Here is a 55,340-nt window from a genome sequence, read left to right as displayed (position 1 = left end):
ACCGCATCCTGCTCTCCTCGACCCTCAACACCAATCCGGCGGTCAACGCCCTGCTGACCTCGCTGGGCATCAACAACGTCACCGCCTTCCGCTACTTCAACAACTCGGTGGACACCCGTACCCGCGGCGTGGACGTGGTCGGCAGCTACAACATCCCGCTGGCCACCAGCGCGTTGGACCTGACCGCCAGCTACAGCTACAACAAGACCGAAGTGAGGAAGCTGGCGCCCTCGCCGGCGGTGCTGACCGGCCTCGGCCTGACCACCCCGCTGGTGGCGCGCGACGAGATCGGCCGCCTGGAGGACGCGTTCCCGCGTGACAAGGCGATCCTCGGCGGCACCTGGAGTTCGGACCGCTGGACCCTGGGCCTGAATGCCACCCGCTACGGCACCTTCACCGTGCGCAACGTCAGCCCGACGCTGGACCAGCGCTACGACCCGCAGTGGGTGCTGGACGTCTCGGCCAGCTTCAAGCCCAGTGCGCAGTGGACGCTGACCCTGGGAGCGGACAACGTGCTGGACTCCTACCCGGACCGCGTCGATCCCAGCTTCACCGGGGTCAACGCCTGGGGCCAGATGCCGTACAGCAACTATGCGCCGGGCGGCTTCAACGGCGCCTACGTGTACGGCCGCATCGGCTACACCTGGTAAACCGGGCCGGCCCGGATGCCACCGCGATGCCCCGGGAAACCGGGGCATCGCCGTTTCCGGCGCCGGAGCCGCCGCGCCCGTACCCGCTGACCGCGAGCGGCGTCCCGCTCCCCCCGCCGGGCGCATCCGTGTCCTGATTTCCGTGCATTCCTTTCTTGTCTCCCCCGGCGGCCCCCGTAGAATCGCCCTGTCCCCCCTCTCCCCTGACGCGAGTCGCGATGCACCATGACACCGCCCTGATCAACATGATCGCCATCGGCCTGGGCCTGGCCTTCGTCTTCGGCGCCCTGGCCAACCGGCTGCGGTTGTCGCCCCTGGTGGGCTATCTGGTGGCCGGCGTCGTCGTCGGGCCGTTCACCCCGGGCTTCGTCGCCGACCAGGAGCTGGCCCACCAGCTGGCCGAGATCGGGGTGATGCTGCTGATGTTCGGGGTCGGCCTGCACTTCTCGCTGCGCGACCTGATGGCGGTGAAGGCCATCGCCATACCCGGCGCGATCGGCCAGATCGCGGTGGCCACGGTGCTCGGCTGGGGCGTGGCCTCGCTGATGGGCTGGCCCGCGCTGCACGGGGTGATCTTCGGTTTCTCGCTGGCCACCGCCTCGACCGTGGTGCTGCTGCGGGCGATGGAGGAGCGCCGCCTGCTGGAAAGCACCCGCGGCAAGATCGCGGTCGGCTGGCTGATCGTCGAGGACCTGGCCTGCGTGCTGGCGCTGGTGATGATGCCGGTGATCGCCGGGGTGTTCGGCCCCGGCGCGCAGGGCGAGCAGCCCGGCCTCGGCGGGGTGCTCGCCTCGATCGGCTGGACCTTCGTCCAGCTGGGCCTGTTCGTGGCGGTGATGCTGCTGGTCGGGCGGCGGGTGATCCCCTGGGTGCTGGAGCGCATCGCCGGCACCGGTTCGCGCGAACTGTTCACGCTGGCGGTGCTGGCCATCGCGCTGGGTGTCGCGTTCGGTGCGGCGGCGTTGTTCGGGGTGTCCTTCGCGCTCGGCGCCTTCTTCGCCGGGATGATGCTCAACGAGTCCGAGCTCAGCCACAAGGCCGCGCACGACTCGCTGCCGCTGCGCGACGCCTTCGCGGTGCTGTTCTTCGTCTCGGTGGGCATGCTGTTCGATCCGATGATCGTGGTCGAACACCCCTGGCAGGTGCTGGCGACGGTGGCCATCATCATGTTCGGAAAGTCCGCGGCGGCCTTCTTCATCGTCCGCGCCTTCGGCCATTCCAAGAGCACCGCACTGACCATCTCCGCGTCGCTGGCGCAGATCGGCGAGTTCGCCTTCATCATCGCCGGGCTCGGCGTGGCGCTGAAGATCCTGCCCGAGACCGGGCAGTCGCTGGTGCTGGCCGGCGCGCTGGTGTCGATCATGCTCAACCCGCTGGTGTTCCGCATGCTCGACCGCTGGCAGGCACGCCACCCCGCGCCGGTGCCGGTGCAGGAGCCGCCGGACATTCCCCCGGGTCCCTCGCTGGACCTGCACGACCACGCCATCGTCATCGGCTACGGCCGGGTCGGCGGCACCCTTGCCCAGGTACTGCACGACCGCGGCGTGCCGGTCCTGGCGATCGACGACAACCGCGACCATGTCGAGCGCGCCCACCGCGAGGGCATCGCCGCCATCCGCGGCAGTGCCGCCGCCGACGCGGTACTGGCCGAAGCCCACCCCGAGCGTGCCAAGATCGCGATCCTCGCCATCCCCCAGCCGCTGGAAGCCGGCGAGGCCCTGGCCAAGCTGCGCGCCATCAACCCGAGCCTGACCCTGCTGGCGCGCGCGCACAGCGACGCCGAGGTCAAGCACCTGCTCGACCACGGCGCCGACGGTACGGTGCTGGCCGAGCGCGAACTGGCGCATTCGCTGGCGGAGATGGTGATGGCCACCCCGCCGTATCGCGGACGGCGGCTGGCTGGGTGATCGCCGGCAAGGCGCATGCCGAGCAGTGCCCGGCCTTCGCCGGCAGCGGCTGAATCACGGCAGCGCCGCGGAGCGCTCGTAGCGACCAAGCTCGCACCTGCCCCCACGCGGCGCTCGCACTACCCGGCGCATCGCTGCGGCCATTGCACGGGCGGTTCCCTGAAATGGCCGTACTGGCCTACGGAGCGCGTTCGCACGCCGTGTTCCGCAACGGCGTGGCCCAGCTGCCTGGCAGGGTCAGTTGGCGCCGGGCGGCCTCGGCGATGACGGCCCTGGCCCGGATGCAGTCACCGGCACGGGCCAGGGCGGTGGCGTACATTGCCGCCACCACGGCCTGACGGCCTTCAAATTCATGGCCGCGGCCATACGCATGGGCCTTGCCCAGCAGCTCGGCAGCCTGTTCCGGCTGCGTGCGGCCCAGCCATGCTCGGCCGGCCTGCATGTTGGCCAGTTGCACCAGCGGATGGTCGGGGCCGAGCTGGCGCTCCAACCCCGTGCGGGCCGGTTCCAGTTCCGCGATGCCTTCCTCGAAACGCCTGCTGATGTTGAAGGTGTAGCCCAGGAACAGGCGTTCGGACAGGGTCTGGGTTGCATCGGCACCGTGTTTTCCGGCATTGAGCTCGATGATGCGGCGATGGATCGTCACCGCCTCGTCGTAGCGTTCCAGTTCGGTCAGCATCACCGCTTCGTTCGACCAGGATGCCAGTACGTCGTCGCTGGCCGGCTCCATGCCGCTGGCGAGCAGGAAGGCGCGGCCCTCGCGGGTGGTCGCCAGCGCGTCCTCGTACTTCTCCACTCCATACTGCACGCCTGACAGCATGGCGTAAGCCTCGCTGAGGGCGGTATGGCTGGCCAGGTCGTTGGCCTTCTGCAGGGCAAAGCCTTCCTCGGCCCAGGCCAGCGATTCTTCCGGCGCGTAGTTCATCCTCAGATAAGCCAGCCGCAGCAGCAGGCGCGCACGCTCGTCCTTGTTGTCCGGCAACCGTTCCCGTTGAATCGCAAGACCTCTTTGCAGCACGGCGGCGGCCTTCTCCTCCTGGCCGAAGGATTCGTAGCTGCCGCTGGCGGCAAGAAGGAAATGCACCTGCGCGCGCGGACTCTGCACGCCCTCATCGTCCATGTGCTCGACGGCACGGTCCAGCGCCTGGGCCAGGCTCAGCGATGCACCAGCCGCCGCCGGAGCCGATTCGGTGAATACACGACGGGTGAATTCGTTGGCGGCCGCCAGGCCCTCGGCTTCCAGCTTGGCGCGTTGCGCTTCGTGGTTGGCACGCGCGGCTTCGGCGGTGGCCCGCTCGGCCTCGCGCTGCGCCTGCCGCATCTGTACCAGCGCTGTCAGGCCGCCCGCCAGCAAGGCCAGCAGCGCCACGCACGCCATCGCCACGCCCCAGCGGTTGCGGCCGACGAACTTGCCCGCGCGGTAACGCCAATCGTCACCGCTCACCGACACCGTGCGCCCCTGCAGGAAGCGGTGCAGGTCCTGGGCGAACGCCTCCACGCTGGCGTAGCGGCGCTCCGGTTCCTTGGCCAGCGCGGTCTGCAGGATGCGTGCCAGATCGCCGCGCACATAGCGGCGGAAATGCTTCAGCTCGATGTCGCGTGCGCCCAGGCGCGCATCGCGCGCGGCATCGCCGTCGGCGGTGATGGCCTGTTCCACCCGCAACGGCGGCTGCTCGGTGATGGCCTCGGCCATGCGCCGCAGGTTGAGCACGTCCAGTGCGTACGGCAACCGCCCGGCAAGCAGCTGGTAGAGCATCACCCCCAGCGCGTACACGTCGGTGGCGGCGGTGACGGCGCCGCCGGTTATCTGTTCTGGCGCGGCGTATTCCGGGGTGAAACCGGCCGGCACGCCGGTTCGGGTCTGGCTTTCGGCCAGGTCCAGGCGCTTGGCGACGCCGAAATCCAGCACCATCGGGTGGCCTTCGCCATCGACCAGCACGTTGCCGGGCTTGAGGTCGCGATGCACGACGAAATGCGCATGCGCGTGCTGTACGGCGGCGGCCACCTGCAGGAACAGAGCGATGCGCGCCGGCAGCCCGAGTCGGCGCGCATCGGCCCAGTCGGTGATCGGCTGGCCCTGCACCAGTTGCAGCGCGAACCACGGCCGGGAGTCGGCATCCAGCCCGTGGTCGAGCAGGCGTGGAATGTTCGGGTGCGAAAGGGCGGCGAGGATGCGGCGTTCCTGCAGGAACCGCAGTGCCTGCGCACTGCCGTCCCAACGCTGGCGCAAGCGCTTGACCGCCGCGCACTGCCCGGTGTCGTCCATGCGCCGGGCGGCGAACACCGCGCCGGTGGCGCCGGTGCCCAGCACGCCCTGCAACTGCCAGTGCCCGAGCCGTTCGCAGGCGGCCTGCACCATCCAGCCGGCGTCATCCTCCTCGCCCCGCCCTTGCCGCATCACCACGCCTATGCCCTGGTCCATCACGTGCGGCGTGTCGTCCAGCAGCAGCATGCGCTGCACCTGCGCGCGCAGGTGCGCGTCGTCACCGCACTCGCGGTCGAGGAGGGCTTCGCGCGCGGCCGGCGGCAGGTCGGCCAGCCGCTCGAACAACTGCGACACCCGTTGCCACCGTTGCTGGTCGGTCTGCGCGGTCATTTCATTCCCCGGTCACGTGCCCTGGCCGGCACTGTACAAGCCCGGCGGCACACGGAAAGCCCTGCATCGCATGCCCCGGCCATCGCCACGGCATGCGCCCAAACGCCGAGACACCCGAACGGCATCCACGCGCATCACCGTGGATAGTGGTACGCCTGCAATGCCCCGCGCAGCGATTGCCCGTCGGGGGACACCAGGTCATCCAGCTGCCATGCAGTACGCGGCCCGCGGGTGAGGCTGAGCACCACGCAATGCGGTTCCGGGGATTCGCCAAGGGTGGACCGGTAGCAGAGCTCCACGCGGGCAGCCACGTCATGGCCCTCGGCATCCTTTTCCACCCCCAGTCGGCGGTAATGCAGCGGTCCGGCAGGGTCGCCGTCCCGGGCGGCCGTCCAAGGGTCGGCTTCGATGGCACACCTGCCGTTCCCGGCGGCGCAGGCGGCGTCTTTTCGCAGCAGGGCCAACAGGCCATCGGAAAGCAGCGCACGCGCGGGTTCCGGATCAGCATGGAACCGCGGGAACTGCCGGTACAGTGCGCGCACGACATGCCCGGTGGGGCTGTCCAGCGGGTCGCCCGGACACGGCCACCGCACGCACTGAATGAGCGTGCCGGGCGTTCCGCCATGGGCGGGGAGCACCATGCGCGGGGAAAGCTGCAACCGGGCCCCCGTTTGCGGGCCGCGGCTGGCCTGCGGCGCGGCGTACGGGCCGGCAAAGGCCGGCGCGTACGGCATCACGACGGTGGCCAGCGACAGCGCCAGCAGACGCATGCAGCCGCGGAAACGATGCGCGTCCATGGCGCCTCCCAAGAGCGACGCCGGCACCATCGCCGGCATGCAGGGATCGTGAAACGGTGGCCGGAGGCGACATGCCACGGGCCGGCCCATCATGCCGGGCCGTGGCTTCAATCACTCAAGGCGTCCAGCAGGAATGCACGTGCGCGACGCCAGTCACGCTGCGCGGTGCGCTCGGAGATCCCCAGGTACTCACCGATCTCGGCAAAGCCCATGCCCGCATGGAAGTGGCACTCCACCACCGTCACCAACCGGGGCTCCAGTCCGGCCAGGGCCTGCATGCCACGCTCGATGGCCAGTACGTCGAGCTGCGGAAGATGGCCCTCGGCCACTCCCGGCTCGGTTTCCAGCGTCACCCGCACCTGCTCGCCCCCCCGCTTGGCGGCCATCGCCGCGCGCACATGGTCCACCAGCACGCAACGCATCACCCGCCCGGCCAGCGCCAGGAACGGCAGCCGGCCCATGTCGCGCACTGCGCTGGCCTCCATGCGCAGATACGCCTCATGCACCAGCACCGTGGTGTGCAGCGAGGTCCGGCGCCTGTCGCCCAGCTCGCGGTGGGCAATGCGTTGCAGTTCCCGGTACAGCTCGCCGAAACGCTGGTCCAGCGGCACCGGGCCTTCTTCGGTTACGGACACCTGGTTCATTGCACCATCGCTGCGGTACCTGTCGTGCCGATAGTGCAATGCGGGGACGGCAGCGGACAAGCGTGCAGCGCCGATACCGGGGAACCCGGCCCGTCGCGCGCGGCGCGGGCCAACCCGGCGGGACTGCCGGGTCGCAGGGCGATGCCCCCCGGGAAGGTGCGGCACGGGGAAGTGCCGCATGCCGGTGGCGCGCAATGCCCGACCGGGGATCGGCGGGAACCGTGCGCAGCCAGCCTGGCAGGCTTCCTCCTTTCCCCTGCCCCTCTCCCGCGGGAGAGGGGCTCGATCGTGCTCACCAACTGAAGCCGGCACCGCCCATCACGCTCTTGTCGCCGCCGCCGAAGGCGCCACCCAGCGAGACGCTGGCGCGCGCGCCGATGACACGCTGGTAGCCGATGGCCATCGCCTTCTCGCCGCCCTGGAAGCCGACGCCGACGCCGACGCGGTTCTGCCCGGCCAGCCCGGCGGTGTTCATCGCCATGCCGGCATAGGCACCGCCCATTGCCGCCATGCGGTCGATGCGGCGGTCCATGGCATGGAAGCGGCGGTCAACGTCGCTGCGCAGCTGGTTGAAGTTGTCGTTCAACCCGGCCACGGCGTGGTCGGTGTAGGTCCGGGCAGACACCAGGGTGGCGGCATCGCCGGCATCGGCATGGCTGCGGGCCGAAGCCAGCGCAGCGGCGTCGCCGGCCTCCACCTGGCCCTTGTTGACGGCATCGGTCGCGTCCACGCCGTCGGCCACGTGGCGGATGCGGGTGCCATTGGCGCCATCCAGGCTCAGCGTGTCGTGGCTGGCATCGTCGTAGGCCAGCGCGTCGGGGATGGCCGCACCGCCTCCGCCCGCCCCGGCGGGCCCCTGCGGGCCGGCGGGGCCCGCCGGGCCTTGCCCGCCCACCAGTGAATCCAGCCATTGCTGCTCGTTGCCGGCAAACCCCTGGTGCACGGCGATGTCATAGGCGCTGTAGCCACGCGGACCGACGATGCCGCCTCCGGCGGCGCCGCCAAGCTGGTCCAAGATCGCCGTCAGGCTGCCATCCACCGCGTCGAAGGCCGAACGCACGTTGCCGTAGCCGTTGCCCTGGATGACGAAGGTGGGCGCGGCGAACACGCCGCCGGCATAGCTCGCGCCACCGCCGAAGGCAGTGGCGACGCCGTACAGCTGCGACAGGTTCACCGCATCGTTGTCGCCCAGCGCAGCGGCCATGTTGACGATGCGGCTGCGGCCCGCCGCCGAGCCCACCGAGACCGTGTAGGCCTGGGTGGCCACGGACCGGTAGCCGATGGCGGTGGAACTGTCCGCGGTGGCCCGCGCCTCGAAACCCAGCGCGGTACTGTTTTCCCCGGCAGCCTGGCTGCGTGCGCCCAGCGCGATGGAACGCACGCCGCTGGCGGTGTTGCCATTGCCCACCGCCGTCGCATACAGCGCCGTGGCCTTGTTGTTGTAGCCCAGCGCGCTGGCCCCCGTGGCCGTGGCCTCGTTGGCGCTGCCCAGGGCGCTGGCACTCTCGCCGCCGGCGGTGTTGCCGCCCCCCACGGCGCTGGCGAACTGCGCCTGCGCCTTGTTGTTGTGGCCCAGCGCGTTGGCGCCGGCCTGGTCGGCCAGGTTGTTCACCCCCATCGCCGTGGCGTTGCCCGCCAGCGCCTTGTTGAAACTGCCAACGGCGTTGGCGCCTTCGTCCGTGGCCTGGTTGTCGCTGCCCACCGCGCTGGCCCGCTGGGCGCTGGCGGTGTTGCCGTTGCCCAGCGCGCTGGCGAACGTGCCGCTGGCGCTGTTGTAGTGGCCCATCGCCGAGGCCCAGCGGGCGGTGCTCTTGTTCAGCGTGCCCACCGCCACCGAGCGGTCGCCGCGCGCCTCGTTCTTGAAGCCCATTGCATTGGCTTCCGCGCCATAAGTGGTGTTTTCAACACCGATGGCGGAACTGGAATACACGTTGGCGGCGTTCTTCACGCCCACCGCCACGGTGCCGGCATTGAACGCGCGGTTGCTGTTGCCGACGGCTACCGCGTCGTCGGCGGGCGTCCAGTTCCAGTAGCCCATCGCCACCGAGCGTTCGCCGACCGTTCCCAGCGTCCATTGCACCTTGTCGGCCCCGTACCATCCGAGGTACTCCCAGGTGCCGGGAAATACCAGCGCGTTGTTGCCGGTCCCCATCGCCACCGCACGGTGGTTTCCCGCGAAGTTGGTGACCCCCAGTGCGGTGGCGCGGTCGCCCACGGTGACAGAACCCACGCCGAAGGCGGCGGAACTGTAGCCGTTGGTGGTGACCAGCGAGCCATAGGCCGCGCTGTACGAACCGCAGTTGTACACCGCATCGCCATGCGACGTAGAGCCGCCTCCGTCGGCGATATCGACCCAGTTGCCATACCTGTCGAAACACGGGGTGGCCTGCGCGGAGCCGGCCGCGAGCGCGGCCAGGATTCCAACCATGAGAAGCGCCGGGCGCGGGGAAACAAGGGGGTGGGCGTTGGTTCGGTTCACGTGGATGCTCTCCCTGAAGGACTCGATGCGCCGCGGAATGCGGCGTCATCGGGTAGATCGGAAAAGCGGCGGCAATCCGGACACGCCGGGAACCTGCCGGCAACCGTCAGTCGGCGGAGGGAGGTGGACCGGCCACGGATACTCGGGCCGCAGGACCGGAAACACCGGGAATCCGCCCGAGGTAGTCCCCCAGCAGGTCGATCGCCTGGCGGACCTTGGCCGGCTGGGTCTGCCGGTGCGGTGTCACCGCCCATGCCGGCAGCGGCGGGACATCCCATTCCGGCAGCAGCCGCACCAGCCGGCCGTCGGCCAGCAGCGGCATCACGTCCAGGCAGGTCAGCACCGCCACGCCCAGGCCCGACACGCACAACTGGCGCACCGCCGGCTGGTTGTGGCTGACCAGGCGAGGATGCGCCGGCACCTGCCGTTCCTGTCCCGATACCCGGTGCCGCCAGGCCAGCCCCGGCACCTGCGCCAGGCCCAGCCACTCGTTGCCCGGCACCTGGAGGGGATCGGCCGGTTCGCCATGGACCCGCAGCCACTCCGGCGAGGCGCAGGGCCAGCGCTGCAGGGTGCCCAGGCGCTGCGCCATCCAGTCGCTGTCGGGCAACCGCCCGAACCGCACTGCCAGGTCGATGCGCGCCTGCACCAGGTCGGTCCAACCGTCCTCGAAGTGCAGGGACAGGCGCAGTTGCGGGTTGTCGCGCAGCCATGGTCCCAGCGCCGGGCCGATGTGGTCGGCCATGCCCAGCGGTGCGGACAGGCGCAGCTCGCCGCTGGGCGCATGGCGCGCGGCCGACAGTTCGGCCTCGGCTTCGCCCGCGGCGTCCAGCAGGCGCGCACAGGCCGCGTAGTAGCGCCCGCCGACATCGGTCAGCGACAGGCGCCGGGTGGAACGGTGCAGCAGGGCCACGCCGGCGGCCCGCTCCAGCGCCCGCACCTGCTGGCTGACCGCCGAGGTGCTCATGCCCAGCGCGCGCGCCGCCGCGCTCATCGAGCCGTGCTGGACCACCTGCGCGAACAGCGCCATGCGCCTGACGTCGTCCATCGTCCCCTCCTGTTGCCGGCATCGTGAAGCCTGGCTTCAAGGTGATTGTGGCGCGCAGGGACTGCCGCCGTCACCGGGGCGGGGGGAGACTGTCGGCCTCCCATCCCTGCGAGGAACCACCATGAACATTGCCCTGATCGGCGCCACCGGCTTCGTCGGCCGCGCCCTGCTCGACGAACTGCTGGCCCGTGGCCACGAGGTCACCGCGCTGGTCCGCGACCCGGGCAGGCTCGCCGCACGCGACCACCTGCGCGTCGTGCGTGCCGACGCGCAGGACGCCACGCAGGTACGGGACGCCGTGGCCGGCAGCGACGCGGTGGTCAGCGCCTACAACGCCGGCTGGGACAACCCGGACCTCTACCGCGACTTCCTGAAAGGCGCGCACGCCATCGTCGCCGGCACCAAGGCCGCCGGGGTGAAGCGCTACCTGATGGTCGGCGGCGCCGGCAGCCTGCGGGCTGCCGACGGCACCCAGCTGGTCGACGCGCCGGACTTTCCGCCGGCCTACCGTGACGGCGCCCGTGCCGCACGCGATGCGCTGGAGGCGCTGAAGACGGAGCCCACGCTGGACTGGACCTTCCTCAGCCCGCCGGTCGGGTTCCATGCCGGTGGCCCGGACACCCGGACCGGCTGCTACCGCACCGGCGGCGATGCGCCACTGATGGCCGCCGACGGTCCGGGCACCATCAGCGCGGCGGATCTGGCGGTGGCCCTGGTCGATGAACTGGAACAGCCCCGGCACCCGCGCCGCCGCTTCACCGTCGCCTGGTGACGCCGGACCGCGCCGCAGCCTCCCCTTCCATGGAAGGGGAGCGCCTGCCGCCCGCGGTGTCCCGGGGGCGGCCTCAGGCCTTGGCCAGCGCCTGCTCGAGGTCGGCCAGCAGGTCGTCGATGTGCTCGATGCCCACCGACAGCCGCACCGTGTCCAGCGTCACGCCGGCCTTCTCCAGCTCGGCCTCGTCGAGCTGGCGATGGGTGGTCGAGGCCGGGTGCGTGGCCAGCGACTTGGCGTCGCCCAGGTTCACCAGGCGGGTGAACAGCTGCAGCGCATCCAGGAATCGCGCGCCGGCTTCGCGGCCGCCGGGCAGGCCGAAGGTCAGCACGCCCGACCCCTGGCCGCGCAGGTACTTCTGCACCAGCGCATGCTCGGGGTGGTCGGCCAGCGCCGCGTAGTTGACCCAGGCCACCTTGGCATGGCCCTGCAGGTACTTGGCCACCGCCAGCGTGTTGCTGTTGATCCGGTCCATGCGCAGTGCCAGGGTCTCGATGCCTTGCAGGATCTGGAACGCGTTGAACGGCGAGATCGCCGCCCCGGTGTTGCGCAGCGGCACCACCCGGGCGCGGCCGATGTAGGCCGCCGGCCCCAGCGCCTCGGTGTAGACCACGCCGTGGTAGCTGACGTCGGGCGTGTTGAGCCGCGGGAAGCGCTGCTTGTGCTCGGCCCACGGGAAGCGCCCGGAGTCGACGATGGCGCCGCCCAGGCTGGTGCCATGGCCGCCGAGGTACTTGGTCAGCGAATGCACCACGATGTCGGCGCCGAAGTCGAACGGGCGCTGCAGGTACGGGGTGGCCACGGTGTTGTCCACGATCACCGGCACGCCGTGGGCATGGGCGATCGCCACGATGGCCTCGATGTCGGTGATGTTGCCGCGCGGATTGCCGATGGACTCGACGAACACCGCCTTGGTACGGTCGTCGATCAGCGCCGCGAAGGCCTGCGGGTCGCGGTAGTCGGCGAAGCGGGTCTGGATGCCGAACTGCGGCAGGGTATGCGCGAACAGGTTGTAGGTGCCGCCGTACAGGGCGCTGGACGCCAGGATGTTGTCGCCGGCCTCGGCGATGGTCTGGATCGCATAGGTGATCGCCGCCTGGCCGGAGGCCAGCGCCAGCGCGCCGATGCCGCCCTCCAGCGCCGCGATGCGCTGCTCCAGCACGTCCGTAGTCGGGTTCATGATGCGGGTGTAGATGTTGCCCTGCACCTTCAGGTCGAACAGGTCCGCACCGTGCTGGGTATCGTCGAACGCGTAGGCCACGGTCTGGTAGATCGGCACCGCCACCGCGCGGGTGGTCGGGTCCGGCGAATAACCGCCGTGAACGGCGATGGTTTCAGGCTTCCACTGCGGATTGGTCATCGGAGGTTCGCTCGGAGGGGGCCGCCAACGATAGCCCACATCCCGCCGCATTCGAACCACCGTTGCAGCCGTTACTGGTGAGCGGATGGCATCAGCTCATGCGCAAGGCGCTGCAGGCCGCCCCGGCCCCCGGACCATGGGCGGCCTGCCCGGCGCCGGGCTCAGGCCTTGGCGAACTGCAGCTGCCCGCCGCCGGCCTCGACGTGGATGGTGTCGCCGCCGGCGAACGCGCCGGCGAGGATCTTCTGCGCCAGCGGGTTTTCCAGCTGCTGCTGGATCGCCCGCTTGAGCGGGCGGGCGCCGTATACCGGGTCGAAGCCGACATTGCCCAGCAGGTCGAATGCCGAATCGGCCACGTCCAGCTTCAGCCCGCGCTCGCCCAGCCGCTTTTCCAGCCCGCGCATCTGGATCCGCGCGATCTGCCGGATCTGCTGCTTGTCCAGCGGGTGGAACACGACGATGTCGTCCAGGCGGTTGATGAACTCCGGGCGGAAGTGCGCCTGCACCACCCCCATCACCGCGGCCTTCATCTGCGTGTAGGCCTCCGGCGAATCGTCCGCGCTCAGCTCCTGGATCTGGTGCGAGCCCAGGTTGGAGGTCATCACGATGACGGTGTTGCGGAAGTCCACGGTGCGCCCCTGGCCGTCGGTCAGGCGGCCGTCGTCCAGCACCTGCAGCAGGATATTGAACACGTCCGGGTGCGCCTTCTCCACCTCGTCCAGCAGGATCACGCTGTACGGGCGGCGGCGCACCGCCTCGGTGAGGTAACCGCCTTCCTCGTAGCCGACGTAGCCCGGGGGCGCGCCGATCAGGCGCGAGACACTGTGCTTCTCCATGAACTCGCTCATGTCGATGCGCACCATGGCGTCGGGGCTGTCGAACAGGAAGTCGGCCAGCGCCTTGGTCAGCTCGGTCTTGCCCACGCCGGTGGGGCCCAGGAACAGGAACGAGCCGCTGGGCCGGTTCGGGTCGGACAGGCCGGCACGCGAGCGGCGCACCGCGTCGGAGACCACGCGGATCGCCTCGTCCTGGCCGACCACGCGGGCATGCAGCATCTCCTCCATGCGCAGCAGCTTGTCGCGCTCGCCCTCGAGCATCCGGTTCACCGGGATGCCGGTCCAGCGCGAGACGACCTCGGCGATCTCCTCGTCGGTCACCTTGTTGCGCAGCAGCCGGAACCCGGCCTGCCCTTCCTGCTGGTCGGCCATCTGCAGGCGGCGCTCCAGCTCGGGAATCACGCCATACTGCAGTTCGGCCACGCGGCTGAGATCGCCACGGCGCTGGGCGGCATCCAGTTCGATGCGGTTCTGCTCGATCTGCTGCTGGATCTGCGCCGACCCCTGCACGGCGGCTTTTTCCGCCTTCCAGATTTCGTTGAGGTCGGAGAACTCGCGCTCGAGCTTCTCGATATCCAGCTCCAGGTCGGCCAGACGCTTCTGCGAGGCGTCGTCCTTTTCCTTCTTCAACATCTCGCGCTGGATCTTCAGCTGGATAAGGCGGCGTTCGAGGCGGTCGAGCTCTTCCGGCTTGGAGTCGATCTCCATGCGGATGCGGCTGGCGGCCTCGTCCATCAGGTCGATGGCCTTGTCCGGCAGCTGGCGGTCGGCGATGTAGCGGTTGGACAACGTGGCCGCGGCGACGATGGCCGGATCGGTGATCTCCACGCTGTGGTGCACGGCATACTTTTCCTTCAGCCCGCGCAGGATGGCGATGGTGTCCTCCACGCTCGGCTCGCCGACGAACACCTTCTGGAAACGGCGCTCCAGCGCGGCATCCTTCTCGATGTACTGGCGGTACTCGTCCAGCGTGGTCGCGCCGATGCAGTGCAGCTCGCCGCGCGCCAGCGCCGGCTTGAGCATGTTGCCGGCGTCCATGGCGCCATCGGCCTTGCCGGCGCCGACCATGGTGTGCAGCTCGTCGATGAACAGGATGATCTGGCCCTCGTTCTTGGCCAGGTCGTTGAGCACGCCCTTCAGGCGCTCCTCGAACTCGCCGCGGAACTTGGCGCCGGCGATCAGCGCGCCCATGTCCAGCGACAGCACGCGCTTGCCGCGCAGGCCCTCGGGCACCTCATCGTTGACGATGCGCTGGGCCAGGCCTTCGACGATCGCGGTCTTGCCCACGCCGGGCTCGCCGATCAGCACCGGGTTGTTCTTGGTGCGGCGCTGCAGCACCTGGATGGTGCGGCGGATCTCCTCGTCGCGCCCGATCACCGGATCGAGCTTGCCGCTCTCGGCACGCGCGGTCAGGTCGATGGTGTACTTCTCCAGCGCCTGGCGCTGTTCCTCGGCGTTCTCGCTCTGCACGGTTTCGCCGCCGCGCAGCCTGTCGATGGCCGCCTCGAGTTTCTTCCGGTCGGCGCCGGCCGCGCGCAGCGCCATGCCGGCGGCGCCGCCGTCGTCGACGGCGGCCAGCAGGAACCATTCGCTGGCGATGAACTGGTCGTTGTGCTGCTGGGCCAGCTTGTCGGTGGCGTTGAGCAGGCGCCCCAGGTCGTTGCCCAGCGACAGGCTGCCGGCCTGGCCGGACACCTTGGGCAGCGCGTCCAGGGCTTCGCCCAGGCGCTCGCGCAGCAGCGGCACGTTGACCCCGGCCTGGGCCAGCAGCGGCCGGCTGCTGCCGCCGGGCTGGTCGAGCAGCGCCGCCAGCAGGTGCGCCGGTTCGATGAGGTTGTGGTCGCGGCCCACGGCCAGCGACTGCGCGTCGGCCAGGGCCTTCTGGAAGTTGGAGGTGAGCTTGTCCATCCGCATGGCGATCATCCCGAATCAGGGGCCGGCACTGCCGGCGATACTGGTCCAGATGCGGTTGCGGCGGTGTGATTCAAGCCCGTTCCGGGCAGGTGTTCAGCCGCAGCCGCGGTACCCGGCCAGTATCGCCGGGCCGCCGCGGCGGGCATTGATCCTGCGCAATCAGCCCGGGCCGCCGCGGGTCACCGCCTGGCGGATCGCCCGCAGCTGCCGCTTCACCACCCGCGCCTGTTCCGCATCCAGCCGCAACAGCGCCTTCTGTCCGATCGAACGCCCCTGCAGCTCCGGGTCGACGAACCGGTAGCGGCCGCGCGCGTCCCGCTCCAGCGCCGGCGGCTGCGCCAACTCGGGGGTCCGCAGCAGGTGGTCGATCACGATCACCAGGCGGTCGTTGAAATGGCCGTCGGGATGCCCCAGCTCCCGCCATGCCTCCTGGACCAGCGGATACAGGCGCATGTAGGCCGCCGCGAGCGCGTCGGCATCCGCGGCGGTGAACGCCGCCACGTACGGGGCGTAGCGGGCGGCATTGCCGGCGGCAAGGGCGGTGCCGCCGGCCCCGTCCTCTTCCACCTGCAGCGTCCCGGGCACCGCCTGCAGCGCCAGCGCCGTCGAGGGCACCCGGGCTTCGGTGAGGTTGTCCACGTGGGTCACCAGCCGCTGGATCAGGTGGTCCGGCAGCAGCAGGCCCAGCACAGAGGCCGGGAACAGCGCCGACAGGTCGTCCCGTACCCGCGCGTCGCTGTCGCCCAGCGGCGGCAGCCCGCCGTCGGCGGCCGCCGCCAACGGCAGCGGATGCTCCGGCGCGGCCGCCGCGGCCGGGTCCGGCGCCGGCACCGTGGCCGGCACGGCCGCCGCGGGCGCCTGTTCGTGCACGACCGCCGGCGGCGGCGCCACCGTCTTCAGGTCATCGCGGAACAGCCACCACGCCGCGCCGCCCAGCACCACGACGCCTGCCACGGCCCATGGCCATACCGTTTTTCCGTTCTGCATCGAGCTCACCTCAGGATTGCGATCACCGTTCTCAGACCCGGCCGACCGTCGTCGGTTCCCGACGTCGGGTCAGGCCGCCGGCCGCGGGCGCTGCAACGACAGCAGCGCCAACACCGCCGCCAGCGCGGCATAGGCGCCGGCGAACTGCCAGCTGAGGGTCCGGGCCAGCCCCTCCAGCTGCCAGGGCAGGTAGACCCCGCCGCGCGGATCGACCGAGTGGATCAGACCGAACAGGGTCAGCAGCGCGGCGATCAGCAGCAGTGCCGACGCCCGCCGCAGCTGCTGATCGATCATCGCCACCACCATCGCGATCCACAGCATCGCGGTGATGATGAAGCCGTTGCCCAGCGCGAAGATCACCGCCAGCTCCGGCAACCCGTGGCCGTCCAGCACGGTGGTCAATTCCACCAGCCGCTCCGGGGACAGCCAGCCCGGTGCCTTGATCGCCAGCAGGTAGGCCACCGACGGCAGGAAGCCCAGCACCATCGCCGCGGCGTGCCGCTTCGGCGTGGCCTCGAACGCCTGGGTGGTGATGTCGATCGCCACGTAGACGATGATCGGCGCCAGCACCGCCAGCGGCAGCCACTGCACCAGGCCGGCGATCACCCCGAGCATGCCGCCGATGCCGATGAACAGTCCGGTGAGCAGGGTATAGCCGCTGCGTGCGCCCATGTGCTTGTAGGCCGGCTGGCCGATATAGGGCGTGGTCTGGGCGACGCCGCCGCAGAGGCCGGCGACCAGCGTGGCCAGCGCCTCGACCAGCAGGATGTCGCGGGTGCGGAAATCGTCACCGGCCACCCGCGCGCTCTCCGAGACGTTGATGCCGCCAACCACCATCAGCAACCCGAACGGCAGCAGCAGCGGCAGATAGTCCATCGCCGCCGGCAGGCCCTGGATGAAACCCAGCGTCGGCAACGGCAGCACCACCTGCGGCGGCGTCCACTGCGGCAGCGCGAAGCCGGGGGCACCCAGCCCCGCCATGCCCAGCCCGTAGTACAGCGCGGTACCGACCAGGAAGGCGACCAGCACGCCCGGCGCCCGCACCGGCAGCCGGCCCTTGGCGATCAGCACGTACAGCAGCAGCCCGAGCGTGACGAACCCGGCCACCGGCGAGCGCAGCGTCTCCAGCAGCGGCAGCAGCCCCATCAGCACCAGCGCGATGCCGGCGATGGAACCGAGCAGCGCCGCGCGCGGCAGCGCCCGGGTCACCGCTTCGCCGAAGAACGACAGCACCAGCTTGAGCAGTCCCATGATCACCAGCGCGGCCATGCCCAGCTGCCAGGTGGCGATCGCCGCGGCCTGCGGGTCCAGCCCCTGCTGCTTGAAGCCGGCGAAGGCCGGGCCCAGCACCAGCAGCGCCATGCCGATGCTGGTGGGTGCGTCCAGCCCCAGCGGCATCGCGGTGACGTCGGCGCGGCCAGTACGTGCGGCCAGCCGGCGCGCCATCAGCGTGTACAGCAGGTTGCCCACCAGCACGCCGAACGCGGTACCGGGGAACATGCGCCCAAACACCACCTCGGCCGGGAACTGGAAGATGCCCACCAGCGCCATGGCGATGAAGCCGAGGATGGACAGGTTGTCGACCACCAGGCCGAAGAAGCCGTTGAGGTCGCCGGCGACGAACCAGCGCGGCGGAGCGACGGAAGCATGAGCGGACATGGGAAAGCCGAGCCAGTGGGGGCCGCCGATGGTAGGGCCAGCGGCGCGGCGGCGCCAATGCCGCGCCGGCATCAGCGTCCACCGCCCCCGCCCTTCCGGGCCCGCCGCACGCAGGCCGGGCCCGCTGCCGCTACTTCTTCAGGAAATTGTCCACCAGCAGGTGCTTGACGTCGTCGAAGCGGCCGTTCAGCACCGCCTTGGCGGCGTACAGCGCGGTACCCGCCACCTGCTTTGCCTCGATCTGCGGCGGCATCACCAGCTCGGCGCGGCTGGTGTGCACGTCCAGCAGCGCCGGGCCGCGCTGGGCCAGCAGGTCCAGCACCGCCTCCTCCAGGTCCTCGCTGCGGGTGACGGTGCGGCCATGGAAGCCGATGACCTCGGCCAGGCGGCCGAAATCCGGATTCTTCAGGTCGGTGTAGTTGTCCAGCAGGCCTTCCACCTTCTGTTCCAGCTCGACGAAGTTCAGCGAGCCGTTGTTGAACACCACCACCTTGATCGGCAGCTGCTCCTGCACCGCGGTGAGCAGGTCGCCCAGCAGCATCGCCAGGCCGCCATCGCCGGACAGCGAGATCACCTGGCGGCCGGGGAACGCCTTCTGCAGGCCCAGTGCCTGTGGCATCGCGTTGGCCATCGTGCCGTGCAGCAGGCTGGTCAGCGTGCGGCGGCGGCCGTTGACGCGGATGTGGCGCAGCACCCATACCATCGGCGAGCCGCCGTCGGCGGTGAACAGCGCATCGTCGGCCGCGTGCCTGGACAGCAGCGCGGTCAGGTGCTGCGGATGGATCAACCCGCCCTCGCCCGGCTGCTCTTCCTGTTCGCGCTTGCGCAGCGCCTTGTCGCGACGCTCGCTGCACTCTTCCAGGAACGCGCCGTCCTCGCGCGGCGCCAGCAGCGGCAGCAGCGCCTCCAGCGTCGGCGCGATGTCGCCGACCACGCCCAGGTCCACCGGATGGCGGCGGCCCAGGTGGCTGCCGTCGCGGTCGATCTGGATGATCGTGGCCTTGTCCGGATAGAACTGGCCCCAGGCGAAGTCGGCACCGAGCAGCAGCAGCGTGTCGCATGCCATCAGCGTGTGGAAGCCGGACTCGATGCCGAAGATGCCGGTCATGCCCATGTTGTAGGGGTTGTCGGGCTCGACGAAGTCCTTGGCGCGCGAGGTGTGCGCCACCGGCGCCTGCAGTCGCTGGGCAAGCTCGAGCAACTGCGCGTGTGCGCCCTGGCAACCGGCGCCGGCGTAGATGCCGATGCGCTTGCCCTGCCCCAGCAGCTCGGCGATGCGCTGCAGCTCGGCATCGGACGGGCGCAGCAGCGGCTGGGCGTAGTGCACCGAGAACGGCGGATCGTGCTTGACCTCGGCCTCGCTGATGTCGGCCGGCAGCACCACCACCGCCACGCCGCGGCGGCTGATCGCCGCCTGGCAGGCCAGCGCTACCACGCGACGCGCCTGTTCGGGGCTGTGCACCTGCTCGCAGAACACCGTGCAGCCTCCATAGACCGCCTTGAAATCCACCTCCTGGGGGAATTCCATGCCCAGTTCGCTGGTGACCACCTGGCTGGCGATCAGCACCATCGGCGCGCGGTTGCGGTTGCTCTCGAAGATGCCGTTGATGAAGTGCAGGCCGCCGGGGCCGCACGAACCGGCGCAGGCGGTGAGCTGGCCGCTGACCAGCGAATCGGCGCCGGCGGCGAAGGCCGCCACTTCCTCGTGGCGCACGTGCACCCATTCGATCCCGCTGCGGTGCAGGGCGTCGGTGACATGGTTGAGGGTGTCGCCGACGATTCCGTAGCACCGGCGGACGCCCGCCTGCTCCAGGGTATCGACGACGATTTCGGCAACGCGTGTGCTCATGGGGACCGCCTCGTCGGGGAGAGACCCGAGGCTAGCCCCCGGCGGGTGACGCCGCCGTCGCCGCGCCGGCCGGCATCCGCCGGGCCGGCGCGCCGCGGTGGCTCAGAACGAGATGTCCACCGCCTGCCGCGACCACAGCACCGACTGGTGCCGGGTCTGCCGCTTCCATGCCAGGCGGATGGCCTCGATGTCGGCACGGCGCTGCGGGGTGTCCTCGTGCAGCACCACCAGCACCTTGGTGCGCAGGCGGTTGGGAGCGGCATCGCCGCGGAACAGCCACTGCCCGTAGGCGTCGAAGACCGTCAGGCCGTCCGGGAAGCGCGCGGTCACTTCCGTGTCCAGGAAGTCGCGCCACTGGGCGTCGCTGATCGGGTCGGCCTGCGGACGCTCGCCTTCGCCGCGCTCCTCGCCGACACCGAAGTAGAGCTCGCTGCGCACCCAGCCCTGGGCACTGGCCGGGCGTGCCGCGTCGCCCTGCAGGTCGGCGGTGGTCGTGGCACCGGCCGGCGGCGGCGAGGCGAGCGTGGCGCAGCCGCTGCTGGCCAGCAGCACGGCGAGGGCAAGGGCGAGGTGTTTCATCGTTACGGCTCCTGGGGAGGGGGAAAGGCGGGGCGGCGACCGGCATGCCGCGGCCACGGCGCCCGGCGGGCGCTGATGCGGCCACGGCATCAGCTCATGCAGTGCAAGGGGGCTTGCGCCACCCCGGTCATCACGCGAAGATAATATATCGCTTCATCCGGATGGATGTAAGCAAAACCTCCCCTTCCCCACCCTCGCTGTCGTCGGAGTCCGCATGTCCCCCCGCCTGTCCGCGTCGCCGCTTGGCCTCGCCATCGCCCTCGCCCTGTCTCCCGCCCTGGCTGCCGCCCAGGACGTCACCCACCTGGACACGGTCATCGTCACCGGCACCCGTGCCGCCGACCGCACCGTGCTGGAGTCCACCTCGCCGGTGGACGTGCTGAGCGCCGAGGACCTCCGCAAGGCCGGCGTGATCAACGGCGAGCTGGGCAGCGCGCTGCAGGCGCTGCTGCCTTCGTTCAACTTCCCGCGCCAGTCCAATTCCGGCGGTGCCGACCACGTGCGCGCCGCGCAGCTGCGCGGCCTGTCGCCGGACCAGGTGCTGGTGCTGGTCAACGGCAAGCGCCGCCACCACACCGCGCTGGTCAACACCGACAGCAAGATCGGCAAGGGCACCACCCCGGTGGACTTCAACGCGATCCCGGTCAGCGCGATCAAGCGCATCGAGGTCCTGCGCGACGGCGCCGGTGCGCTGTACGGCTCCGATGCCGTGGCCGGGGTGATCAACGTGATCCTCGACAACGGCGGCGACGGTGGCGAGATCGAGGCCAGCTACGGCGCCCACCACACCGACCTCAAGCCGATCGGCCGCACCCTCACCGACGGCCAGACCGGCAACATCAGCGCCAAGGTCGGCACCGTCCTGGGCGAGGACGGCGGTTTCCTGCGCGTCGGCCTGGAGTACAAGGAACGCAAGGCGACCAACCGCGCCGGTTTCGACCAGATCCCGCCGTGGGACCAGACCCCCGGCAACCTGGCCCTGCAGGGCAAGCGCAACTACGTGCTGGGCGATGGCAAGAGCAAGGACCTCAACCTGTGGCTGAACACCGAGATCCCGGTCGGCCAGACCGCCACGTTCTATGCCTTCGGCACCTTCAACCAGCGTGACACCGAAGGCGCCAACTACTTCCGCTATCCCGACGGCGAGGCCAACTGGAAGGAGGTCTACCCGGACGGCTACCGCCCGATCTCCGAGGGCGAGAACCGCGATTCGCAGGCGGTCGCCGGCCTGCGCGGCCAATGGGGCGAGTGGAGCTACGACGGCAGCCTGGACCATGGCCGCAACGACTTCACCTACCGCCTGCGCAATTCGCTCAACGCGTCGCTCGGCCCCGACAGCCCCACCCGCTTCAAGACCGCCGACTACCACTATGCGCAGACCGTGGCCAACCTCGACCTGAGCCGGGTGTTCGACCAGTCCGAGGCGATCAGCCACGTGCTCGGCCTGGGCGTGGAAGCGCGCCATGAGCGCTACCGGACCCGCCCGGGGCACCCGTCCAGCTATGCCGCCGGCCCCTATACCGACCGCCCGACCGGCTCGCAGGCCGGCGGTGGCCTGACCCCGCAGGATGCCGCCTCGCTGTCGCGCGAGGTCGCCAGCGCCTATGCCAGCCTGTCCAGCCAGTTCGGCGACAAGCTCTCCACCGACCTGGCCGCACGCTACGAGCACAACGACGATTTCGGCGGCGAACTGACCGGCAAGCTCGGCCTGCGCTACGAATTCGCGCCGGCGTTCGCCCTGCGCGGCGCGCTGTCCAACAACTTCCGCGCGCCGTCGCTGGCGCAGATCGGCTACGAATCCACCTCCACCGGCTACAACGCCGGCGGCCAGCTGGTGCAGGGCCGGCTGCTGTCGGTCAACAACCCGATCGCCCGCGGCCTCGGTGCCCGCGACCTGAAGCCGGAGAAGTCGCTGAACACCTCGCTGGGCTTCACCAGCCGCATCGGCGAGCACTTCGACCTGTCACTGGACTTCTTCCAGATCGACATCGACGACCGCATCGCGCTGTCGGAGAGCATCACCGGCGATGCGCTGACCGACTACGTGGCCGCCCAGTACGGCGTGACCGGCCTGCAGAGCGCCAGCTTCTTCGTCAACGCCGCCGATACCCGCACCCGCGGCGCCGAGCTGGTGGGCAACTGGCGGCAGGCGCTGGGCAACGGCCAGCTGCTGCTGACCGGCACCTACGCGTACACCAAGACCACGCTGAAGAACGTGCTGGCGACGCCGGCGCAGCTGCAGGCGCTGGATCCGGACTACGTGCTGTTCGGCATCGAGGAGAGCAACACGCTCACCGACGCCACCCCGCGCAGCCGCGCCAGCTTCGCGGCCGGCTGGAGCAACGACCGCTGGTCGCTGAACAGCCGCGTGAACCGCCATGGCAGCGCCGTGCGCGTGTTCGACTTCGGCGGCGGCTACATCCCGCGCCAGACCTACCAGGCCGAATGGCAGCTGGATGCCGAGGTGGAGTACCGCATCACCCCGCGCTGGAGCGTGGCCGTCGGCGGCCAGAACCTGACCGACAACTACCCGGACCGCTCCAACGAGGACATCCACTACTTCGGCAACCTTCCCTACGACGTGCTCTCGCCGATCGGCAGCAACGGCGCGTACTGGTACGGCCGCGTCCGCTACAGCTTCTGACGCCGGGGCCCCTGCCGGACACGCGCCGCGACGCGGCGTGTGTCCGCTCCAGGGGCATGCCAAGCTGGCGCTCCCTTCGCAACGGAACCGCGGACCATGGACGCCATCGCCACCGATCCCGAACTGCGGCAGCGCCTTGCCCGCCTCGACCGCCGGGTGCGCTGGCTCGGTGCCGCCTGCGCGCTGCTGGGCGGCGGCCTGCTGACGGTGCTGCTGATGGGCGCGCGGGCGCCGGCCATGGCAACGCTGGACGTGGAGCGGATCAACATCGTCGAACCCGATGGCAGCGTGCGGCTGGTGATCTCCAACGCAAGCCGCTTTCCCCTGCCGCGCCTGGACGGCAAGGACTACCCGCGTGCGGTGCAGCCGGCCGGCCTGGTGTTCTACGACGCCAAGGGCGACGAGATGGGCGGCCTGGCCCTCACCGACACGCCTGCCGGGCGCATCGCCGCGCTGGCCTTCGACTACCCCAACTACGACGCCCTCGGGCTGGTGACCCGGGTCGGCGCCGACAACCGCAGCGCCATGACCGGCCTGCAGATCAACTCGCACCCGCCCGCCGGCCTGGACGTCCTGCAGGCCAGCCGGGTCGTGCAGCGGCGCATCGCCATCCACAACGAGGACGAGAATGCCGAGATCCTGCTCGCCGACCCGCAGGGACGCGAGCGCATCCGCCTGCGCGTGGACAGCCGCGGCGAGCCGCGCCTGGAGATGCTCGACGCCGCCGGCAGGGTCGTGTTCGCCGCGCCGCACGAGGCGGCCCCCTAGCCCCACGTAACCCTTCGCTCACGACCGCCATGGCACAGTGGTGCGCATGGCAGATGCGTTTCTCCGCCCGCCACCGGCCCTGGATTCCGGCTGTGCCCTGTTCCTCGACGTGGACGGCACCCTGGTCGGCTTCTCCGCGCAACCCGAAGATGTCCGCCTGCCGGCTGCCGCCGGCGCGCTGGTGGCCCGGGTCGCCGCACGCCTGGACGGCGCCCTCGCGCTCGTCAGCGGCCGCCCCCTGGACCAGCTCGACCGGCTGTTCGCGCCGCTGCGGCTGCCCGCCGCCGGCCTGCACGGCACCCAGCTCCGGCCCCGCCCCGGTGCGGAACCGCAGGCGTCCACCGCGGCGTCCTGGCTGCACGACCTGCACCTGCGCGCGATGGCCTTCGCGTATGCCCACCCCGGCGTGCGCGTGGAGCCCAAGGGCCAGGCGCTGGCCCTGCACTGGCGCAACGCCCCGGCCGCCGAAGCGGCGGTCGTGGCCTTCGCCCACGCCCAGTTGCCGCACTTGCCGGGCGTGCGCCTGCAGCCGGGCAACCATGTCGTCGAACTGGTCTCGGCCGGGCACGACAAGGGCACCGCCGTCGCCGCGCTGATGGCCGCGGCGCCGTTCTCCGGCCGCCCGCCGGTCTTCGTCGGCGACGACCTCACCGACGAGGACGGGTTTGCCGCGGCCGCGCAGCTGGGCGGCTACGGCATCCTGGTCGGCGAGCGCCATCCCAGCCGGGCGCACTACGCGCTGCCCGGCGTGGACGCGGTGTACGACTGGCTGCAGGCCGGCACCGCCTGAGCTGGTGCGCGCCGGCCGGCGCGCGCCGCCACTGGACACCGGGAGGCGAGCGCCTCCCGACTGCTGAGGAGGAAGCGATGCGTCAACCCAATCTCGATCTGGGCGTGGTCGGCAACGGCAGTTTCGGCGCTCTCATCGACCGCCAGGCGCGGGTGGTCTGGAGTTGCCTGCCCGCCTTCGACGGCGACCCCGCGTTCTGCGCGCTGCTGTCGCCGCGGACCCAGGAGGGCGGCGACTTCGCCATCGAACTGGAAGACTACGCCGACAGCGAGCAGCACTACCTCACCAATACCGCGATCCTGCGCACGGTGCTGCGCGACCAGCACGGCGGTGCGGTGGAGGTGCTCGATTTCGCACCGCGCTGGCGCCGCAACGGACGCTTCTACCGCCCGCCGAGCCTGATCCGCCGGATCCGTCCGCTGGCCGGCAATCCACGGATCCGGGTGCTGGCGCGGCCGCTCGCCGACTGGGGCGCGCGCACCCCGGAGACCACCTGGGGCAGCAACCACCTGCGCTGGCTGCTGCCGGGCTTCACCCTGCGCCTGACCACCGATGTTCCGGTGCGCTTCATCCGCGAGCGTCTGCCGTTCGTGCTCGCGCACCCGATGGACCTGGTACTGGGCGTGGACGAGACCCTCGACCAGCCGCTGGCCACCTATGCGCAGCAGGCGCAACAGCGCACCGAGGACTACTGGCGCGAATGGACCCGCTACCTGTCCATCCCGCTGGAATGGCAGGACGCGGTGATCCGCAGCGCCATCACCCTCAAGCTGTGCCAGTACGAGGACAGCGGCGCGATCATCGCGGCGATGACCACCTCCATCCCCGAAGCCCCGCACAGCGCGCGCAACTGGGACTACCGCTACTGCTGGCTGCGCGATGCCGCCTTCGTGGTGCGCGCGCTCAACCGGCTCGGCGCGACCCGGTCGATGGAGGACTTCCTGCGCTACATCTTCAACCTGGCCACCAGCGATGGCAGCCTGCAGCCGCTGTACGGCATCGGCATGGAACAGCAGCTCGACGAGCACGAGGTACCGTCGCTGGCCGGCTACCGCGGCATGGGCCCGGTGCGCCGCGGCAACCTGGCCTGGACCCAGCGCCAGCACGATGTCTACGGGTCGGTGGTGTTGGCCTCCACCCAGCTGTTCTTCGACCAGCGCCTCAACAATCCCGGCGACCGGCATGCGTTCGCGCGGCTGGAGCCGCTGGGCGAGCACGCCTACGCCCTGCATGACGTACCCGATGCCGGGCTGTGGGAGTTCCGCGGCCGCACCGCGGTGCATACCTATACCTCGGCCATGTGCTGGGCCGCCTGCGACCGCCTGACCAAGATCGCCGAGCGGCTGGCGCTGGACGCGCGTGCCGCGCTGTGGCGCGAACGGGCCGACCACGTCCACCGGCAGGTGATGGCGCGCGGCTGGAACACCTCCCTGGGGCACTTCACCGACACCTTCGAGGGCGAGCACCTGGACGCCTCGTTGCTGCTGCTGGCGGACATCGGCTTCATCGACGCCCGCGACCCGCGCTACATCGCCACGGTGGAGGCGATCGGCCGCGACCTGCGCCGCGGCGACGCGCTGTTCCGCTACGTTGCACCGGACGACTTCGGCACTCCCGAGACCAGCTTCACCATCTGCACCTTCTGGTACATCGACGCGCTGGCCGCGATCGGCCGCGAGGACGAGGCGCGCGCCCTGTTCGAGAAACTGCTGAAACGCCGCAACCCCCTCGGCCTGCTGTCCGAGGACCTGGCCTTCAGCGACGGCGAGGCCTGGGGCAATTTCCCGCAGACCTATTCCCACGTCGGCCTGATCACCGCCGCGATGCGGCTCTCGCGCAGTTGGCAGGAGGCCTCATGAGCCGGCTCGTGGTGGTCTCCAACCGGGTCGCGCTGCCGGGCGAAAGCCGCGCCGGCGGCCTGGCCGTGGGCCTGCTGGCGGCCCTGAAGGAACGCGGCGGCCTGTGGTTCGGCTGGAGCGGACGCAACGCCGCCACGAGCGGCGAGCTGCGCGAACAGAGCGACGGCAGCATCCGCTACGCCACCCTGGACCTCTCCAAGGCCGATCTCGACAGCTACTACAACGGCTTCTCCAACCGCGCGCTGTGGCCGCTGCTGCATTTCCGCCTGGACCTGGTGGACTACGACCGCAGCAAGCGCGAAGGCTACTGGCGGGTCAACCGGCTGTTCGCCGAGCGGCTGGCGCCGCTGCTGCGCGAGGACGACACCGTCTGGATCCACGACTACCACCTGATCCCGCTGGCGGCGCTGCTGCGCGAACGCGACATCGGCTGCCGCATCGGCTTCTTCCTGCACGTGCCGATGCCCTCGGCCGAACTGGTGCAGGCGCTGCCCGAGCACCTCTCGCTGTTCTCGACCCTCTACGCCTTCGACCTGCTGGGTTTCCAGACCCGGCGCGATGTCGGCCGCTTCCAGTCCTGGGTACGCCTGTTCGGCGGCGGCCGGGTCATCGACGACGACACCATCACCTCGCCCGACGGACGCCGCATCCGCACCTCGGCGTTCCCCATCGGCATCGACACCGCGCACATCGCGCGCCAGGCACAGGCGGCGGTCGGCAACACCGCGGTGCGCGCGCTGCGGCAGAGCCTGCAGCAGCGACGGCTGGCGATCGGCGTGGACCGCCTGGACTACTCCAAGGGCCTGCCCGAGCGCTTCCACGGCTTCGAGCGCTACCTGACCCGTCATCCGCGGGAAAAGGGACGCATGACCTTCCTGCAGATCGCACCGGTCTCGCGCGGCAGCGTCGCCGAGTACCGCACCCTGCGCGGCGACCTGGAGCGGATCGCCGGGCACATCAACGGCCTGCATGCCGAAGCCGACTGGACCCCGCTGCGCTACGTCAACCAGAACTATGCGCACCGCACCCTCACCGGGTTCTACCGCGAAGCCGCGGTGGGGCTGGTCACGCCGCTGCGCGACGGCATGAACCTGGTGGCCAAGGAATACGTGGCCTCGCAGGACCCGGAGGACCCCGGGGTGCTGGTGCTGTCGCTGCTGGCCGGCGCCGCCGATGAGCTGCGCCAGGCACTGCTGGTCAACCCCCACGACCTGGACGGCGTCGCCGACGCCATCGCCACCGCCGCCGGCATGCCGCGCGCGGAGCGCATCGAACGCTGGCAGGCGATGATGCAGCACCTGCGCGAGCACGACATCAACCGCTGGCGCCGCGACTACCTGCAGGCGCTGGAAGGCGGCTGAGCGCCGGCTCCGGCCCCGCCGGCAGCGCCTCTGCGCGGGCATCGGCCGCAGACCGCACGGCGGCCCGCGTGGAAAATCGCATGCCACGCCAAGCATGATCGCCGCCGGCCGGCCCGCAGGCGCTGCCGCGGGCACCAAGGCTGCGCCCGATCACCGGGAACCCGCACTCCCGTCCCGCCGGAAGCGCCGCACCACGCATCGCAGTCTGTCGGCGGCTTCCACCGGCCGCGGTGCCGTCAGCCCGCCGGGTCGACGGGCAGCAGCCAGCCTTCATAGCGGATCAGCGGCCCGATCAGCGGCAGGGCCACCTCCACCCGGAATTCGTAGCGGCCGGCGTGCTCGCGCTCGCGGCACTGGACCGCCGCGGACCAGGCCGCCGGCAACGGCACGATGCCCAGCACCCACACCCGCTCGGCCCGCCAGTGGATCTCGCCGTCCTCGACCGTCAGCACGAAGCCCAGGCGCACCGCGCCGAGCCGTTCGAGCAGGCGGCCCTCCCGCTGCCACAGGCGCGAGGCCATGCGGGCCGTGCCGAAGCGGCGGTCCCAGCGCTCGCCGTCGGCCCCCGCCCTGAACGTGACGGCCACCGGCAGATCGTCCGCGCTCGGCGGCAACCGTGCCAGCCAGGCACAGGGCGCCACCAGCCAATGGCGGCCACGGCGCACCCGGCCGCGGCCCTGCCAGGTCTGGCACGACGCCACCGTGTGCACCGCCCGCAGCAACGGCGGGAGCCGTGCGAACGCCGGACCCAGCACGTGTTCGAACAGCGGCCGGGTCACCCGGTCATCCACACCAGGGTCGCCATGCGCCCGCTGCGGCGGTCGCGGCGGTGCGAGAACCAGCGCGACGGATCCGCGATGGTGCACTGGTCCCCGCCATGGATGCGCGCCGGGTCCATGCCGGCGGCCTGCAAGCGTTGCCGTGCCAGCGCGTACAGGTCCACCCGCCAGTGCCCCGGCCGGGTGGCGGCGAATGCCGCGTCGGCCGCCGCCGAGTGCGCGAGGAAGGCGTCACGCACATCGGCGCCGATCTCGTAGTGCGCCGGCCCGGCCGCGGGACCGAGCCAGGCCATGGCAGCGCCGGCCGGCGTACGCATGGCCGCCAGGGTCGCTTCCAGCATGCCCCCGGCAAGCCCGCGCCACCCGGCATGGGCGGCCGCCACCTCGCTGCCGTCGCACGCGGCGAACACCACCGGCAGGCAGTCGGCGGTCAGGATCGCCAGCACCACGCCGGGCACCGCGGTCACCGCCGCATCGGCGGCCGGCTCCGCCGCCGCGGCGCATGCGCCGGCAGGCGCATCGAAACGCAGCACCCCGGTGCCGTGCACCTGCCGCAGCCAGTGTGGCGCGGAAGGCAGCCCTGCCAGCCAGCACAGTTCGTCGCGGTTGCGCTGCACCTGTGCCGGGTCGTCGCCTTCCGGCGAACTGCGGTTGCCCAGGTTGAAGCTGTCGAAGGGCGGCGCCGACCCGCCGGCGCCGCGCCGCAGCGTGGTGAAGGCCTGCACGCCCGGCGGCGCCGGCCAGGCGGCCGGCAGCAGCGGAAGCCCGGCGCCGGCCACCGGTCAGCGCCGCTCGCGTTCGGCGAACGCCTGGCTGTCCCCGCGCAGCGCGTGCATCAGCGCCAGCAGGTCGGCCGGCACCGGCGCGCTGTTGCGGATCGCCTCGCCGGTGACCGGATGCACGAATTCCAGGGTCTCGGCGTGCAGCGCCTGGCGCTTGAAGCCGCGCAGCTGCGCGACCAGTTCGTCGGTGGCGCCCTTGGGCAGCTTCAGCGCGCCGCCGTACAGCGGGTCGCCGACGATGGCGTGCTTCAGGTGCGCCATGTGCACGCGGATCTGGTGGGTACGGCCGGTTTCCAGCCGGCATTCCAGCGCGGTATGGGCGCGGAAGCGCTCGCGCAGGCGGTAGTGGGTGACGGCGTCGCGGCCGTCCTCGCGGACCCCCATGCGCAGGCGGTCGCGCGGGTGGCGGTCGATCGGTGCATCGACCGTGCCGCCGGACACCAGCGCACCGCTCACCACCGCCAGGTACTGGCGGTGGACCTCGCGGGCGGACAGCTGCTCCACCAGCGCGGTCTGCGCCTGCAGGGTGCGGGCCACGACCATCACCCCGCTGGTGTCCTTGTCCAGCCGGTGGACCACGCCGGCGCGCGGCACCGCGGCCAGCGCCGGGTCGCGGAACAGCAGCGCGTTGACCAGGGTGCCGCCGGGGTTGCCGGCACCGGGATGGACCACCAGCCCGGCCGGCTTGTCGATCACGAACACGTGTTCGTCCTCGTACAGCACCGACAGCGGGATGTCCTCGGGCAGGGCGTCGGTCTGGACGTCCAGGGTCGCATTCAGGGTGGCCAGCTCGCCGCCGCGCACCGGATCGCGCGGCCGCGCGGCGGCACCGTCGAGCAGGACCGCGCCGGACTTGATCCACTCGCTCAGGCGGGAACGGGAGAATTCGGGGAACAGCTCGGCCAGCACCGCGTCGAAACGGCGGCCGGCGGCGGCATCGGGCACCCGCGCCTGGCGGGGAGAAGGGGAAGCAGTGTCGGACATGGCAGGGGTATGGGCGGGATTCGGGAGGTCCCGGCAACCGGAGTCAGTCGCAGGACAGGCCACTAGGCTATCATCGCCCCCTGGTATTCCTGCCGCGTCCCGCCCTGACCCATGATCCGACGCTCCCCGCTGCTGTCCGCCACCGCCCGCACCGCCGCCCTGCTGCTGGTCCTGGTCTTCGCCGCCACCGGGTGCCACCGCGGCACCAAGAGCAAGAACGCGGACGAAGGCATGCCGGCCGAGAAGCTCTACGAGAAGAGCCATGCGCTGATGGAGGGCGGCAACTGGTCCGGCGCCGAAACCAGCTTCAGGCGGCTGATCGCCCAGTACCCGTACGGCCCGTACACCGAGCAGGCGATGATCGAAAGCGCCTACGCCCAGTACAAGGCCGGCAGGAACGACGACGCGGTGTCCAGCATCGACCGCTTCATCCGCACCTACCCGACCCATCGCAACATCGCCTACCTGTACTACCTGCGCGGGCTGGCCAACGGCAACAGCGACACCGTGTTCCTGCGCCGGGTGTGGTCGCTGGACTCCAGCCGCCGCGACCTGTCGACCCCGCGCCAGGCCTATGCCGACTTCAACATCGTCACCGAGCGCTACCCCAACAGCCGCTACGCGGCCGACGCGCGCCAGCGCATGATCGAGCTGCGCGACGTGTTCGCCCAGCACGAGATGGACAACGCCCTGTACTACGCCCGCCGCGGCGCCTGGATCTCGGCCGCCGGCCGTGCCACCTACCTGCTGGAGACCTATCCGCAGAGCGCTTTCCAGAACGATGCCGTGGCCCTGCTCGGCGAGTCCTACACCCACCTGGGCAACAAGACCCTGGCCGACGACGCCCGCCGCGTCCTGGAACTGAACCAGCCCGACCACGCCTGGCTGCAGGGGCACTGGCCGAAGTACCCGTGGATGGTGCGCAAGCTCAACCCGTTCGCCGGCGAGAAATCGGTGGCCACCGGCCAGCGCAATGCGCGGATGAACCGCAAGTAAGAGCCGCGGGAAATCCGGATCGCCGCATGGAACGCCCCGCAAGGGGCGTTCTTCGTTTCCGGCGTCCCCGTTCGCCACAGACAGCGTCCGCCGGTAGCGCCGGCCCCTGCCCGGCGGGGCTTTCCGGGAGTGCCCCAGCGGGGCGCGGCCCCGCTCTACAGGGCGGCCGGGGCGGTAGCGCCGGGCCCTGCCCGGCGGGGGCTTTCCGGGAGTGCCCCCGCGGGGCGCGGCCCCGCTCTACAGGGCGGCCGAGGGCGTAGCGCCGGGCCCTGCCCGGCGGGGCTTTCCGGGAGTGCCCCAGCGGGGCGCGGCCCCGCTCTACAGGGCGGCCGGGGGCCGTAGCGCCGGGCCCTGCCCGGCGGGGGCTTTCCGGGAGTGCCCCAGCGGGGCGCGGCCCCGCTCTACAGGGCGGCCGGGGCCGTAGCGCCGGGCCCTGCCCGGCGGGGCTTTTCCGGTAGCGCTCCAGCGGGGCGCGGCGTCCGTGCGACGGCTTCGCCCGGGAAGTCGTCAGCGGGACGTCGCGTCGCCCTGGCTGGCGTCGCCGGTCTTGAACACGGTCCTGCAGTCGCGGCGGAATTCCTCGCCGCTGCGCCGCCAGATGAAGCTGCGGCAGTGCCGCCGGCCGTCCTGCGCGTCCACCACTTTCACCGCGTAGAAGGCCTGGAGGAACTCTTCGCGGCTGACCTGGCCGTCGCCGTTCCAGTCCATCTGCTCTTTCTCCACGCCGCGGGTGATGGCGATCCCGGCATACCAGGCCCAGCCCAGCCAGCCCAGCGCCAGCAGCACCAGAACCAGCAGCGCGCGCCGGCGCGGCGTGAACCTGCCGCGCAGGATCATGGCACCCGCCGGATGCGCGCGCCGAGCGCACCGAGCTTTTCTTCGATGTTCTCGTAGCCGCGGTCCAGGTGGTAGATGCGGTCGATGAGGGTGTCGCCCTCGGCCACCAGCCCGGCCAGGATCAGGCTGGCCGATGCGCGCAGGTCGGTGGCCATCACCGGCGCTCCGCTCAGCCGCTCGACCCCGCGGCAGATCGCGGTCGGCCCTTCGATCTGGATGTCCGCGCCCAGCCGCAGCAGTTCGTTGACGTGCATGAAGCGGTTCTCGAAGATCGTCTCGTTGACCACGCCCACGCCCTCGGCCACGCAGTTCAGCGCCATGAACTGGGCCTGCATGTCGGTCGGGAAGGCCGGGTACGGGGCGGTGGTCAGGTTCACTGCCCGCGGCCGCCGGCCCTGCATGTCCAAGGTGATGCTGTCCTCGTCGGTGGTGACGGTGGCGCCGGCCTCGACCAGCTTGGCCAGCACCGCGTCGAGCGTGTCCGGACGCGCGTTGCGCGCCACCACGCGGCCGCCGGTCATCGCCGCGGCGACCAGGAAGGTGCCGGTCTCGATGCGGTCCGGCAGCACGGCATGACGGCCGCCACCCAGGCGTTCGACGCCCTCGATGACCAGCCGCGCGGTGCCCAGCCCCTCGATCTTCGCGCCCAGCGCGATCAGGCAATGCGCCAGGTCGGTGACCTCCGGCTCCATCGCCGCGTTTTCCAGCACCGTGGTGCCTTCGGCCAGCACCGCGGCCATGAGGACGTTCTCGGTGCCGGTGACGCTGACCATGTCGAAACTGAAGCGGCCGCCCTTCAGGCGCTCGGCGCGCGCCTTGATGAAGCCGTTCTCGACGGTGATCTCCGCGCCCAGCGCCTGCAGGCCCTTGATATGCTGGTCCACCGGCCGCGAACCGATCGCGCAGCCGCCCGGCAGCGACACTTCCGCCGCGCCGTACTTGGCCAGCAGCGGGCCGAGCACCAGGATCGAGGCGCGCATGGTCTTGACCAGCTCGTACGGTGCCACGTGCTGGTCGACGCCGCGCGGATCGACGACGATCGCGCTGCCGCGCGAGAGCGTGCCCTGGTCGATGGTGACGGTGGCACCGAGCTCGCCGAGCAGCTTCACGGTGGTGATCACGTCGTGCAGGTGCGGCACGTTGGTGATCTCCACCGGCGCATCGGCCAGCAGGGTGGCGCAGAGGATGGGCAGGACGGCGTTCTTGGCGCCGGAGATGTTGACTTCACCGTTCAGCGCACTGCCGCCGGTGACCACGATTTTCGCCATGAGGATGAGGCCGGTTGTGGGAGAAGGGACGCCGGCTCAGCCGGCTTCGCCCGGAGTGAGGGTCCGGGGCAGCGCCAGGGCATGGATGACGCCGGTCTTGATCCGGTCCCCCAGGGTCGCGTACACCATGCGCTGCCGGGCCAGCAGCGGCTTGCCCTCGAACGCCGCGCAGACCACCTCGGCCTCGAAATGTACGCCATCGTCGCCGCGCACCACGGCGCGCGCGCCCGGCAGCCCGGTCTCGATCAGGTTCTGGATGGTCTCGGCGTCCAAAGCGCTTTCCTAATAAAATGATGCCCCATTCTACTCTCCGAACGGCACCCGGCATGGCTGTCTCCCCGCTTTCCCCGGATACCCCCCGCGATACCGACCTGGTCGCCAGCGGCCGGCGCGTCTTCGCCATCGAACAGGCCGAACTGGACCGCGTGGGCGGGCGCATCGGCGCCGAGTTCGCCGCCGCCTGCCGCCTGGTGCTGGCTTCGCGCGGCCGCGTGGTCGCCACCGGCATGGGCAAGTCCGGCCATGTCGCGCGCAAGATCGCCGCCACCCTGGCCTCGACCGGCACCCCCGCGTTCTACGTGCACCCGGGCGAGGCCGGCCATGGCGACCTGGGCATGATCACCGAGGACGACGTGGTGCTGGCGCTGTCCTACTCGGGCGAATCGGACGAGGTGCTGATGCTGCTGCCGGTGCTCAAGCGCCAGGGCAACGCGCTGATCGCCATGACCGGCCGGCCGCAGTCCGGCCTGGCCCGGGCCGCCGACATCCACCTGGACGTCAGCGTGGACCATGAGGCCTGCCCGCTGGCGCTGGCGCCGACCTCCAGCACCACCGCCTCGCTGGCGATGGGCGACGCGCTGGCGGTGGCCCTGCTCGACGCCCGCGGCTTCACCGCCGACGACTTCGCCCGCTCGCACCCGGCCGGCAGCCTTGGCCGCCGCCTGCTGCTGCACATCACCGACGTGATGCACAGCGGCGCCGACCTGCCCAGCGTGCGCGAGGACGCCAGCCTCAGCGAGGCGCTGGTGGAGATGAGCCGCAAGCGCCTGGGCATGACCGCCGTGGTCGCGGCCGATGGCCGGCTGGTGGGGCTGTTCACCGACGGTGACCTGCGCCGCGCGCTGGACACCGACCTGGACGTGCGCACCGCCGGCATCGCCCAGGTGATGACCCGCTCGCCGCGCACCATCGGCGCCGACCAGCTGGCGGTGGAAGCGGCACGGCTGCTCGAACAGCACCAGATCAACGGCCTGATCGTGGTCGACGGCGAGGGCCGCGCCGTCGGCGCCCTGAATATTCATGACCTGTTGCGGGCGAAGGTGGTTTAACGGCATGTCCACGGCCCCGCCGCGCGGCCGCGCGGCCGCCCTCGCATTGCCCGCGCATTCCGCCTACGCTGCGCATGCGCCGCGCCACCGCGGGGCCCCGGCCCCCGCCCGCGACGGCCCGTGGACAGCCTAGCCCCGCCCCTCCCGTTCCCGGGCCGCACGGCCCTCCCGCCGCACTGGATCGCCTGCTCCATGTCCTGGTCTGCCCTCGCCCACTTCCCCGCCGAACTGCATGCCGTTGCCCGCGGCATCCGCCTGGCGTGCTTCGACGTCGACGGCACCCTCACCGACGGCCGCCTCTATTACGACCACGCCGGCAACGAGAGCAAGGCCTTCTTCGTGCAGGACGGGCTCGGCCTGAAACTGCTGCAGAAACACGGCATCCACCCGGTGCTGATCACCGCCCGCAACAGCCTGTCGGCCCAGCGCCGGGGGGCCGACCTGGGGATCGACACCCAGATCGCGGTGGGCGACAAGCTGGCCAGCGTGCGTGCCCTGTGCGCGCGCCTGGAGATCGGCCTGGAGCAGGTCGCGTTCCTCGGCGACGACCTCCCGGACCTGGCGCCGCTGCGCGCGGTCGGGCTGGCGGTGGCGCCGGCCAACGCCCACCCGCTGATCGCCGAGCGGGTGCACTGGCGGACCCGGGCCGCCGGTGGCCGCGGCGCCGCGCGCGAGCTCTGCGACGTGCTGCTCGCCGCCCAGGGCCGGCTCGACGCGGTGCTGGCGGAGTACGCGCCATGAACACCCGCCTGCTCATCGGCGGCGCACTGCTGCTGGCCGCGCTGGCCAGCGGCTGGTCGGCCTGGAAACAGCGCGGCGCCAAGGGCCCGGCGCCGGCGGCGGCGCAGCGCGCGGACTTCATCCTCGGCGATTTCGAGATCATCAGCCTGGACAAGGACGGCAAGGAACGGATCACCCTGCGCGCGCCCTCGATGGAGCGCAACAAGGCCGACCAGACGTCCAGCATCGTCCGCCCGCTGTTCCTGCTGCCCGATGCCGATGGCCAGCACTGGCAGCTGCGTGCCGACACCGGCTGGGTCAGCGCCAAGGGCGAGGAGCTGCGGCTGCGCGGCCACGTCGCCGGCGACAGCCCCCGCGACGGCACCACCCCGCCGACCACCTTCCGCACCTCGAAGCTGAACATCTATCCGGACCGCAACCAGGCGCGCACCAGCGCGCGGGTCACCATGACCCGCCCGGGGCTGCGCCAGACCGGCACCGGCTTCCGCGTCAACCTGGATACCCGCCAGTATTCCCTCCTTTCCGAGGTCAAGACCCGCTATGAACCCAATGCCGCCCGCCAGGCCCGCTAAGTTCGCGCTGCCCGTCCTGCTCGCCGCGGCGCTGCTGCCCGCGCCGGGCATGGCCCGGGAGTCGGACCGCAACCAGCCGATGAACGTCGATGCCGACCACAGCGAAGGCAACCTCACCGGCGGCAACGGCCGCTACCGCTTCAGCGGCAACGTGGTGATCACCCAGGGCACGCTGGAGGTCCACGCCGACACCGCCGACGTCTTCCAGAAGAACGGCGAGACCGAGCGGGTGGTGTTCAGCGGCAAGCAGGCCACGCTCAAGCAGCAGATGGACGACGGCAGCTGGATGAACGCCCGCGCCGACAACCTGGACTACAACGTCAACAGCGAAGTGATCGTGCTCACCGGCAACTACAAGGTCGATTCCGAGCGCGGTTCCAACAGCGGCCAACGCATGGTCTACAACACCCGTACCGGCGACCTCCAGAGCGGCGGCGACGGCACCCGCGTGCGCACCGTGATCCAGCCCAAGGCCAAGGCGCCGGCCGCGGCCGGGGAGAACCGCTGATGCTCGTCGCCGAAGGCCTGCGCAAGCGCTACAAGAACCGCGAGGTGGTCCGCGAGTTCGGCCTGACCCTGGACGCCGGCGAGGTGGTCGGCCTGCTCGGCCCCAACGGCGCCGGCAAGACCACCTGCTTCTACATGATCGTCGGCCTGGTCGAGAGCGATGCCGGCCGCATCGTGCTCGACGGCCGCGACATCACCGCCGAGCCGATGTACGCACGCGCCAAGCTCGGGGTCGGCTACCTGCCGCAGGAACCGTCGGTGTTCCGCAAGCTCAGCGTGGCCGACAACATCCGCCTGGTGCTGGAGCTGCGCGAGGACCTGGACGGCGCCGGCCGCGACCGCGAGCTGGAATCGCTGCTGGCCGAACTGCAGATCACCCATGTCGCCGACCAGGCCGGCGCCAGCCTGTCCGGCGGCGAGCGCCGCCGCTGCGAGATCGCCCGCGCCCTGGCCGCGCGGCCGCGCCTGATCCTGCTCGACGAACCGTTCGCCGGCGTCGACCCGATCTCGGTGGGCGAGATCCAGCGCATCGTCACCCACCTCAAGCAGCGCGGCATCGGCGTACTGATCACCGACCACAACGTCCGCGAGACGCTGGGCATCTGCGACCGCGCCTACATCCTCAACGAAGGCGCCGTGCTGGCGCAGGGCGCGCCGGGCGAGCTGCTCTCCAACACCGACGTGCGCCGCGTCTACCTCGGGGACAGCTTCACCCTCTGAGCACCGGCCCGCGCCGCGCTCGCAATGGCGCGGCATTCGACCTACGCTGCACAGGGCCGGTCCGGCCGTGCGCCCCGGTGGCGTCGTGGCCGGCCGCGGATACGTTGCGGCGGGCCGCCGACCGCCTGTCGCCCTGCATGGAACCGGGATGAAAGCACAGCTGCAGACCTCGCTTGGACAGCATCTGGTGATGACGCCCCAGCTGCGCCAGGCCATCCGTCTGCTGCAGATGGCGCAGCCGGAACTGGAGCAGGAGCTGGCGCTGGCGGTGGAGAGCAACCCGCTGCTGGAATGGGCCGAGGACGCGGTGCCCGACGATGACGGGGCCCCGGAGGCCGCGGCGGAGGACCACGATGCCGACGACGGCGATGACCGCGATGACGGGTCGGACGCCGACGCGCAATGGAGCGGCGGCCGTGGCGGGTCGTTCGATGGCGACGACGAGGACGACGCCACGCAACGGCTCGCCGAGACCGACACGCTCGCCGGGCACCTGTCGTGGCAGCTGCACCTGGCCCCACTCAGCGACCGCGACCGCGCCATCGGCGCGGCCTTGATCGACGCCCTGGACGAGGACGGCTACCTGCGTGAACCGCTGGCGGCCATCGCCGCCACGCTGCGTCCCGACCTCCTGGTCGGCGAGGACGAGGTCCGCGTCGTCCTGCGCCGGATCCAGCGCTTCGACCCCGCCGGGGTCGGCGCCACCAGTCTCGGCGAATGCCTGTCGCTGCAGCTGGATGCGCTGCCGCCGGCGACCCCGGCGCTGGCGCTGGCGCGGCGGATCGCCAGCGATGCGCTGCCGCGCCTGCCGCGCGCCGGCATCGCCGGCCTCGCCGAGGAGCTGCGGCAGCCGGCCGACGCCGTCGCCGACGCGGTGCGCCTGCTGCGCTCGCTGGACCCGAAGCCGGGCCGGCGGCTGGGCGGCATCGCGTCCAGCGACTACGTGGTCCCGGACTGCACCGTCTGGCGCCAGCGTGGCGTCTGGAAAGCCGCGCTGGCCGGCCATGCCGGCCCACCGGTGGTGATCCACCGCGGCTACGAGGGGCTGATCCGCCAGTGCGGCGACCAGGACGCCAGCTACCTGCGCGGGCAACTGCAGGAGGCGCGCTGGCTGCTCAAGGCGCTGGAGGCCCGGGGCGAGACCCTGCTGCGGGTGGTCGAGCGCCTGCTCCACCACCAGTCCGGCTTCCTGGAGTTCGGCCCCCAGGCCCTGCGCCCGCTGACCCTGCGCGAGATCGCCGCCGAGCTGGAACTGCACGAATCCACCATTTCCCGCGCCATCGCCGGCAAGCACGTGCGCACCCCGCGCGGCACCCTGCCGCTGCGCGCGTTCTTCGCCTCGGGCATCGGCACCGAGGGTGGCGGCGAAGCCTCCAGCACCGCGATCCAGTCGATGATCCGGCGCCTGATCGACGCCGAGAACCCGCGCAAACCGCTTTCTGACGCCAAGCTGGCCGAAATGCTCAAGAGCAGCGGCGTACCGGTAGCGCGCCGTACCGTGGCGAAGTATCGTGAAGCCATGAACATCTGCGCCTCCCACGAACGCGTCCGGCTTGCCTGACAACGTGCGCGGCAGGCACCAGGGTTCATGGCACCCCCGAACCACAGGAGGCATCCGATGCGTATCGAAACGTTTGGCAAAGACGTGGAAGTCACCCCCGCCCTGAAGGACTACGTGGAAACCAAGCTGCAGCGGCTGGGCAAGCATTTCGACCAGCACTGCGAGGTCAGGGTGACCCTGTCGTTGCAGAAGAACGAGCATCACGTCGATGCCAGCGCCAACCTCCCCGGCCAGTCCCTGCATGCCGAAGCCGGCGGCCAGACCATGTATGCGGCGATCGACCTGCTGGCCGACAAGCTCGATCGGCTGGTGATCAAGCACAAGGAGAAGCACCTTCCCCACGCCTCCCATGCCCTGCGCGACAATGGCTGACGCCAGCCGTCGTCCGTAGCCGTCATGCCCTTGAACGATCTGATGGCGGCCGTGAGTACCCGGGTACTCGCGGCCGCCGACCGTGACAGCGCCCTGCGCATCGCCGCCGGGCTGCTCGCCTGCCGCGAGGCCGGCGCCGAGACCATCTTCCGCAGCCTGTGCGACCGGGAACGCGTCGGCAGCACCGCCATCGGCCATGGCATCGCCATCCCGCACGGGCGCTCGCCGACCCTCAAACGCCCGCGTGGAGCCTTCCTGCGCCTGCTGCAGCCGGTCGATTTCGGCGGCGCCGAGGGCGTGGACCTGATCTTCGCCATGGCCGTACCGGCGCACTACACCCACCAGCACCTGATGCTGCTGTCGGAACTGGCCGAGATCTTCTCCGACGCCGGCGTCCGCGACGCGCTGCGCGCGGCCAACGACGGCAGCGCGCTGCGGCAGGTGCTGGACCGCCCCTTGCAGACCCGCCCGTCATGAATACCCGCATCACCGCGCAGGAGCTGTTCGACCAGCAGCACGAGAAGCTGGAGCTGCGCTGGGTCGCCGGCCAGGCCGGCGGCGCCCGCGAGCTGGAGGCCGGCGCCACCGTGGCCCGGCGCCCGTCGCTGGCCGGCTACCTCAACACCATCTACCCCAACAAGGTGCAGATCCTCGGCAGCGAGGAGCTGTCCTGGCTGGATTCGCTGGAATCGCGCCGGCGCTGGGAGGTGATCGAGCGCATCATGCAGGCCCGGCCGCTGGCGCTGGTCATCACCAAGAACCACGGCTGCCCGGAAGACCTGCGCGACGCCGCCGAGGAGTCGCAGACCCCGCTGTGGACCTCGCCGCGGCGCGGCCACGAGCTGCTCAACCACCTGTCCTACCACCTGGCACGCACCCTGGCGCCGCGCATCATCCTGCACGGCGTATTCATGGAGATCTACTCCATCGGCGTGCTGATCACCGGCGAGGCCGGCTCGGGCAAGAGCGAGCTGGCGCTGGAACTGCTCAGCCGCGGCCACCGGCTGGTGGCCGACGACGCTCCCGAGTTCACCCAGATCGCCCCGGACGTGCTCGACGGCACCTGCCCGGAACTGCTGCAGGACCTGCTGGAGGTCCGCGGCCTGGGCGTGCTCAACGTCCGCCAGATGTTCGGTGACACCGCTGTAAAGAAGAACAAGTACCTTCGGCTCATCGTCCACCTGACCAAGCCCATGACCGAACCCGGCAGCTACGGCTACGAGCGCCTCACCGGCGATTCCGGGAAGCGCCACGTGCTCGACCTGGACGTGCCGCTGATCACCCTGCCGGTGATGCCCGGGCGCAACCTGGCGGTGCTCACCGAAGCCGCCACGCGCCTGCACATCCTGCGCACCAAGGGCATCGACCCGGCGGCGATGTTCATCGCCCGCCACAGCAACCTGCTGGAGCAGCGCACGCCATGAACACCCCGTCCCCGCCGGTCCTGGTCATCGTCAGCGGCCTGTCCGGCTCGGGCAAGTCGGTCGCGCTGAAGACCTTCGAGGACCTGGACTACTACTGCTCCGACAACATCCCGGTGAGCCTGCTGCCCGAGTTCGTGCGCAGCGTGTTCGGCGAACCCAATGCCGCGCGCACCCGGCGCGTGGCGCTGGGCATCGACGTGCGCGGCCGCAGCGACCTCAGCCAGCTCGGCCAGTGGCGCCAGAGCGCCAAGGACCACGGCATCGACGCCACCCTGCTGTTCTTCGAGGCCGACGACGACACCCTGCTGGCGCGCTACGCCGACACCCGCCGGCGCCACCCGCTCAGCCACCTGGGGCTGTCCCTGCCGGGCGCCATCGTGCGCGAGCGCGAGCTCACCGCGCCACTGCGGCGCGAAGCCGACGCCATCATCGAGACCAGCCGGCTCAACGTGCACCAGCTGCGGCGCAAGCTCATCACCGAGTACGCGCTCGGCCATGGCGGCAGCCTGTCGCTGCTGTTCGAATCCTTCGCCTACAAGCGCGGGGTGCCGGCCGAAGCCGATTTCGTGTTCGACGCGCGGGTGCTGCCCAACCCGCACTGGGACCCCGAGCTGCGCTCGCTCACCGGCCGCGACCGCGAGGTCCGCGAACACCTGGACGCGCAGCCCGATGTCATCCGCTACGCCGCGCAGATCGAGGAACTGCTGGACACCTGGCTGCCCAAGCTGGGCAGCGAGACCCGCAGCTACGTGACCGTCGCCTTCGGCTGTACCGGCGGCAAGCACCGCTCGGTCTACCTGGCCGAACGCCTCGCCCGGCATGCCCGCGCACAGGGCTGGGAGGACGTGGCCACGTTCCACCGGGAACAGGACTGAATGGCATGCAGAAGATGCGCCACGGGCGCTATCCGGGACCTCGCCCGACCTGTTAACGTTCGGCAATGACCTGCGGCATCCTCCTCGTGACCCATCCCGGCGTCGGCACTTCCCTGCTGGAGGTTGCCACGCACCTGCTGCGGCAGTTGCCGCTGAAGGCCGAAGCCTTCGACGTTCCGTTCGATGCCGACCTGGAGGCGCTGCTGCCGCAGGCCTCGGCCGCGCTGCGGCGGGTCGAGGGAGACGGCGGCGTGCTGGTGCTGACCGACCTGTACGGCGCCAGCCCGAGCAACCTGGCCGCACGCCTGGCGCACCTGGGCACGCCGGTACGGCGGGTATCGGCGCTGAGCCTGCCGATGCTGCTGCGGGTGATGAACTACCCCGAACAAGGACTGGAGCAGCTGCCGGCGACCGCCGCGGCGGGTGCCCGCAATGGAGCCATCATCGACGATGCTTGAACGCGAACTCACCGTATCCAACCGCCTGGGCCTGCATGCCCGTGCCACCGCCAAGCTGGTGCAGCTGCTGTCCGGCTTCCAGGTCAACGCGACGCTGGTCGCCAAGGGCCGCGAGGTCAACGCCAAGAGCATCATGGGCGTGATGCTGCTGGCCGCCGGCCAGGGCACCCCGGTCACCGTGCGGGTGCAGGGCGAGGACGAGGCCGCGGCGATGGCCGCGGTGGTGGAGCTGTTCGAGCGCCGCTTCGACGAGGACAGCTGATGGCGGCGTGCGCGGCCCCACGCCGTGCCCGCTCCGCTCCGGCAGGCGCGGCATGAGCCCGCTGCGGCTCGACGGCCATGGCGCATCGCGCGGCACCGCGCTGGGCCGCGCCCGCGTGCGCATGCCGCTCACCCAGGATGTGGCGGAAAAGCGCATCGCGGCAGGCGCCGTGGATGCCGAGCTGCAGCGCCTGCACCAGGCCATCGAATCGGCGCGCACCGAGATGCGCGAACTGCGCCAGCGCCTGCAGGGGGCGCTCCCGGCCGAGGCCGGCGAGTTCCTCGACCTGCACGCGATGCTGCTGGACGACCCCGAACTGCTGCTGGCGCTGGACGAGCGCATCCGCAGCCAGCGCTACAGCGCGGCGTACGCGCTGCGCGTGCAGCGCGACACCTTGGCCAAGGTGTTCGAGGGCATGGAGGACGACTACCTGCGCAGCCGCCTGGACGACCTCGACCATGTCATCAGCCGCATCAACGCGTTCCTGCACGAGCGCCCGGCCAATGTGAAGGGCCTGGCCGGCGAGATCCTGGTCTGCGAGAACATCGCGCCCTCCGAACTGGCCCAGCTGCAGTCGCAGGGCGTGGTCGGCATCGTCACCAGTGCCGGCAGCCCGCTCTCGCACAGCGCCATCCTCGCCCGCAGCCTGCACCTGCCGCTGGTGGTCGGCGCCAGCGGCGCGCTGCGCCGGATCCATGACGGCGCGGTGCTGATCCTGGACGGCAGCAGCGGCGAAGTGACCGTGGAGCCGGGCGCCGACGACCTGCGCCAGTACCGCCAGCGCCAGCGCGAACTGGCCCGCGAGCAGCGCGAGCTGGGCCACCTGCGCTCCAAGCCGACCCGCACCCGCGACGGCGTGGACATCACCCTGCTGGCCAACGCCGAATCGCCCGAGGACGTCGCCCAGGCGCATGCGCTGGGCGCGCACGGCCTGGGGCTGTACCGCACCGAGTTCCTGTTCCTGCAGCGCAACGGCCTGCCGGACGAGGACGAGCAGTTCCGCCACTACCGCGACGCGGTGCTGGGCATGAGCGGGTACCCGGTGACCATCCGCATCCTCGACCTGGGCGCCGACAAGGCCGACCGCAACGGCCTGGTGGCCGGGCACGAGGAGAACCCGGCGCTGGGCCTGCGCGGGATCCGCCTGCTGCGGGCCCATCCGCGGGTCGCCGACACCCAGCTGCGCGCGCTGCTGCGCGCGTCCGGCTACGGCCCGGTGCGGATCCTGCTGCCGATGGTCAGCGCGCGCGAGGAGATCCTCGCGTTCAAGCGCCGCGTGGCACGGCTGACCGCCGCGCTGCGTGCGGAAGGCCACGCGCTGGCCGAACAGGTCGCGCTGGGGGCGATGATCGAGGTGCCGGCCGCGGCCATCGCGCTGCCCGGGTTCATCGACCAGGTGGACTTCCTGTCGGTGGGCACCAACGACCTGGTGCAGTACCTGCTGGCCGCGGACCGCAACAACGAAGCGGTCGGCGAACTGTATTCGCCCCTGCACCCGGCAGTGCTGCAGCTGCTGGCGCAGGTCATCGACACCGCCCACCGGCACGGCACGCCGCTGTCGGTCTGCGGCGAGATCGCCGGCGATCCGCGCATGGCACCGCTGCTGCTCGCCCTGGGGCTCAACGCGTTCAGCCTGCACCCGGGCACGCTGCTGGAGGTCCGCCGCACCATCCGCGACTGCGACCACGCCGGCCTGCGCGCGCGCGCGGACAAGCTGCTGCAGGCGCGCGACCGCCGCGGCATCGAGCGCTGGATCGCCGAGACCGCGCCGTCCGCGCCCTGACCCCCCGCACCGCCGCACGTCCCCGCGCGTCATTCCCCACGAACCTCGCCGCAAGGCTGGGCACTGCAACATCCGCGCGTGATAATGACGCGCCCCACACCCCGCCTGCCGCATCCTTCGTCGCGGCCTTCCCTTTTCCGGAGTCCCGATGGCCGAGGCCGTACGCCACGACAAGACCGCACGCCAGCTGCGCATGCTCTCCGACGCGCTGGACAGCGGCCGCCTGGGGCCGGTGCGGCGGCTGGTCAACACCCTGGCGCCGGCGGAGATCGGCAACCTGCTCGAATCGCTGCCGCCGGGCAAGCGCGAGGTGGTCTGGGGGCTGGTCGATCCCGAGGACGACGGCGAGGTGCTGGTCCACGTCGGCGAGGACGTGCGCGAGAGCCTGCTGGCCGACATGGACCCGGACGAGATCGTCGCCGCGGTCGAAGACCTGGACATCGACGACCTCGCCGACCTGGTCGAGGACCTGCCCGACACGGTCATCGACGAGGTCCTCAAATCGATGGACCGCGAGAACCGCGAGCGGCTCGAGCAGGTCCTGTCCTATCCCGAGGACACCGCCGGGCGGCTGATGAACCCGGACGTGGTCACCGTGCGCGCGGACGTCAACATCGACGTGGTGCTGCGCTACCTGCGGCTGCGCGGCGAGCTGCCCGACCACACCGACTACCTGTACGTGGTCAGCCGCCGCCACCAGTACCTGGGCCGGGTCTCGCTGGCGTCGCTGGTCACCCACGAGGACAGCACCCCGATCAACCGCCTGGTCGACGACGAGCAGCCGGCCATCGACGTGGACGAGAGCGCCGACGAAGTCGCCCGCCAGTTCTCCGACCACGACTGGGTCTCGGCGCCGGTGGTCGACGACAACAACATCCTGATCGGCCGCATCACCATCGACGACGTGGTGGACATCATCCGCGAACAGGCCGAGCACCAGGCGCTGGGCGCGGCCGGCCTGGACGAGGACGAGGACCTGTTCAGCCCGGTATGGCGCGCGATGCGGCGGCGCCTGGTATGGCTGTTCGTCAACCTGTGCACCGCCTTCGTGGCCGCCAACGTGGTCGGCCAGTTCGAGGGCACGATCGACAAGCTGGTGGCGCTGGCGGTGCTGATGCCGATGGTCGCCGGGCTGGGCGGCAATGCCGGCACCCAGGTGCTGGCGCTGATGGTCCGCGGCCTGGCACTGGGCCAGGTCGGTGCCTCCAACATCAAGACGCTGCTGTGGAAGGAGCTGCGGGTGGCGCTGCTCAACGGCGTGCTGATGGGCGCGGTGCTGGGCCTGATCGTGCTGGCCTGGTTCCAGAACCCCGGCCTGTCGGTGGTGATCTTCGCCGCCCTGACCTGCAACCTGCTGCTGGCCGCCTCGGCGGGCGTGCTGATCCCGATGACCCTCAAGCGGCTGGGCTTCGACCCGGCGCTGGCCAGCGGCATCTTCCTGACCGCGATCACCGACTCGATGGGCTTCTTCACCTTCCTGGGGCTGGCGAGCCTGGTGCTGCTGCGCTGACGTTCCCGTTGCCGCCCGCCTCTCCCATCCCTGCCCGCACCGATGCCATGACCACCACCCTCACCGACTACTACCAGCCCGGATGGCGCGCGCAGTGCCACACCTGCGCCGCCTGCGGATGGCAGGGCAGCTCACGGCAGATGGACATGGAGCTGCACGACGAGCAGAGCGAATACAGCTGCCCGCGCTGCGAGTTCCCGATGCTGGTGGTGCTGCACCCGGACCTGGCCGGGATCCGCGCCGCGGCGGCGGCCGGGCACCCGGAGGCCATCGAGCAGCTGGCGATCCTGGACAGCGTCCCGCGCCCCTGAGCGCATCGCCCGCGCCCACCGCGCGGGCGTTCAGCCCAGCAGCGTCTCCAGCACCGCCATGCGCACCGCCACGCCGTTGGCGACCTGGCGCAGCACCCACGACTGCGGGCCGTCGGCGACCTCGTCGGTCACCTCCACGCCGCGGTTGATCGGCCCCGGGTGCAACACCGCCGCGTCGGCTGCGGCGCGCCGCAGCCGCGTGGCGGTCAGCCCGTACTGCGCGTGGTACTGCTCCAGCGACGGCACCAGCCCTTCCTCCATCCGCTCGCGCTGCAGGCGCAGCATCATCAGCGCATCGGCGCCCTCGAGCAGCGCATCGAAATCCTCGCCGACCACGCAGCCGGCCAGGGTGTCGTCGTCGGGCAGCAGCGGACGCGGGCCACAGACGCGGATCTCCCCCACGCCCAGGGTACGCAGCGCGTGCAGGTCGGTGCGCGCCACCCGCGAATGCTTCACGTCGCCGACGATCACCACCTTCAACCGCGAGAAGTCCGGCCCCTTGGCCTGGCGCAGGGTCAGCATGTCCAGCAGGCCCTGGGTGGGGTGCGCGCTGCGGCCGTCGCCGGCATTGACCAGCGCCGTGCCTTCGCCGGCGGCCGCCGCCAGCGCCGCCACCGCATCGTCGTCGGGATGGCGCACGACGAAACCGCGCACCCCCATCGCCTCCAGGTTCTTCAGCGTGTCGCAGGCGGTCTCGCCCTTGCGCGTGGAGGAGGTGGAGGCGTCGAAGTTGAGCACGTCCGCGCCCAGCCGCTGCGCGGCCAGCTGGAACGAACTGCGGGTGCGGGTGGAGGGCTCGAAGAACAGCGTGCATACCGCGGTGCCGGCCAGCACCCCGCGCTTGTTGCCGACGCGACCGACGGCGGCGTCGCGGATCTGGCCCGCACGGTCCAGCAGCTGCAGCAGGTGCGCGCGCGGCAGGCCGTCCAGGGTCAGCAGGTGGCGCAGCCGGCCGTCGGCATCGAGTTGGGAAGCGGTCATGGTCGGTCTTGGGAGGTCAGGAAACGGGAATGGCCTGGTCCGGCGCGGACAGCCAGCGCTCGACGATGACCGCCGCGGCCACCGCGTCCAGCGTGGCCGCGTCGCGGCGGCGCTTGCGCCCTTCGGCGCGCTCGGTAGCGAAACGGCGCGCCGCCTCCACCGAGCTGGAACGTTCGTCCACCAGCCGCACCGGCAGGCGGTAGCGCTGCGCCAGCTGCCGGGCGAAGGCATGCGCGCGCCGGCGGATCGGCTGGTCCTCGCCATCGAGGGTGAGCGGGTCGCCGACGATCAGGCCGCCCGGCAGCCACTCGCGCTGCAGCCGGTCCAGAGCGGCCCAGTCCGGGCCGTCGGCGCGCACATCGACCACCGCCAGCGCGCGGGCTCCGCCCCCGTGCAAGCTGCCGATGGCGACGCCGATGCGGCGCGAACCGACATCGAACCCCAGCACGGTGCTGTCGACCGTGAGCCCGTCGGGCGTGCGCGCGGCCGGATCAGGCATGGCCGCTGTACCCGGCCAGGTGGAACAGGTCCACGCCGATGCGCGAGGCGGCCTGCTGCCAGCGCTGCTCCAGCGGCGCCTCGAACAGCAGCGCGACGTCGGCCGGCACCGTCAGCCAGCTGTCCTCGGCCAGCTCCTGCTCCAGCTGCCCGGCACCCCAGCCGGCGCAGCCGAGCGTGACCAGCACGTTGTCCGGGCCTTCGCCGCGGGCCATCGCCTCGAGGATGTCGCGCGACGTGGTCAGGAACAGGCCCTCGCCCACCGCCAGGCTGGAATCCCAGCCGCGAGCGTCGTCGTGGATCACGAACCCGCGCTCGGTGTGCACCGGGCCGCCTTGGAGCACCGGCACCGCGCGCAGGCGCTCGTCGCCGGTGGCGATGTCCATCTGCGCGAACACGTCGCCCAGCGTGAACTCGGACAGTTGGTTGACCACCACGCCCATCGCCCCGTTGTCGTCGTGCTGGCAGATCAGGGCGACGCTGCGCGCGAAGCTGGAATCGGCCAGCGACGGCAGCGCGACCAGCAGGTGGTTGGCGAGGGGGAGCGACAGTTCGGACATGCCCGTATTCTAGCGGTTGGCGCCCGCCGCGGGCGCGGCGCGATAATCCCGTCCAGGCCCCCGCCGGCACCCGCCCATGTCCCGCTACTGCGACACCGCTCCCGCCCACCCCGTCCACGCCCGTTACCACGCCTGCGAGTACGGTTTCCCGCAGCGTGCCGAACACGAGCTGTTCGAGCGCCTGGTGCTGGAAATCAACCAGGCCGGCCTGAGCTGGGAGACCATCCTGCGCAAGCGCGAGGGGTTCCGCCGCGCCTACGACGGCTTCGACGTGGAGGCGGTGGCCGCCTACGGCGACCGGGACATCGCCCGCCTGCTGGGCGACGCCGGCATCATCCGCAACCGGCTCAAGGTGCTGGCGGCCATCCACAACGCCGGGGTGATCCGCGGTCTGCGTAGCTCCCACGGCGGTTTCGCCGCCTGGCTCGATGCCCACCACCCGCGGCCCCACGCGGACTGGGTGCGGCTGTTCAAGAAGACCTTCCGCTTCACCGGCGGCGAGATCACCGGCGAGTTCCTGATGAGCCTGGGCTACCTGCCCGGCGCGCACCGCGCCGACTGCCCGGTGCAGCGCGAGATCGCCGCCCTCCGGCCGCCGTGGATGCGCGCCTGACGCGCGCCGCCGGACCGGCTCAGCGGATCTCCGAGATCTCCACCCCGTCCAGCCCCTGCGACAGGGTCTTGGCGTCGCCGCCCTGCGAGAGCTTGATGCGCAGGCGCACCTCGTTCTGCGAATCGGCATGGCGCAGCGCGTCGTCGTAGCCGATCTCGCCGGCCTGGTACAGCTCGAACAGGCTCTGGTCGAAGGTCTTCATGCCCAGCTGCACCGACTCCTTCATCACTTCCTTGAGCTTGTGCACCTCGCCGTCGCGGATGTAGTCCTGCACCAGCGGCGTGCCCAGCAGGATCTCCATCGCCACCCGCCGCGCCCGGCCGTCGGGCGTCGGCACCAGCTGCTGCGCGACCACGCCCTTGAGGTTCAGCGACAGGTCCATCAGCAGCTGGCTGCGACGGTCCTCCGGGAAGAAGTTGATGATGCGGTCCATCGCCTGGTTGGCGTTGTTGGCGTGCAGCGTGGCCAGCACCAGGTGGCCGGTCTCGGCGAAGGCGATGGCATGGTCCATGCCCTCGCGGGTGCGGATCTCGCCGATCATGATCACGTCCGGGGCCTGGCGCAGGGTGTTCTTCAGCGCGGCCTCCCAGCTCTCGGTGTCGATGCCCACCTCGCGCTGGGTGACGATGCAGCCTTCGTGCCGGTGCACGAACTCGATCGGGTCCTCGATGGTGATGATGTGCCCGGTGGAGTTCTGGTTGCGGTAGCCGATCATCGCCGCCAGCGAGGTCGACTTGCCGGTGCCGGTGGCGCCGACGAACAGGATGATGCCGCGCTTGGTCATGGCCAGCGTCTTGATCACCGGCGGCAGGCTCAGCTCCTCCACCGTCGGGATCCGGGTCTCGATCCGGCGCAGCACCATGCCGACCTGGTTGCGCTGGTAGAAGCAGCTCACGCGGAAGCGCCCGACACCGGACAGGCCGATGGCGAAGTTGCACTCGTGGGTCTTCTCGAACTCTTCGCGCTGCGACGGCGTCATCACGTTGAGCACCATGTCGCGGCTCTGCTGCGGCGTCAGCGGCGTCTGCGTGATCGGGCTGATCTTGCCGTGCACCTTCATCGACGGCGGCATGCCGGCGGTGATGAACAGGTCCGACGCCTTCTGGTGCGCCATCAGCTTGAGGAACGAAGTGAAGTCGATGGTGCTCATGAACGGGCTCCTGTGGAACCGTGGATCTGCGGAACGGCGGCGGGAACGGCACCGCCCTGGCGCGCCGCGGACGCACTCGCCCGCGGTGCGCGGCGGCGGCTCACTCGAACAGCCGCTTGTCCTTGGCGTACTCGCGGGCCTGGTTGCGGGTGATCAGGCTGCGCTTCACCAGGTCCTGCAGGTTCTGGTCCAGCGTCTGCATGCCGACCTGCTGGCCGGTCTGGATCGCCGAGTACATCTGCGCCACCTTGTCCTCGCGGATCAGGTTGCGGATCGCCGGGGTCGCCACCATGATCTCGTGCGACGCGATGCGGCCGCCACCGACCTTCTTCAGCAGCGCCTGGGAGATCACCGCCCGCAGCGACTCGGACAGCATCGAGCGCACCATCGGCTTCTCGCCGGCCGGGAACACGTCGATGATGCGGTCGATGGTCTTGGCCGCCGAACTGGTGTGCAGGGTGCCGAACACCAGGTGGCCGGTCTCGGCCGCGGTCAGCGCCAGACGGATGGTCTCCAGGTCGCGGAGTTCGCCGACCAGGATGTAGTCCGGGTCCTCGCGCAGCGCCGAGCGCAGCGCCTCGTTGAAGCCGTGGGTGTCGCGGTGCACCTCGCGCTGGTTGATCAAGCACTTCTGCGAGGTGTGCACGAACTCGATCGGGTCCTCGACGGTGAGGATGTGCCCGTACTCGTTCTTGTTGATGTGGTCGACCATCGCCGCCAGGGTCGTGGACTTGCCCGAGCCGGTGGGCCCGGTGACCAGGATCAGCCCCTGCGGCTGCTCGATCAGCTGCCGGAACACCGGCGGGCAGCCCAGGTCCTCCAGCGTCAGCACCTCGGAGGGAATGGTGCGGAACACCGCGCCGGCTCCCCGGTTCTGGTTGAAGGCGTTGACGCGGAAGCGCGCCAGCGAGGGAATCTCGAACGAGAAGTCGACCTCGAGGAACTCTTCGTAGTCCCGGCGCTGCTTGTCCGACATGATGTCGTAGACCAGCGCGTGGACCTGCTTGTGGTCCAGTGCCGGGATGTTGATGCGGCGGACGTCGCCGTCGACGCGGATCATCGGCGGCAGGCCGGCGGACAGGTGCAGGTCCGATGCTTTGTTCTTGACTGAAAACGCCAGAAGTTCAGCGATATCCATGCGCTGCTTTTCCCCGAGGTTGCGGATGGCTGGAAAGGATTCCCCTGCCGCGCAGTATAGCCCCGTGATCGCCGGGATCGGCGCGCCCGTGCGGTGCCCCCGCGCCCTCGCCGGCCGCCGCGGATGCCGCCGGACGGCCCGCCGGGCGCCGGTGCGCCGGCCTTGTCCGGTTGGATACACTGCGCGCCGGGCTGCGGCGCCGCCGCATTCCCCTCCCCTTGCCGACCACCAACGAGGTTTCCATGAGCCGCGCCCACGACACGCCCGCCTTTCCTTCCGGCATCGCCTTCATCGGTGGCGGCAACATGGCACGCAGCCTGATCGCCGGACTGGTCGAGGGCGGCATGGACCCGGCCGCCATCGAGGTCGTCGAACCCCAGGCCGCACCGCGCGAGGCACTGCGTTCGACCTACGGCGTGCGCGTGGCGGCGACGGTCGCCGAGGCGGCGCTGGGCGCCGACGCGCTGTTGCTGGCGGTCAAGCCGCAGGTGATGGCCGCGGTATGCGCCGACCTCGCGCCGCGGCTCGGGCCCGGCACCCTGGCGGTCTCGATCGCCGCCGGCGTGACCACCGCCCACCTGCGCGGCTGGCTGCCGCAGGCCGCCCTGGTCCGCGCCATGCCCAACACCCCGGCGCTGCTCGGCGCCGGCATGACCGGCCTGTATGCCGGCGCCGACGTCGACCACGGCCGGCGCCAGGCCGCGCAGGCGATCCTCGCCACCGCCGGGCAGACCCGCTGGATCGACGACGAAACGCTGATGGACGCGGTCACCGCGGTATCCGGCAGCGGCCCGGCCTATGTTTTCGCCCTGGCCGAAGCCATGGAGGCGGCCGCACGGACGCAGGGCCTGGACGCGGAGGCCGCGCGGCAGATGGTGGTGCAGACGGTCCTCGGCGCAGCACGCATGCTCGCCGAAAGCGGGCAGAGCGCCGGCGCCCTGCGCGAAGCGGTCACCTCGCCCAACGGCACCACCCAGGCGGCGCTGGAAACCCTGGCCGCGGGCGGCTTCCAGGCCCTGGTCGGCACGGCCGTCGCGGCCGCCGCGCAGCGTGGCCGCGAACTGGCGCAAAACGCATGAGCGCAAGTGGCAACGTTCCATTGCGGAACCTCCATCACACAACGGCTGCGCACTCCATCGCGTGCATGGACAAGTGTGAGTGCAGCTACGACACTGCCCATCGTTCGTGCGGTTCACGCTCGATGGCAACCACCGCACCGTTACGAAAAGCTGCTGGCGGCAGCATGGAAGACTCCTTGTTCCAGGATCGGCAATGACCGTAGAGCAGCACCCGTCCACCCTCGATGAGGCGACGCAAGGAGCAGGCATCGACTTCATCGACTGGGGCATCCGGCTCGGCCAGCGCACCCTGCTGGCCGGCATCGACCTGCACCTGGGCGCACCCGGCATCGTGGTGCTGATGGGCCCCGCCGGCACCGGCAAGTCCACCCTTCTCAAGGCCATGGCCGGGCAGACCAGCGCCCATGCCGAGTACCAGGGCACGCTGCTGTTCGACGGCCAGCCCGCGGGCCAGGCCACGCAGCTGCCCGCACTGGTGCAGCAGCACCCGCGCGACCTGGCGACGACCCTGCAGGGCAGCCTGGCCGACGCGCTGCGCGGCCGCGAACCGCTGACCCCGGCCGAGCTGCAGGCGCGCGTGCGCCAGGCCCTGCAGGACGCCGGCCAGCAGGACCTGCTGCTGGCACTGGACAGCCGCCTGTTCGACCTGCCGCGCGACCAGATGCGGCGCGCGCTGATCGTCCGCGCGGCGCTGTCGGGCAGCCGCACGCTGCTGATCGACGAACCCACCAGCGACCTGGACGACGCCCAGGCCGAGCGCCTCCTGCAGCTGGTGCGGCAGCTGGCCGCCGAGCGCTGCTGCGTGCTGGTCCTGCACCACCAGGCGCAGGCCCGCGCCATCGCCGACCGCGTGGTGCTGCTGGCCGGCGGCCGCATCCAGGTGGATGCCGGCAACCGCGCCTTCTTCGACAATCCCGAGGCGCATCCGGTGCTGGCGCAGTTCCTGCGGACCGGAAGCTGCCACCTGCCGGCCCTCGACGCACTGCCCGAAGAGCTGGACCTGGAAACGCTCGACGCGATGGCCGCGCCGGCGCCGCGGATTCCCCGCGCCCCCGCACCGGCGAGTGCGGCCGGCGAGGCCGGCCCGGCCGGGGTCGATGCCGCGGCCGATGCGGCCCCCGTCGATGCCGCCGGCGTCGCGCCCCTGCCCCCAGGGGTGCTACCGGCAAGCCGCGGGCCCAACGGCTTCCACTGGCTGATCCCGGGCAAGCTCGCCGGCTGCCCCATGCCCGGCGCGGTGCTGCCGATGGCCCACGACCTCAGCCTGCTGCGCACCGTCGGCGTCACCGTGCTGGTGAACCTCACCGAGAAGCCGATGACCGACACCGCCATCCCCGCCCATGGCCTGCGCACCCTGCACATGGGCGTGGAGGACCGCAACGCGCCGCCGCTGATGTGGATGAAGATGCTGCTGGCCAGGATCGACCGGCTCATGCGCCAGGGCGAAGTGGTCGCGGTGCACTGCCTGGCCGGGCTGGGACGCACCGGCACCGTGCTGGGCGCCTGGCTGGTCCGCGAGGGACTGACCGCCGACGAGGCGCTGCGCCGGCTGCGCGCGATCGAACCCGGCTTCGTCCAGTCGCGCGTGCAGGAAGACCTGCTGCACGAACTGGAAACCAACCTCCTGATCCGCGCGCCGGATTGCTAGATCCCCCATGCCGCGGGGCAGCAGCCCCGTGGCTTCATCCCCCCGCACCACCGGAGAGAAAACCATGTCCCTCGACGCAACCATCCAGAGCTCCATCGCGGCAGTGCCGGAGTGTCTTGCTGCCGGCTATGTCGACATATCCTCCGGCATGCTGCTGGCCATGCGCACGGTGGATTCGCACCCGCGCGAAGTGCTCGACCTGCTCGCCGCGGCGACCGCCGACCTCTACGATGGCGCCAACGTGCGCATGATCGAGCAGCTGTTCCGGCGCTCCCGCGGGCTGCCCGAAAGCGATGGCGCGCGCTACTTCCAGGAAATCATCGTCAACAGCGAGAACCTGATCCACATCTTCATGCGCGGCAAGCGCTACCCGAACTACATCGTGGTCTTCGTATGCCGCCGCACCGCCAACCTGGGCATGGCGCTGACCAAGGCGCGCCTGTCGATGCCGCAGATCGAAGCGGCCGTCTGACCGCCGCAGGCAGCTTCTCTCCCTGGCCGCCGGCATCCGCCGGCGGCCATTTCATTCGCCGGCCGCCCACGCTCCCGACGGCCCTGCCGCCTTCCCCGGTTACCGTCTTGCCAGGCCGGCGCCCGCGGCGCAGTCTGGCGGAGCGGCCTGCGCCCGCAGGCCGCTTCCCCTCGACTTCCGGCCCGCCATCATGTCTCCGCGCCCCCGTACCCGCTTCGACGGCAGTTGCCACTGCGGCGCCGTCCGCTTCCAGATCGTCAGCGATTTCCCGGAGCTGACCACCTGCGACTGTTCGATCTGCCGTCGCCGGAACGCCTTGATGGTCAAGGTCCACGAGCGCGACTTCCAGCTGCTGAGCGCCCCCGAGGCCCTCACCCGCTACCAATTCCACACCTACACCGCGGTCCACTATTTCTGCCGGACCTGCGGCATCTACCCGTTCCACCGCCAGCGCGTCGCCCCGGACCACCTGGGCGTCAACGTGTTCTGCCTGGAGGGATTCGACCCTGCCGGCATTCCGGTGCGCGCCAGCGTCGGCGCAGACATGCCCTGAGGCCGGGCCCGCCACGGCCGCGCCTGCCGCAGCCAGCACTGTCGGCGCCATCGCCGCGGGACTACCATGGGCGCCCGTGGCCCCCGCCGGCGCGCCGCGCCCTCCGTCACGCACCGCCACACGCCCCGCATGCAGGAATCACCGGACCCCTCGTTGCAGCAACGGATCGAACGCCTGGATCGGGTCCTGCCGCAGACCCAGTGCCGGCAGTGCGGTTACGACGGCTGCCGCCCGTACGCGGAGGCGATGGCGCGGGGCGAGGCCGGCATCGACCACTGCCCCCCCGGTGGCGACGCCGGCGCGCGCGCGCTGGCGCATATCCTGGGCGTGGCGGCGCAGCCCTTCGACCGCCGCCGCGGCGCGCACAAACCGGCGCAGGTCGCCTTGATCGTCGAAGCCGACTGCATCGGCTGCACCAAGTGCATCCAGGCCTGCCCGGTGGACGCCATCGTCGGCGGCGCCCGCTACATGCATACCGTGCTGGCCGACCTGTGCACCGGCTGCGAACTGTGCCTGCCGCCCTGTCCGGTGGACTGCATCGAGCTGCACGCCCGCTAGCGGCGCCCGCCACGGCGCCGCCGGAACACGGCTCAGGGCACCGCGGCGGTGATCACGATCTCGATCTTCCAGTCCGGGTTGGCCAGGGCCGCCTGCACGGTAGCGCGCGCCGGCGCGACCCCCTCCGGCATCCACCGGTCCCAGGCTTCGTTCATGCCGGCGAAGTCGGCGATGTCGGCCAGGAAGATCTCCGCGCGCAGGATCTGGGTCTTGTCGGTGGGCGCCAGCCGCAGCAGTTCGTCGATCGCCTGCAGCACCTGCTCGGTCTGGCCGACGATGTCCGCATCGGTGTCCTCCGGGACCTGCCCGGACAGGTAGGCCACGCCGTGGTAGATGGTCATTTCCGACATGCGCGGACCGGTATCGAAACGTTCGATCATGGGGATTCCCTGGAAGGTTGGGACCGCCATTGTGCCCCCGCGGCGCGGCAACGGCGCGTGTCCGTGCGCGTCGCGCTTCAGTGCCGCCGCGGCGGCATCCGCAGCAGCCGCCAGGCCACCGCCGCCAGCCAGGCCAGCACC

General features: G+C 71.0%; 54 protein-coding genes (2 of these 54 only partly in view). 30 read left to right on the top strand and 24 right to left on the bottom strand.

What is annotated here, in order from left to right; all coding sequences use genetic code 11:
- Together K5L01_RS01540 and ybaL are read left to right on the top strand one after the other, a co-directional pair.
- Positions 1-650, top strand: the 3' end of a protein-coding gene (locus K5L01_RS01540) for a TonB-dependent receptor plug domain-containing protein (protein WP_250061314.1). It extends 1,741 nt beyond the left edge of the window; 650 of the gene's 2,391 nt are visible here — the last part of the coding sequence; the start codon falls outside the window, past its left edge; it ends in the stop codon at positions 648-650.
- A 218-nt stretch (positions 651-868) separates the two neighbouring features.
- Complete coding sequence (ybaL, locus tag K5L01_RS01535; RefSeq protein WP_250061312.1) at positions 869-2,557, top strand: YbaL family putative K(+) efflux transporter; 1,689 nt, start codon at positions 869-871, stop codon at positions 2,555-2,557.
- 178 nt (positions 2,558-2,735) lie between these two features.
- Here the strand turns inward: ybaL and K5L01_RS01530 are convergent, their stop codons facing one another.
- The 5 genes from K5L01_RS01530 to K5L01_RS01510 form a co-directional block, all read right to left on the bottom strand.
- Entirely contained in the window at positions 2,736-5,153 is a 2,418-nt protein-coding gene (locus K5L01_RS01530; RefSeq protein WP_250061310.1) for a serine/threonine-protein kinase, read from the bottom strand.
- Between the two features lie 134 nt (positions 5,154-5,287).
- On the bottom strand, positions 5,288-5,989 hold the full coding sequence (locus K5L01_RS01525) for a hypothetical protein (protein WP_250061307.1): 702 nt from the start codon (positions 5,987-5,989) through the stop codon (positions 5,288-5,290).
- 68 nt (positions 5,990-6,057) lie between these two features.
- A complete protein-coding gene (locus K5L01_RS01520) occupies positions 6,058-6,585 on the bottom strand; it encodes an ECF-type sigma factor (RefSeq protein WP_250061306.1) in 528 nt (175 codons plus the stop codon).
- A gap of 301 nt (positions 6,586-6,886) precedes the next feature.
- On the bottom strand, positions 6,887-9,022 hold the full coding sequence (locus K5L01_RS01515) for a YadA-like family protein (RefSeq protein ID WP_250061304.1): 2,136 nt from the start codon (positions 9,020-9,022) through the stop codon (positions 6,887-6,889).
- Between the two features lie 157 nt (positions 9,023-9,179).
- Entirely contained in the window at positions 9,180-10,121 is a 942-nt protein-coding gene (locus K5L01_RS01510; RefSeq protein WP_250061302.1) for a LysR family transcriptional regulator, read from the bottom strand.
- 121 nt (positions 10,122-10,242) lie between these two features.
- Here K5L01_RS01510 and K5L01_RS01505 point away from each other — a divergent pair, with 121 nt between their 5' ends.
- On the top strand, positions 10,243-10,893 hold the full coding sequence (locus tag K5L01_RS01505) for an NAD(P)-dependent oxidoreductase (RefSeq protein WP_250061301.1): 651 nt from the start codon (positions 10,243-10,245) through the stop codon (positions 10,891-10,893).
- A gap of 73 nt (positions 10,894-10,966) precedes the next feature.
- On the opposite strand, the gene K5L01_RS01500 is transcribed toward K5L01_RS01505, so the two are convergent.
- From K5L01_RS01500 to K5L01_RS01475, 6 genes are all read right to left on the bottom strand, one after another.
- Positions 10,967-12,253: an O-acetylhomoserine aminocarboxypropyltransferase/cysteine synthase family protein gene (locus K5L01_RS01500; protein ID WP_250061298.1), complete on the bottom strand. Its 1,287-nt coding sequence runs from the start codon at positions 12,251-12,253 to the stop codon at positions 10,967-10,969.
- 161 nt (positions 12,254-12,414) lie between these two features.
- On the bottom strand, positions 12,415-15,003 hold the full coding sequence (gene clpB, locus K5L01_RS01495; RefSeq protein ID WP_250061296.1) for an ATP-dependent chaperone ClpB: 2,589 nt from the start codon (positions 15,001-15,003) through the stop codon (positions 12,415-12,417).
- Between the two features lie 159 nt (positions 15,004-15,162).
- Complete coding sequence (locus tag K5L01_RS01490) at positions 15,163-15,990, bottom strand: DUF3014 domain-containing protein (protein WP_250061294.1); 828 nt, start codon at positions 15,988-15,990, stop codon at positions 15,163-15,165.
- A 69-nt stretch (positions 15,991-16,059) separates the two neighbouring features.
- Complete coding sequence (locus K5L01_RS01485) at positions 16,060-17,649, bottom strand: SulP family inorganic anion transporter (RefSeq protein WP_250061292.1); 1,590 nt, start codon at positions 17,647-17,649, stop codon at positions 16,060-16,062.
- A gap of 130 nt (positions 17,650-17,779) precedes the next feature.
- Entirely contained in the window at positions 17,780-19,498 is a 1,719-nt protein-coding gene (locus K5L01_RS01480) for a thiamine pyrophosphate-dependent enzyme (RefSeq protein ID WP_250061290.1), read from the bottom strand.
- A 102-nt stretch (positions 19,499-19,600) separates the two neighbouring features.
- Positions 19,601-20,077, bottom strand: a complete 477-nt coding sequence (locus K5L01_RS01475; protein ID WP_250061288.1) for a DUF3574 domain-containing protein — start codon at positions 20,075-20,077, stop codon at positions 19,601-19,603.
- Between the two features lie 214 nt (positions 20,078-20,291).
- Here K5L01_RS01475 and K5L01_RS01470 point away from each other — a divergent pair, with 214 nt between their 5' ends.
- The 5 genes from K5L01_RS01470 to otsA all read left to right on the top strand — a co-directional run bounded on the left by K5L01_RS01470 (position 20,292) and on the right by otsA (position 27,499).
- Positions 20,292-22,721: a TonB-dependent receptor plug domain-containing protein gene (locus tag K5L01_RS01470; RefSeq protein WP_250061286.1), complete on the top strand. Its 2,430-nt coding sequence runs from the start codon at positions 20,292-20,294 to the stop codon at positions 22,719-22,721.
- Between the two features lie 96 nt (positions 22,722-22,817).
- The gene (locus tag K5L01_RS01465) at positions 22,818-23,489 is read left to right on the top strand and encodes a hypothetical protein (RefSeq protein WP_250061284.1); all 672 of its coding nucleotides are present in this window, start codon (positions 22,818-22,820) and stop codon (positions 23,487-23,489) included.
- A 46-nt stretch (positions 23,490-23,535) separates the two neighbouring features.
- Complete coding sequence (gene otsB / locus K5L01_RS01460; RefSeq protein ID WP_250061282.1) at positions 23,536-24,279, top strand: trehalose-phosphatase; 744 nt, start codon at positions 23,536-23,538, stop codon at positions 24,277-24,279.
- A 77-nt stretch (positions 24,280-24,356) separates the two neighbouring features.
- A complete protein-coding gene (locus tag K5L01_RS01455; RefSeq protein ID WP_250061280.1) occupies positions 24,357-26,138 on the top strand; it encodes a glycoside hydrolase family 15 protein in 1,782 nt (593 codons plus the stop codon).
- A complete protein-coding gene (otsA, locus tag K5L01_RS01450; RefSeq protein ID WP_250061278.1) occupies positions 26,135-27,499 on the top strand; it encodes an alpha,alpha-trehalose-phosphate synthase (UDP-forming) in 1,365 nt (454 codons plus the stop codon). The genes K5L01_RS01455 and otsA overlap by 4 nt, the downstream gene beginning before the upstream one ends.
- A gap of 236 nt (positions 27,500-27,735) precedes the next feature.
- On the opposite strand, the gene K5L01_RS01445 is transcribed toward otsA, so the two are convergent.
- The 3 genes from K5L01_RS01445 to rluD are packed head-to-tail and all read right to left on the bottom strand — an operon-like array spanning position 27,736 to position 30,044.
- The gene (locus K5L01_RS01445) at positions 27,736-28,278 is read right to left on the bottom strand and encodes a DUF4166 domain-containing protein (RefSeq protein ID WP_250061277.1); all 543 of its coding nucleotides are present in this window, start codon (positions 28,276-28,278) and stop codon (positions 27,736-27,738) included.
- Positions 28,275-29,057: a peptidoglycan editing factor PgeF gene (gene pgeF, locus K5L01_RS01440; protein ID WP_250061276.1), complete on the bottom strand. Its 783-nt coding sequence runs from the start codon at positions 29,055-29,057 to the stop codon at positions 28,275-28,277. The genes K5L01_RS01445 and pgeF overlap by 4 nt, the downstream gene beginning before the upstream one ends.
- A 3-nt stretch (positions 29,058-29,060) precedes the next feature.
- A complete protein-coding gene (rluD, locus tag K5L01_RS01435; protein WP_425603807.1) occupies positions 29,061-30,044 on the bottom strand; it encodes a 23S rRNA pseudouridine(1911/1915/1917) synthase RluD in 984 nt (327 codons plus the stop codon).
- Positions 30,045-30,155: 111 nt separating this feature from the next.
- Here rluD and K5L01_RS01430 point away from each other — a divergent pair, with 111 nt between their 5' ends.
- Positions 30,156-31,040: an outer membrane protein assembly factor BamD gene (locus K5L01_RS01430; RefSeq protein WP_250061275.1), complete on the top strand. Its 885-nt coding sequence runs from the start codon at positions 30,156-30,158 to the stop codon at positions 31,038-31,040.
- 507 nt (positions 31,041-31,547) lie between these two features.
- Here the strand turns inward: K5L01_RS01430 and K5L01_RS01425 are convergent.
- From K5L01_RS01425 to K5L01_RS01415, 3 genes are read right to left on the bottom strand one after another with little or no spacing between them, the layout of a single operon-like run.
- Positions 31,548-31,877 (bottom strand): EF-hand domain-containing protein, encoded by a 330-nt coding sequence (locus tag K5L01_RS01425; RefSeq protein WP_250061274.1) that lies wholly within the window; start codon positions 31,875-31,877, stop codon positions 31,548-31,550.
- Positions 31,874-33,145, bottom strand: a complete 1,272-nt coding sequence (murA, locus tag K5L01_RS01420; protein ID WP_250061273.1) for a UDP-N-acetylglucosamine 1-carboxyvinyltransferase — start codon at positions 33,143-33,145, stop codon at positions 31,874-31,876. The genes K5L01_RS01425 and murA overlap by 4 nt, the downstream gene beginning before the upstream one ends.
- 36 nt (positions 33,146-33,181) lie before the next feature.
- Positions 33,182-33,418: a BolA family protein gene (locus K5L01_RS01415; RefSeq protein WP_250061272.1), complete on the bottom strand. Its 237-nt coding sequence runs from the start codon at positions 33,416-33,418 to the stop codon at positions 33,182-33,184.
- Positions 33,419-33,471: 53 nt separating this feature from the next.
- Between K5L01_RS01415 and K5L01_RS01410 the strand changes: the two genes are divergently transcribed.
- The 15 genes from K5L01_RS01410 (at position 33,472) to K5L01_RS01340 (ending at position 45,569) form a co-directional block, all read left to right on the top strand.
- Positions 33,472-34,473, top strand: coding sequence for a KpsF/GutQ family sugar-phosphate isomerase (locus tag K5L01_RS01410; RefSeq protein ID WP_250061271.1), 1,002 nt, complete (start codon positions 33,472-33,474; stop codon positions 34,471-34,473).
- Between the two features lie 192 nt (positions 34,474-34,665).
- On the top strand, positions 34,666-35,214 hold the full coding sequence (locus tag K5L01_RS01405; protein WP_250061269.1) for a KdsC family phosphatase: 549 nt from the start codon (positions 34,666-34,668) through the stop codon (positions 35,212-35,214).
- Entirely contained in the window at positions 35,211-35,786 is a 576-nt protein-coding gene (lptC, locus tag K5L01_RS01400; protein ID WP_250061266.1) for an LPS export ABC transporter periplasmic protein LptC, read from the top strand. The genes K5L01_RS01405 and lptC overlap by 4 nt, the downstream gene beginning before the upstream one ends.
- Positions 35,755-36,294: a lipopolysaccharide transport periplasmic protein LptA gene (lptA, locus tag K5L01_RS01395; RefSeq protein WP_425603806.1), complete on the top strand. Its 540-nt coding sequence runs from the start codon at positions 35,755-35,757 to the stop codon at positions 36,292-36,294. The genes lptC and lptA overlap by 32 nt, the downstream gene beginning before the upstream one ends.
- Positions 36,294-37,013, top strand: a complete 720-nt coding sequence (gene lptB / locus K5L01_RS01390; protein WP_250061264.1) for an LPS export ABC transporter ATP-binding protein — start codon at positions 36,294-36,296, stop codon at positions 37,011-37,013. Before lptA ends, lptB begins: the two co-directional genes overlap by 1 nt.
- A gap of 148 nt (positions 37,014-37,161) precedes the next feature.
- On the top strand, positions 37,162-38,574 hold the full coding sequence (locus K5L01_RS01385; RefSeq protein WP_250061262.1) for an RNA polymerase factor sigma-54: 1,413 nt from the start codon (positions 37,162-37,164) through the stop codon (positions 38,572-38,574).
- A gap of 57 nt (positions 38,575-38,631) precedes the next feature.
- On the top strand, positions 38,632-38,946 hold the full coding sequence (gene hpf / locus K5L01_RS01380; protein ID WP_250061260.1) for a ribosome hibernation-promoting factor, HPF/YfiA family: 315 nt from the start codon (positions 38,632-38,634) through the stop codon (positions 38,944-38,946).
- Between the two features lie 24 nt (positions 38,947-38,970).
- The gene (locus K5L01_RS01375) at positions 38,971-39,423 is read left to right on the top strand and encodes a PTS sugar transporter subunit IIA (protein WP_250061258.1); all 453 of its coding nucleotides are present in this window, start codon (positions 38,971-38,973) and stop codon (positions 39,421-39,423) included.
- A complete protein-coding gene (gene hprK / locus K5L01_RS01370; RefSeq protein WP_250061256.1) occupies positions 39,420-40,370 on the top strand; it encodes an HPr(Ser) kinase/phosphatase in 951 nt (316 codons plus the stop codon). The genes K5L01_RS01375 and hprK overlap by 4 nt, the downstream gene beginning before the upstream one ends.
- Positions 40,367-41,245: an RNase adapter RapZ gene (rapZ, locus tag K5L01_RS01365; protein ID WP_250061254.1), complete on the top strand. Its 879-nt coding sequence runs from the start codon at positions 40,367-40,369 to the stop codon at positions 41,243-41,245. The genes hprK and rapZ overlap by 4 nt, the downstream gene beginning before the upstream one ends.
- Before the next feature lie 65 nt (positions 41,246-41,310).
- Positions 41,311-41,703: a PTS sugar transporter subunit IIA gene (locus K5L01_RS01360; protein WP_250061252.1), complete on the top strand. Its 393-nt coding sequence runs from the start codon at positions 41,311-41,313 to the stop codon at positions 41,701-41,703.
- Positions 41,696-41,965 (top strand): HPr family phosphocarrier protein, encoded by a 270-nt coding sequence (locus K5L01_RS01355; protein ID WP_250061250.1) that lies wholly within the window; start codon positions 41,696-41,698, stop codon positions 41,963-41,965. The genes K5L01_RS01360 and K5L01_RS01355 overlap by 8 nt, the downstream gene beginning before the upstream one ends.
- A 52-nt stretch (positions 41,966-42,017) precedes the next feature.
- Positions 42,018-43,748, top strand: a complete 1,731-nt coding sequence (gene ptsP, locus K5L01_RS01350) for a phosphoenolpyruvate--protein phosphotransferase (RefSeq protein WP_250061248.1) — start codon at positions 42,018-42,020, stop codon at positions 43,746-43,748.
- Positions 43,749-43,896: 148 nt separating this feature from the next.
- Positions 43,897-45,258 (top strand): magnesium transporter, encoded by a 1,362-nt coding sequence (gene mgtE, locus K5L01_RS01345; protein WP_250061245.1) that lies wholly within the window; start codon positions 43,897-43,899, stop codon positions 45,256-45,258.
- Between the two features lie 47 nt (positions 45,259-45,305).
- Positions 45,306-45,569, top strand: a complete 264-nt coding sequence (locus tag K5L01_RS01340) for a hypothetical protein (protein WP_250061243.1) — start codon at positions 45,306-45,308, stop codon at positions 45,567-45,569.
- A gap of 30 nt (positions 45,570-45,599) precedes the next feature.
- Here the strand turns inward: K5L01_RS01340 and K5L01_RS01335 are convergent, their stop codons facing one another.
- The 3 genes from K5L01_RS01335 to K5L01_RS01325 are packed head-to-tail and all read right to left on the bottom strand — an operon-like array spanning position 45,600 to position 47,608.
- Positions 45,600-46,550: an aspartate carbamoyltransferase catalytic subunit gene (locus K5L01_RS01335; RefSeq protein ID WP_250061241.1), complete on the bottom strand. Its 951-nt coding sequence runs from the start codon at positions 46,548-46,550 to the stop codon at positions 45,600-45,602.
- Between the two features lie 16 nt (positions 46,551-46,566).
- Positions 46,567-47,049: a Holliday junction resolvase RuvX gene (ruvX, locus tag K5L01_RS01330; protein ID WP_250061239.1), complete on the bottom strand. Its 483-nt coding sequence runs from the start codon at positions 47,047-47,049 to the stop codon at positions 46,567-46,569.
- The gene (locus tag K5L01_RS01325) at positions 47,042-47,608 is read right to left on the bottom strand and encodes a YqgE/AlgH family protein (RefSeq protein ID WP_250061237.1); all 567 of its coding nucleotides are present in this window, start codon (positions 47,606-47,608) and stop codon (positions 47,042-47,044) included. Before K5L01_RS01325 ends, ruvX begins: the two co-directional genes overlap by 8 nt.
- A gap of 76 nt (positions 47,609-47,684) precedes the next feature.
- Between K5L01_RS01325 and K5L01_RS01320 the strand changes: the two genes are divergently transcribed.
- Positions 47,685-48,221, top strand: coding sequence for a DNA-3-methyladenine glycosylase I (locus tag K5L01_RS01320; RefSeq protein WP_250061235.1), 537 nt, complete (start codon positions 47,685-47,687; stop codon positions 48,219-48,221).
- A 19-nt stretch (positions 48,222-48,240) separates the two neighbouring features.
- On the opposite strand, the gene K5L01_RS01315 is transcribed toward K5L01_RS01320, so the two are convergent.
- Positions 48,241-49,371: a PilT/PilU family type 4a pilus ATPase gene (locus K5L01_RS01315; RefSeq protein ID WP_250061233.1), complete on the bottom strand. Its 1,131-nt coding sequence runs from the start codon at positions 49,369-49,371 to the stop codon at positions 48,241-48,243.
- Positions 49,372-49,471: 100 nt separating this feature from the next.
- Positions 49,472-50,509: a type IV pilus twitching motility protein PilT gene (locus K5L01_RS01310; RefSeq protein ID WP_250061231.1), complete on the bottom strand. Its 1,038-nt coding sequence runs from the start codon at positions 50,507-50,509 to the stop codon at positions 49,472-49,474.
- A gap of 242 nt (positions 50,510-50,751) precedes the next feature.
- Between K5L01_RS01310 and proC the strand changes: the two genes are divergently transcribed.
- The 5 genes from proC to rnfB all read left to right on the top strand — a co-directional run bounded on the left by proC (position 50,752) and on the right by rnfB (position 54,819).
- Complete coding sequence (proC, locus tag K5L01_RS01305) at positions 50,752-51,588, top strand: pyrroline-5-carboxylate reductase (RefSeq protein WP_250061229.1); 837 nt, start codon at positions 50,752-50,754, stop codon at positions 51,586-51,588.
- 193 nt (positions 51,589-51,781) lie between these two features.
- The gene (locus K5L01_RS01300) at positions 51,782-53,236 is read left to right on the top strand and encodes a phosphatase domain-containing putative toxin (RefSeq protein WP_250061227.1); all 1,455 of its coding nucleotides are present in this window, start codon (positions 51,782-51,784) and stop codon (positions 53,234-53,236) included.
- A 64-nt stretch (positions 53,237-53,300) separates the two neighbouring features.
- Complete coding sequence (locus K5L01_RS01295) at positions 53,301-53,708, top strand: hypothetical protein (protein ID WP_250061224.1); 408 nt, start codon at positions 53,301-53,303, stop codon at positions 53,706-53,708.
- A 190-nt stretch (positions 53,709-53,898) separates the two neighbouring features.
- A complete protein-coding gene (locus tag K5L01_RS01290; protein ID WP_250061222.1) occupies positions 53,899-54,261 on the top strand; it encodes a GFA family protein in 363 nt (120 codons plus the stop codon).
- Between the two features lie 129 nt (positions 54,262-54,390).
- The gene (gene rnfB, locus K5L01_RS01285; protein WP_250061220.1) at positions 54,391-54,819 is read left to right on the top strand and encodes an Rnf electron transport complex subunit RnfB; all 429 of its coding nucleotides are present in this window, start codon (positions 54,391-54,393) and stop codon (positions 54,817-54,819) included.
- Positions 54,820-54,851: 32 nt separating this feature from the next.
- On the opposite strand, the gene K5L01_RS01280 is transcribed toward rnfB, so the two are convergent.
- A complete protein-coding gene (locus K5L01_RS01280) occupies positions 54,852-55,199 on the bottom strand; it encodes a RidA family protein (protein ID WP_250061218.1) in 348 nt (115 codons plus the stop codon).
- A 77-nt stretch (positions 55,200-55,276) separates the two neighbouring features.
- A protein-coding gene (locus tag K5L01_RS01275) for a DUF998 domain-containing protein (protein ID WP_250061216.1) crosses the window boundary here: on the bottom strand, positions 55,277-55,340 show its 3' portion. Its footprint extends 554 nt past the window's final position; 64 of the gene's 618 nt are visible here — the last part of the coding sequence; the start codon falls outside the window, past its right edge; it ends in the stop codon at positions 55,277-55,279.

The organism is Stenotrophomonas mori (assembly GCF_023556335.1).
Taxonomy (GTDB): domain Bacteria; phylum Pseudomonadota; class Gammaproteobacteria; order Xanthomonadales; family Xanthomonadaceae; genus Stenotrophomonas; species Stenotrophomonas mori.
This window is presented reverse-complemented; position numbering and strand designations above follow the sequence as displayed.

Excerpts from the sequence above, each read along its gene's own strand:
- ybaL (WP_250061312.1), top strand. The coding sequence starts at position 869 with ATGCACCATGACACCGCCCTGATCAACATGATCGCCATCGGCCTGGGC.
- K5L01_RS01530 (WP_250061310.1), bottom strand. The coding sequence starts at position 5,153 with ATGACCGCGCAGACCGACCAGCAACGGTGGCAACGGGTGTCGCAGTTG.
- K5L01_RS01525 (WP_250061307.1), bottom strand. The coding sequence starts at position 5,989 with ATGCCGGCGATGGTGCCGGCGTCGCTCTTGGGAGGCGCCATGGACGCG.
- K5L01_RS01515 (WP_250061304.1), bottom strand. The coding sequence starts at position 9,022 with ATGGTTGGAATCCTGGCCGCGCTCGCGGCCGGCTCCGCGCAGGCCACC.
- K5L01_RS01510 (WP_250061302.1), bottom strand. The coding sequence starts at position 10,121 with ATGGACGACGTCAGGCGCATGGCGCTGTTCGCGCAGGTGGTCCAGCAC.
- K5L01_RS01505 (WP_250061301.1), top strand. The coding sequence starts at position 10,243 with ATGAACATTGCCCTGATCGGCGCCACCGGCTTCGTCGGCCGCGCCCTG.
- K5L01_RS01500 (WP_250061298.1), bottom strand. The coding sequence starts at position 12,253 with ATGACCAATCCGCAGTGGAAGCCTGAAACCATCGCCGTTCACGGCGGT.
- clpB (WP_250061296.1), bottom strand. The coding sequence starts at position 15,003 with ATGCGGATGGACAAGCTCACCTCCAACTTCCAGAAGGCCCTGGCCGAC.
- K5L01_RS01490 (WP_250061294.1), bottom strand. The coding sequence starts at position 15,990 with ATGCAGAACGGAAAAACGGTATGGCCATGGGCCGTGGCAGGCGTCGTG.
- K5L01_RS01485 (WP_250061292.1), bottom strand. The coding sequence starts at position 17,649 with ATGTCCGCTCATGCTTCCGTCGCTCCGCCGCGCTGGTTCGTCGCCGGC.
- K5L01_RS01480 (WP_250061290.1), bottom strand. The coding sequence starts at position 19,498 with ATGAGCACACGCGTTGCCGAAATCGTCGTCGATACCCTGGAGCAGGCG.
- K5L01_RS01475 (WP_250061288.1), bottom strand. The coding sequence starts at position 20,077 with ATGAAACACCTCGCCCTTGCCCTCGCCGTGCTGCTGGCCAGCAGCGGC.
- K5L01_RS01470 (WP_250061286.1), top strand. The coding sequence starts at position 20,292 with ATGTCCCCCCGCCTGTCCGCGTCGCCGCTTGGCCTCGCCATCGCCCTC.
- K5L01_RS01465 (WP_250061284.1), top strand. The coding sequence starts at position 22,818 with ATGGACGCCATCGCCACCGATCCCGAACTGCGGCAGCGCCTTGCCCGC.
- otsB (WP_250061282.1), top strand. The coding sequence starts at position 23,536 with ATGGCAGATGCGTTTCTCCGCCCGCCACCGGCCCTGGATTCCGGCTGT.
- K5L01_RS01455 (WP_250061280.1), top strand. The coding sequence starts at position 24,357 with ATGCGTCAACCCAATCTCGATCTGGGCGTGGTCGGCAACGGCAGTTTC.
- otsA (WP_250061278.1), top strand. The coding sequence starts at position 26,135 with ATGAGCCGGCTCGTGGTGGTCTCCAACCGGGTCGCGCTGCCGGGCGAA.
- rluD (WP_425603807.1), bottom strand. The coding sequence starts at position 30,044 with ATGTCCGACACTGCTTCCCCTTCTCCCCGCCAGGCGCGGGTGCCCGAT.
- K5L01_RS01430 (WP_250061275.1), top strand. The coding sequence starts at position 30,156 with ATGATCCGACGCTCCCCGCTGCTGTCCGCCACCGCCCGCACCGCCGCC.
- K5L01_RS01425 (WP_250061274.1), bottom strand. The coding sequence starts at position 31,877 with ATGATCCTGCGCGGCAGGTTCACGCCGCGCCGGCGCGCGCTGCTGGTT.
- murA (WP_250061273.1), bottom strand. The coding sequence starts at position 33,145 with ATGGCGAAAATCGTGGTCACCGGCGGCAGTGCGCTGAACGGTGAAGTC.
- K5L01_RS01410 (WP_250061271.1), top strand. The coding sequence starts at position 33,472 with ATGGCTGTCTCCCCGCTTTCCCCGGATACCCCCCGCGATACCGACCTG.
- K5L01_RS01405 (WP_250061269.1), top strand. The coding sequence starts at position 34,666 with ATGTCCTGGTCTGCCCTCGCCCACTTCCCCGCCGAACTGCATGCCGTT.
- lptC (WP_250061266.1), top strand. The coding sequence starts at position 35,211 with ATGAACACCCGCCTGCTCATCGGCGGCGCACTGCTGCTGGCCGCGCTG.
- lptA (WP_425603806.1), top strand. The coding sequence starts at position 35,755 with ATGAACCCAATGCCGCCCGCCAGGCCCGCTAAGTTCGCGCTGCCCGTC.
- lptB (WP_250061264.1), top strand. The coding sequence starts at position 36,294 with ATGCTCGTCGCCGAAGGCCTGCGCAAGCGCTACAAGAACCGCGAGGTG.
- K5L01_RS01385 (WP_250061262.1), top strand. The coding sequence starts at position 37,162 with ATGAAAGCACAGCTGCAGACCTCGCTTGGACAGCATCTGGTGATGACG.
- hpf (WP_250061260.1), top strand. The coding sequence starts at position 38,632 with ATGCGTATCGAAACGTTTGGCAAAGACGTGGAAGTCACCCCCGCCCTG.
- K5L01_RS01375 (WP_250061258.1), top strand. The coding sequence starts at position 38,971 with ATGCCCTTGAACGATCTGATGGCGGCCGTGAGTACCCGGGTACTCGCG.
- hprK (WP_250061256.1), top strand. The coding sequence starts at position 39,420 with ATGAATACCCGCATCACCGCGCAGGAGCTGTTCGACCAGCAGCACGAG.
- rapZ (WP_250061254.1), top strand. The coding sequence starts at position 40,367 with ATGAACACCCCGTCCCCGCCGGTCCTGGTCATCGTCAGCGGCCTGTCC.
- K5L01_RS01360 (WP_250061252.1), top strand. The coding sequence starts at position 41,311 with ATGACCTGCGGCATCCTCCTCGTGACCCATCCCGGCGTCGGCACTTCC.
- K5L01_RS01355 (WP_250061250.1), top strand. The coding sequence starts at position 41,696 with ATGCTTGAACGCGAACTCACCGTATCCAACCGCCTGGGCCTGCATGCC.
- ptsP (WP_250061248.1), top strand. The coding sequence starts at position 42,018 with ATGAGCCCGCTGCGGCTCGACGGCCATGGCGCATCGCGCGGCACCGCG.
- mgtE (WP_250061245.1), top strand. The coding sequence starts at position 43,897 with ATGGCCGAGGCCGTACGCCACGACAAGACCGCACGCCAGCTGCGCATG.
- K5L01_RS01340 (WP_250061243.1), top strand. The coding sequence starts at position 45,306 with ATGACCACCACCCTCACCGACTACTACCAGCCCGGATGGCGCGCGCAG.
- K5L01_RS01335 (WP_250061241.1), bottom strand. The coding sequence starts at position 46,550 with ATGACCGCTTCCCAACTCGATGCCGACGGCCGGCTGCGCCACCTGCTG.
- ruvX (WP_250061239.1), bottom strand. The coding sequence starts at position 47,049 with ATGCCTGATCCGGCCGCGCGCACGCCCGACGGGCTCACGGTCGACAGC.
- K5L01_RS01325 (WP_250061237.1), bottom strand. The coding sequence starts at position 47,608 with ATGTCCGAACTGTCGCTCCCCCTCGCCAACCACCTGCTGGTCGCGCTG.
- K5L01_RS01320 (WP_250061235.1), top strand. The coding sequence starts at position 47,685 with ATGTCCCGCTACTGCGACACCGCTCCCGCCCACCCCGTCCACGCCCGT.
- K5L01_RS01315 (WP_250061233.1), bottom strand. The coding sequence starts at position 49,371 with ATGAGCACCATCGACTTCACTTCGTTCCTCAAGCTGATGGCGCACCAG.
- K5L01_RS01310 (WP_250061231.1), bottom strand. The coding sequence starts at position 50,509 with ATGGATATCGCTGAACTTCTGGCGTTTTCAGTCAAGAACAAAGCATCG.
- proC (WP_250061229.1), top strand. The coding sequence starts at position 50,752 with ATGAGCCGCGCCCACGACACGCCCGCCTTTCCTTCCGGCATCGCCTTC.
- K5L01_RS01300 (WP_250061227.1), top strand. The coding sequence starts at position 51,782 with ATGACCGTAGAGCAGCACCCGTCCACCCTCGATGAGGCGACGCAAGGA.
- K5L01_RS01295 (WP_250061224.1), top strand. The coding sequence starts at position 53,301 with ATGTCCCTCGACGCAACCATCCAGAGCTCCATCGCGGCAGTGCCGGAG.
- K5L01_RS01290 (WP_250061222.1), top strand. The coding sequence starts at position 53,899 with ATGTCTCCGCGCCCCCGTACCCGCTTCGACGGCAGTTGCCACTGCGGC.
- rnfB (WP_250061220.1), top strand. The coding sequence starts at position 54,391 with ATGCAGGAATCACCGGACCCCTCGTTGCAGCAACGGATCGAACGCCTG.
- K5L01_RS01280 (WP_250061218.1), bottom strand. The coding sequence starts at position 55,199 with ATGATCGAACGTTTCGATACCGGTCCGCGCATGTCGGAAATGACCATC.